Here is a 57,671-nt window from a genome sequence, read left to right on the forward strand (position 1 = left end):
GTGGGCTGCCAAAGCCGCGTCGAGGCCTTGATTGGCAGCTGTTTCAATGAATTGGTCTATCGCGTCAATTTCTTGCTGGGTAATGGCCATGGGTATGAGGGTTAAGTGAGTTAATAGTGGGGCTATGCTTTGATATACAGCCCTGATTTCAAAGCACAGCGTCTGGTACTTGCGTTGCGACTTATCCCTTTGTGCGGGACTTGGATGGTCGGGTCGTGGCGGCCCGCGGGGTACGAGTAGTGTACTGGGCTGACTTGGCTTTTAAATGCCTATCCACCAAAGATTCGAGTTGACGAAAAGGGCGAATCGGGTTAGGTCGGGCTCGTAGGTCGGCCGCAATTTCGCGGTACGTAGTGCGCAGGCTTTCTTCCGAAGTGTCGGGCATGGTCCGGTCAGTGGCTAGCAACGCTTCTTGCATCGGATGCCGGAACTCGTTCCAGAATGTGATGCGGGGCATCCAAGCACTGAGACGCACGCCTACGTATAGGAGCTCGGCCTCCGCCGCGGAGCAGCCCCCGGCCCGGCACGCCTGGTAAAACATATAGTCCGCGGCCGAACGAGCTGCTTGAGGGTTGGGGGCGTGCATGGATAGGTCGCAGGCTACGTCGTGCACAATGGAGGCGCGCCGATAAGCGCCAGTGTAGGGAGAACCCACTGTGGACCAGAGCGGAGCAGGAATGCTGGCGCCGTTCACGACGCTGCCTTGAGGTGCCCGCCATGTGGTGCCGGCTGGGTCTTTAAACCAGAAATCGCGCAACAGTTCCATGTTACGGTCGGTGGCGTCGTATGGGCCCGTCAACCACGTGGCCTGTGGGTCTTCTGAAAAAGTGCCGAAGGACATGGAGATTGAAACTTAAGCGAGAAGTTGGCAAAAGAAACAACCGACAGCCAGACAGGCCTGGGGCATTTCCGAGGCTATTCGTGGGCTTTAGAAGAAATTCTGCTTGATATCAAAGGACGCTACTTCATTCTGACACAGCATCAGTGCTACCACTGAATTTCGCGTGTATTTCGTGCGTTCCCGTTGCTTTCCGCAATGAGAGCGATAGTTCCCCGACTGTTTGCTGCAGTTCGTTGACTAAAAATCCGGTTGGCCACTACTTTTGCTCCTACCGAGCCTTAGATGTATAGTCCCAGGGAGTGATGGTGTATTTTCCGGGCTGGAATTTCGCACGCATCTATGGGACAAGTACTCCACGGCAGCGCCCGCACAACGGCGGCAATACGGGCCGCTATCCAACACAGCCAGGAAAGCCTACAAAGCTTAGCCAGCCGCTACAGCATCAACCCGAAAACGGTGGCCAAGTGGCGCAAACGCCCCAGCGTGCTGGACGCGCGCATGGGGCCCGAACCGGCCTCGACGGTGCTTACCCCTGAGCAAGAAGCCATCGCCGTGGCCTTTCGGCGGCACACCCTGCTGGCGCTGGATGATTGCCTGTACGCGCTGCAGGCCACGATTCCGCACCTGTCCCGCTCGGCGCTGCACCGCTGTTTCCAACGCCACGGCATCAGTCGCCTGCCGCTGACCGAGGATGGACAGAGCCCGCCGAAAAAGAAATTCAAGGACTATCCCATCGGCTATCTGCATGTCGACTTTGTCGAGGTCCAGACCGAAGAAGGCCGCCAGTACCTCTTCGTGGCCATTGACCGCACCAGCAAAGTGGCGTTTGCCGAATTCCACCCGCGGGCCATACGGGTCGTCGCAGCGGAGTTTCTGCGGCGCGTGCTCGACAAGTTGCCCTATCAAGTGCATACCGTGCTGACGGACAACGGGGTGCAGTTCACGCCCCAGCCGCACCAATTCCTGCCGGGCGGGCACAGTTTTGACCGCATCTGCCGGGAATACGGCGTGGAGCACCGGTTGACCAAACCAGGCCACCCGTGGACCGACGGCCAGGTCGAGCGCATGAACCGCACGATTAAAGAAGCGACGGTTCAGCGCTTCCACTACCAGAGCACCGACGAGCTCCAGGAGTACCTACAAGCCTTTTTGCTGGCCTATAACCACGCCAAGCGTCTGAAGACCTTGCGCGGGCTTACCCCACACGAATTTGTCTGTGCCTAGTGGCAAAAGAACCCGGCTATCTTTACCCGAGACCCGATCCACCCCACGCTGGGACTATACACTTAGAGGCTGTATACAAAGTCACGCTGGCTACGTAGAGCCAGGCATGGAGCGAGAGAGGTACACGACGGATTTGACGGATGAACAGTGGGCCCAAGTGCATTCCGTACTGCCTGGCGCCCGCAACGGGCGTGGCGGTCGGCCACGGCGCTGGCCCGTGCGAGCGGTGTGGGACGCCCTTTTCTACCAAGCACGCAACGGCTGCTCGAGGCGCAATCTACCCCACGACCTGCCCCCCTGGAACGTGGTGTGGGGCAGCTTCCGGCGCTGGCGCGCCAACGGGACGCTAGCGCAGGTCCACGAAGCGTTGCGGGCGTCGGTGCGGCGGCACGCGGGCAAAGCGCCGCAGCCGACCGCCGCGATTCTCGGCAGCCAAGCCGTGCGCACGGCGGGTAAAAGGGGGGCTGTTAGGGCTACGACGCGGGCAAAGGCATAACCGGCCGCCAGCGCCATTTGCTCGTCGACACTTTGAGCCTGGTCTTGGTGGCCCACGTGCAGCCGGCCAGCGAACAAGACCAACGGGGAGCGGGGCCGCTGCTGAGCGAAGCAGGTCGGTGCTATCCGGCGCTCCGGCGGGTGTGGGCCGATGGCGGTTACAGCGGGCCGCTGGTTGCCGGTGCGGCCCCAGATGGGTGCCAGGTGCTGATTGTCGCCAAGCCGGCCGGTAGCAAAACGTTTACCGCGCTGCCCAGGCGCTGGGTGGTCGATCGCACCTTCGCCTGGCTCAGCCACAACCGCCGCCTCGGCACCCGCGACTTGGAAACCACGCCCCAGAGTAGCCGCGCCTGGATTTTCGTCGCCATAATTCACCTCATGTGCCGCCGCTTACACCCAGTTTGACTTTGTATACACCTTCTTAGAAACTACCGCCTAAGGAATCATTTTACTTATCTCTTTCAGTCAGGCGTACGGGTTTCTAACATACGTTTGTATTAATCAAAAATTGAGAGCAAATGGTCATTAACCAGCAGTAACTTCTTGTATACTTTTATATTAAACATATTTCCCATATTAAACATGTTCTGAGCGACCTATTGTGGGCCAGTCAGGCCCACAAGCATTGAGCAACGTAGGTTGAAGGTGTGATGTGTTCGGGTTATGCCAGTCATCTCTGCATAATGCAAGTACAGCGCAATGACTTTTAATATGTAAAATTAGCGTTTCCTAAGCCATAGGCTGCTGACTAAGCAGCGCAAGACAACAGAATAATTGGTGTCAGTTGGTATTCTGTTTATTAAAAAAAGCCAAGCCCGGTACTAATACCAAAACCGACCCAAGGTTTACGTTGATATATCCATTCCTCACTATCTACTCCTGTGCTGTGATCAACCCCCAAGGCAACGACTAAACCTATATTATTACGAATCAATGTAAAGGCAAGCCCTGTGGAAAGACCTAGGTTGGTGCGATCGTATTCGTAACTGCTTTGGTTATAGTAAGTAGTCTTGCCTAAAGAAACAGTCGTCGCTCCAACGAAAAAGCTTAATGCGTACCCGTAGTGGTTGACGCCGCGAGGGCTAAAGAATGAGTTTCCCCGAACACCACCCACATTGACAGCAAAGCTAAGATCGGACGTTGCTGGTGTAGGGTTTGTGCTGCCTCGGGCGTTCCACCTAAAGCGCAAGGGTACGGTGTTGTAGCTGACTAAAAAAGCACGAAATGGGATCTTAATTACCCGTGTAGGGGCACCCACGTTTTTTCTCGAAAGGTCGATTTCAATTTGGTGTTTATCTAAGTCGGTGGCTTCATTGATAACATCAGGTCGAGATTCGACCGGAGTCAGATTCTTAATTTGCCAGACGTCTACAACAGGTACTACCCCGTTCATTTTTACTACAGCCCAAATTCCTTGACGTCCCGTGTAAATAGGTTTAGGTTCTTCTTTGCTGCCTATTTCTCGGTAGAGGAAATTTACAGCGGTCTCTGTTGTTACGGGGTAGTTCTGAGCGACGGCCTGTGCATTGAGCTTGTTCTTGATTTCTACGCCTTCGACCTGTGGTGTCACTGGCGTATTCGCTGCCGGTGGCAACGTTTTAGGCAACACATGGTGAAAGCGGAAAAGTTGAGCGTTTGTAACAATAGTTGAACAAATGATGACGGCGCTGGCGAGTAACAGTCTTTTCATGTAATGTAGGTTTGAAACCATTTCGCGTATAGCGTAAACTTATCTTTATGGGACTGGTTTTGGCTCAGTGCTACCACTGAAATTTTCATAAATATCCTGTTTCCGAATCGATCCCTCTCCTAACTCTTATGCTACCCCAATGACCCGTTTTCGTAGCCACTAAATGGGACGTTTTCTAAGCGCGTCATCACTTTCACGCAAACGAAATGAGTTGAATGCGCGCATTCAGCGCGCTATTTTGCAGGAACGATGACACGGTCAACCAGTTTTTCGCTGGCTGATCACCTGAACACCTTTTTTCGTTGAAAGTGAAAGCCTAGCTGGGACGGCTTAATTTTGCGCGGGTGGGGAAGTTTGAGCAGTCTGACGGCTTCGGTCGTGTCGGGATAGTTGACGTTCAGGGGGATGGGTGGCCTTCACACGTCAGTTCGAAACCTTTGGGCAAGCCGATGTGCTTGTAATAGGCCGCCGTCAACCGCTCGGTGGTGGTGGCTTTGAAGGTGCTGCACTTCGTGAACCCGGCCGCCTACCCCATCTGGGACCGCCGCGTGTACCGGTTTTGTTACCGCATGCCGGAAGGAAACCCCGCTGCGGGCCATTTTTATCAGGTCGACGATGCCGCGGCTTACGCCGACTATGCGCAAGTATGTCGCCTCGTAGTGCAGTTGACAGCTTTTGGCCTTCTTATAGCAGCGGGGGATAAAATGAACTGTGTTCAAAAGCAAGTAATCAGGCCGAGATTCTGGCAAAATCGGGTTGATATGGCACGCCGGATTTGACGATGGCACAGGCCTGCTTGAGTAGTTTGTTACAGACGGCAATCAAGGCCAGTTTGCCATTCTTGCCTTTAGCCACTAGGCGGTCATACAGGGCTTTGCAAGCCGCGTTGGCGTTTTTGGCCGAGAAACTACACATGAACAGCTTACTGCGAATCAGTCCGCCACCCATGCGCGTAATGCGGGACTTGCCGCGTACACTCGTGCCCGAACTATATTCGCGGGGGCAAAGGCCCGCTTTCGCCGTCAGTTGCCGATAGTTCTCCACTTGCGTAAAGCCTTTGGCAAATAGCAGCAACATCGCGGCCGTTTTGCGCCCAATACCGGGGATGGAGCACAGCAGCGGCATCTCGCGGGCATAGTGTTGTTCCAATAAGGTGACCAATTCCTTTTCCAATACCTGAATTTGCTCCTCCAATCGGTTGAGCGCTTGGCGCAGGTGCTGCTCGGCTAGCGGACCCACCACCGGGTGCTGTGCCAAGGCTTCCAGCGAGTTACGGGTCATCGTCTTTTGTCGAATCAGCTGCTCACTCACTTGTTCCAGCTGCCGACACTCAACCAGCACGGCATCGTCTGGCTGCCAAGGCGTAGGCGTCTGTTGCTGGCCGTAGCGCAGCAACCACTGGGCATCTTTGCGGTCGCTCTTGCCCTTGCCCAGGTGCATCTGAATGAAGCGTCTGACGACTAGCGGATTGACGACAGCTACCTGTGCCCCCTGTTCGACCAGGTAATAGGCCAGGGCCAGATAATACGAGCCGGTGGCTTCCATCACATACAGGCACTCCGCTCCGCAACGGCGCACGAGCTCTTCAAAGCCGGCTTTTGCATTGCTTACTTCGGCGTGCTGGAGCCGCGTTTGTACGGGATAGCACACCGCCAGCGTGGCTTTGCTCACATCGATACCGACTACGTTCAAGGTAGCTTCCATGGAGAAAAGAGATTAAGTGCTTGAAATCTGGCCAAACAGTGGTTTCTAGGGAGCTATTTTCAATCCTGATACAGGCTCTCAGGCCTACTGGAACTGTCCAACGTCGCCCAAGAACAGGGAGGGGATTCTCATTTTAGACGGGCTGCAAAAAGGCCCTTTACTCTAATCAACCTTACTCCTCCCTGTCACTGTCAGCACCTGAAGGTAAGTCCGTTGCAAACATAGGATTACTCTAAGCCCTTTTGACCACGGCAGTACTAACCCAGCGCTGCCTGCAGGTGGTTGCAGTAGCGTTTGACGCTGGAGAGGCTGATGCCGGTTAGTTCCACGGTTTCAGCCACGGACAAGCCTTTTTCAAGCGCTTTCCGCACTTTGCCCAAGTTCTCGGCGTCCAGGCCTTTGGGCCGGCCGATGTGCTTGCCTTGGGCAGCGCAACCCTAACAAGTATTCACAAACAGCAATAACTTCAGCCTCTTCCATAAAAACGAGATGCAGGTGCTAGGAAAGGGCACAAAATAGGAGTAGCGTTTTCATGGATGGGCTTAGCTCTACATTCTATTTAAAGTCTCAAACTAGCCCCAAAAGAAATCGCCTACGAACCATCAAAGACGGACCGTAGGCGAAGCAAGCGAAATGCTGTTTTAAGATGCTTACAGGTGGTTTATTGACCGATGACGTACACTGGAACGGCCTGTGCATCTATGCCACGCCCAGTCTCTTTTTTTACCTCTTTGCCATCGAGTAGGATGGCTACCGTTATTTCGGATGCTGGTGTTCCCCCATCAATGCTGGCCAAGATGCTGAGGTGGTCGCCTTGCTTCATGGTGCGCTTAAATGAGTAGCTGGCTGGCAAGGGCACATTATTCACGGTCGTCGTGCCGCCGCTTTCGTTGTCGTAGCTGATGTAGTCAGACACCGCAGCATTGACGGAGGTAACCTTGTACTGTACTTGGTACTCTTTTGGACTGGTGGGCGCCGCGTCGTTGTCTTTGGAGCAGCCAGGGGCTGTGGCCAAGGCTGCGCAGCTCATGAGTAGATAGGCAAGTCGTTTCATAGCTCAGGAAGAAGGGTTAGCGAAAGTGATACCGCAGCCCGACGCTGGCCAGGCTGGGCCAGTGGTCGATAAGCGAATTGTTGAACAAGTAGCCTTTCGTGCCAGTGGCAACCAGCGAGAGGCGGTTGCCCAAGAAGAAATCTGCTTCGAGGCCGGCTTGTGGGCCATAAGTGAAGCGTTGGGGTTCGCTCGAACCGGCAACCAACTCCCCGGAGCCGTTCTGGTTGGTCCACTCGAAGCCCGCTCCCGCGCCCACCAGCAAATGGAAATAGGCCACTTCCCCGAGATGAAAAAGTTGAGGCGAGAGCAACACCTGGCCCTGATACACCGAGTATTCGCCCCGCGAAGTCTGGTGGCCGTTTTCGTAACCGCCACTCAGGCGCAGGGCCAAGCGGTTGGTGAGCATGGGGGTATAGCTCAACTCGTAGTAGTTGCCAGTCTCAGAGCGGCCGATGTGCGCTCCCCAGGAGGCAATGTGTTTAACGTGGCGTTGGGAGGAGGCCGGCAATATGCCGGTCCCTGCCATTATAAGCACCATCAAAAGAAGCTTTTTTATATTCGCTAGCGCGGCCGGTTGCGGTCCATTTTAATGAGGGCGTTCCGGCTAAGGGTCGAGGCGAACACTGCTTCAGCGGCCTGGTGGGCCGGACCTGCTTGCGAAGCCTCCATGAACAGGCGGTCACCCTGCTCCCGTAGCTGCATGGCCTTAATCATGTTGTCGTTGGAGGAATTGAGCGCAGCTATCCGCTCCCCCTCCGTCATCGCATAGCGGCCCGGGTTTTTGAGAGTGGCCTGCATTTCCACGCTTTGCGCGGTCATTTCGTCGGCAATCTTGTAGTAGTTTACGGCCATCGCCAGCTTGCGCTTGGCCATCATCTCTTCTGCCGCAAACAGCGAAACCGTCGACTCCTCGCGCTTGGCTTGGTACTGGTCGCTGGTCAGGTTGCCGTTGGGGTCGGTCGAACTGGCCCCGAAACGCGAGAACACGTCATACATGGTATTGACGTCCTGCGCGGGGTTGGTCAGCTGCAGGGCCTGCCGCAGGCGTTGGGCCTTGGCATAAACCGGCATCATCTGGTTGGTTTGGCTCCGGCCGGACATGGAGAGGGCCCGCGCAAATAACTCCTGTGGGTTGGACAGGCGCAAATCCTGAATGCTTTGCACCTTCCTCAAATCTGCCTGCACTTGCTTTTGCAGGTCCAGTCCCTCCTGCGTCAGGCTGCGAACCTCGCTGGTAATGTCTTTCGTGACGCCGGCAATCTGGCGGGCATCCTTCACGACCTGGTAGTTCTGGACCGTGGTGGACCACTGCTGCAGGCGCTTGGCAAACTCGCCAATCTGAACCCCCATATGCAGTGGGTCATTAACCACCATCTGTGCCGAGGCTTTACCGGCTGGGGCAAGGAGCAACGCGACGGCCACCAGGGCCGGAAAAAGAGTCTTTTTCATTGTCTTAGAGTTGGAGAAAGGAAAGGATTAGCGTCCTGACGCCGTGGCCGGCCCCATCTGGCCGGCGGCCGGCGTGGTAATCAGAATGGGGTAGCCATCGGGCAGCAGCACGTCCCGGAGCTTAGTGCGGCTTTTCGGGCGGCTGAGCACGCCCATGGCCACGCGCCCGCCCACGCCGACGACCGAATTCGCGGCCGAGGCCGAGCGGTCAATGGCTGTGCTAACTTCTTGCATGGATTGCTGCTGCAAGTCCTGGCCGGTCATGCTGGCGTCCTTGGCTACTCGTTTCACCGGGTCAATCATGATGCCCGGCATGTAGTTGTAGTCGTAGATGCTGGCCGCGACCCGCGTGGGCCCGAGGCGGTTTACTTCTAGCATGACGTTGTTAGTGCCCACGCTGGCAATGCCGGCGAAGATGGAGTTCTTGGGAAAGGTCACGCCCGACACCACGGCATCTTCCTGCAGCCGTAGCATCACCACCGAGCCGGTGCGTACCTTTTGCTCCCCGTTAATGACGCACTTGAAAAACACGTCGGGCACCAGCTCGGCCTGGTTGCCCTGGGCCATCATCCGGGCGGAGTTACCCACCTTGACGGTGTTAAAGCCATCCATGCCCGCTGCCCCGGCGCGGTTAGCCAGGGTCTGCGCGGCAGCTTTGGGGTCGCGAAAGCGCTTGCCCGTCATGCGCTCGTAGGCGGCGCGGGTTTCGGGTGGCGAGGAGCCCAGCATGGCCAGCACGTCCGGGTCCGTTTCAAAGGGGGTGCCGTCGGTATCGGTCGCGGGCAACAGGCCGGCTCGGAGGCCCCGCGCCGCCCGGGAGCTAGCCCGGCGGGCCGTAGCGCCTACCACCTGGCCGGGGCGACGTCGGGGGACCACCAGCGTCTGAGAATGGTAAGAGCCCGTGGACGGGTCCTGAATGGTGGTTTCAATCGTGTCCACGTCAGCCGCGGCTAACCGGGCTTCCTCCTGCCGGCGACGGGTGGCCAGGGTAGCCGCCGCTGCCCGCCGCTTCCGGCGCAGGGCCTGACCCAGGGTATCGGCTACAAAGGCTTCCACGACCTCATCGGTGTTGGGCCGGGCCGGGGCATTTTGGGCTTCTTGCTCCAACCGCCGCTGTTGCTCGATTTGCGCCGAGGGGGAAACCGGTTCGGCCGGCGCCTGAGGCGCGGCCTTGATTTCGGGCTCGATGTTTTCCGAAGCCGCTGCTACGACTTCCTTGTGTTGATGCGCGGCTTGGGTAGCGGAGCGCAGCCAGAGATAGAGGCCCCCGCCGACCAGCACTACCAGTAGGCCGGTAAGGAGTATCCAATTATTGCGCAGCACTTCCAGCGGCTTGGCTTTCGCCTTGTCAGCCGCGGGCCGTTCCGGGCCCAACCGCTCGTGATCGTCGTGCTCAGCCGAGCCCATGGATGGGGGTTGGGTGTGTGGGTTTGCAGGTTCCATAAGTGCAGGGTTAGATAGTAGAGGCCCGATTGATGACCCGCGAAGGCACCGGCAGCACCAGCACCCGCGCCCCGTTCAGCTCGCGCAGCGTCACCTCCAGGTAGCCCCGGTCGGTCGCCGCGTAGAGCGGAATGGCATAAGTCAGGTAGCCGGTGGTACGGCCCGTAACAACTTGGTTGGCCAGGCCGCCCGAGGGAGCCAGCGGGCGGCGCGCTTCGTTCTTTTTCTTGGCCAGAAACTTCTTTTGGGCATTTTCCACTAATTGGAAGTCCGTGAAATCGACGTTGTAGTCGATGGCTGAGTGGTTGATAACTTTGAAGCGCAGGTAGGTAAAATCCTTGTCGTTGCGGACATTGGCCAGCGAGAGCACCAGGTCGTTGTCGACTACGGCCACCGCCTGGTGCTCCTCCTTAGATTTGCGGAGCTTGCCCAGCTTGCCCTCAACCGCTGCTTTCTTTTCCCGCTCCTTGTCCAGGGCCAGCTCATTTTCCGGAGCCGAGCCGGCGGCCATACCGCTGCCGCTGCTCATGCCCAGGGCCCCGTCTTTTTGAAAGTCGTAGAGCTGCAGCACGGGCCGGTTCACGTACACGAGCCTGCCCATCCAGTACTTGCTCCCAAAGCGGATAAGCAGGGGCGTGGGCGGCGCGGATTTGCGGCGGGCCCGTACAAACACGGCATTGGCCTCAATCTTAACCAGGTAATTATTGGCCATGCCCACGTCGACCAGCGACACGGGGCCGCTAAAAACCAGGTAGGTGGTCGAGCTATCCGATACGGCCACGTCCAGCAGCGTCGGTGCGGCGTGCACCGCCGAGGAGGCCGGCCGCAGCAGGGCCGACGTGGGTTGGGCTGATGTGGCCGAAGCCAGCAGCACATGCATGCCCAGGGCCAGCAGAAGTTTAGACAACATAGAAATACGCTTAAGGAAGGAAGAAACTTATTTGCCCGGAGCAGCCGGCAGGGCTTGGCCCGGGGCCGGTTGGGAGGCTGGTGTGTTGTCAGCCTCGGGAGCCATTGCCCCCGCGTTGCGCTGCGCTTCCAACAGGGCCCGCTGCCGGTCGGCTTCCTGCTCTTTCAGGGCTTGCAGCTCCTCCCGCGATACCTGCGGGTTGTAGGGGATGTAGTCAAAATTGGTAATCAGCATGCCGTAGGGGTTGGCATCCGAGCGGTTGGTTTCGGCCAGATTAAACCTGGCGGCCAGCGGCAGGGGCTCCTTTTGCTCGCCCCCAATGAAAATGCGCTGCTTGATGTACACTCGGCCCGACCAGGGCCGGTGGTTCAGGTCAATGCTCACACTGTCCACCGTCACGACGTTGCGGGCGGCGTAGCGCTCGTAGTTCTGCAGCACCTGACCCCGCGTGAACCCGTCGTAGATGCGCCGGCCGCCGCGTCCTTCGATGAGCGGCAGGGCTGCATCCAGGTTGGTTTTGTAGGTGTATTGGTCGTGCCCAAACATGGTCAGCATGAAGTTGCGCACCAGGTTCCGGGCCTCGTAGGCCGTATGCGTTTCGGTGGTGGGCGCAGAGAGTGCGGCCACGGAGCCAGTCTGGCCCACCACGTACACGCGCCGGCCGCTGTTTTCATAGGCCCGGTACACGAGGAAGCCCGCCGCCAGGGACACGAGGAGCAGGGCTAAAACACTCCCCATGGCTAAGTTGCGCATGGTGGAGAAAGAAGTGCTTAGGTTTTTGGCAGAATCCATTGGAAATGCTTTTAAGTCAACAAGAGGTAGTTTAGGAGGATGGGATTTTCTTCCCCACTGCCCCTAGTTGGCCAGAGGCAAAGAGATTTGCAGACCCCGGTAGGGGTAGGTTAGTAAGCCGGTTCCCTGGCCCCCATCAGGGCTTGCATAGGCATAGAGCACCCCCTGAACCTTGACGGGCTGCGCGGGACGCATCGGCACCACTTTCCCGCCCCGGTCTATCTCGCTGATGAAAAAGCCGCGCAGGGAATCCTTAGCCGTGGGCATTTGTAGCTTGCCCACGCCGGGCTTGCTCTTGCCAAAGCCCATAGGTTTCCAGCGTAGCACCGCTTCAAAGGGAATCCGGTAGCCCGGTCCTACTTTGGGGTAGTCCGGCTTGGAGGAGCGCAGCCCGGCTGGCAGCGCCAGGATAGCCGCGACCGGTGTTTGATTGGTGACCGAAACCAGTTCTAAGTACCCTTCTTCCGGCAGCATTTGGGCTACCCCCGGTTGCACATTTACCGCCGACGCCGGCAGCGCAGCGGGCAGCGTGGTTGCCGCTTTCCAGGCGTTTGCTTTGGCTTGTTCAGCGGGACTCTCGGCACTGGTTTGTAGTGCACCGACAATTTGAGCAGCTGCCTTATCCTCCTTGGATTGGCAGGAAGCAGTCAGGCCCAGGGCCAGCAAGGCGAGGTAGCGCGTTGAGTAGTTCATAGGAAAGGAGAAGGAATAGTTAAGCCGTCCACAGCCCGGAGGGCCGTTGCCGGTAAGAAGGATTTAGGGCGTCCGACATGGTGATAGAGGGCAGGCCCGCCGATGCTGAGCTGCCCCCACTTGGAGCCGGTCCGGCACCGCCTGAGCTGCTGCCGCCACTATCGCCACCTCCACCCCCAGAGCTACTACCCGAGTTGCCACCACCGCTGCCCATAGCGCGGCCAATGGCCCCGGAAACGCCGTGTCCGCCCCCGGCCATGCCTGCCGAAACGCCAGCACCCGCCGCCGCGGCAGAAGTGGCCATGCCCACCACGGAGCCCACGAACCCCTGTGCGGCAGAGGAGCCAATAAAGAGGCTCGTCAGGTAGGGCACCATGAGGTAGAGCATGATGAAGGCCACCGATACAATCAGCTGGCGGGTATCCGACTCGGCGGCTACCGGGCCGGAGAACACCCCGCCGAAAGTGGAGTTGGAAGCCGTGTAGAAGGTGTAGAGCAGGTCCAGGAGGGCGAACGAGAGACCCCAGAGCTGTACCGCGATGAAGTTTTGCAGCCACTTTATCGCAAGCTGACCGAAGGCCGGTACCACCGACAGGCACAAGGAGATGGGGCCGCAGACAAACAGAAACCCGAGAATGAATTGTTGGATGAACTGCATGATTTGCCGAATCAGCAGGACCACCTCCCCGGTGATGAGTTGCAGCAGGATATTGGTCAGGCTGAACGAGGTGATGGTTTTGAGCAGGTTCGTGATTTCCTGCACCCCTTGCTCGACCACCGTTTTCTGCGACAGCGTTTCCGAGGTGCTAATGGTCGCACCCAGCGCCGAGGCGGCCGTGGAGCCGTCGGGGGTGGCGAACATTCGGGTAAACCCCGCAATGCCCGTGCTGAGCGTGTCAATCAGCTCCTTGTAGAAAAAAAGGAGGAAGAATATCCACACGGCCTTCAGAATTGGCCCCCAGTCCATGGCCAGCCCGTGGCCCGAGATAAAGCCCCGCCCGATGGTGTAGAGCAAGGCAATGAGCATGAAGGTGGGCGTGATGTAGCGGCAGGCGCGCAGCACGATTTGCAGGGTCTGGTCACAGGCGCTCAGAAACCCCGGGTCGGCCCCGTAGGCGACCATTAGATAGCAGCCGCTCATTTGACCAGAACGCCCGTGCGGGCTTGTTTATCTTCAACAAACTGGTCGACCGCGTAGTCCAGGCGTTGAACCTTCACCTCTTCATAAACCGTGTTGCCCGCCTCGTCCAGCCTTAAGCGGCCGGCTTTGTCCAGCACGGGCTTGCGGTTGGTCTGCTGGTAGAACTTCACCAGCTTGTTGAGGTAGTTGCGCTCGACCGGCTTTGACGTGAGAATGGCATCCAGTTGCGGGGAAGCTTCCACCCCGAAGATTTTACCTTTCGCGCCCTGCTTGATGAAGATTTCGCGCAGCGCGTCCGTCGAACGAACCGACTTAATCAGGTCCATCTCGTGCCCGGTCAGACCGAGCGGGGGTTGCAGCTGCGCGAGCGAATCCGGGTTGATGTGCCGCAGGATAATTTTGGTGGCCGAGTTGTTGATGATGGCCGGGCCAATCTTGCTGCTCGTGATTTCGGTAATGCCCTGCGTGATGATGGTCACCGAGCCATTGGTTTTGCGGATGGTGCGGTACATCGACTCGATGAACTCCGAGAGCACCCCGCTCAGCATCGTCCATGCCTCATCTAGGGCGATGTACTTAGTCGCATCCGGAAACTTGCGGAATAGGTCCAGGCTCAACTCAGTGATGAGCATCGCCACCACGGGGTAGAGGTCGGGGTCGGCCTGCACCTTGGCCAGGTCAAAGCAGATAAGGCGGTACTCCGACAAATCCACGTCGCGCTGTGCGTTCAGGACCTTCTCGTAGCGGCCCCCGGTCACGTACTGGCCCAGCACCAGGAAGAACTGGTGCATGTCGATGTACTTAAGGTTCTTCTGGTACTGGCGGCGCGCTCCATCCAGCGGGTCGGCTTCCAGGCCTTCGCCGGGTACCCCCACGGGCTTCTGCATTTCCTGGTCGTACTGTTCCACGAAGCGGTAGAAGCTCTCCATGCCGGGAAACTCCTCGTCCTTCTGGCCCAGCCGGTCACTTTCGTTCAGGCAGGCGTAGTACTCAATCAGAAAGCGGCTCAGAATGGTCCGTTCCGATTTGTCAAGGCCCGTATCCTTGCCGCCCTTCCAGAGCGCGGCCAGCAGCGCCAAGTGGAAGTTGGTTTTCTCATCGTTGTAGAGCCACTTGCCCGCCGCGTCACGCGGTACGATAAAGGGGTTAAATTCAATCGGCTGGGCGGGGTCGTACTCGAAGTAGGTGTTGTCGAAGTCCTCGCCGTTGAGCGACTGCAGCACGTTGCGGTAGGTGCCGCCCACGTCCATGATGATTTGCCGCGCCCCTTTCTCAAAGCGCTGCACAATCAGGTTGCCGAAGGTGTAGCTCTTTCCCGAGCCGGAGGGCCCGATGACAATGGCGTTCTGGTTGTCCAGCGCGGTATTGAACAGGTTTACCTGCACCAGATTCCGGAACCGGTCCGTCAGGTACTCCCCCACCGGGTCGGTCTTGTAGGTGGCCGTCCAGTGGGTGTAGCACGCGCCCCGGTCAGAGGAGCAGGTCAGCCAGCGGTCCGGCACCTGGAAGGCGTTACCCGGCAGCAGGCCGAAAAATACCGGCAGGGCTAGGTAGCTTTCCACCACGCTTTCGGTGCCGAACATGTACCGGAACGCGGCCGTGGCCTTTTCGACGTTTTCGCGTCGGCTGTTGTCGTTGGTATCCCACAGCAGCAGCGAGAGGTGCAGGCCCACAATCTGCTTGTTCTCTGCCCGCACCTCGGCGGTGAACTCCTCGACTTCGGCCGCCCGCAGCGCATTGTCCTGCGTGGAGAGAAACGAGAGCGAGGCATTCAGCTTGCGGTCGGTATCCAGGCTGCTCAACTCGGTGCGGGTGTCCTGAATCAGTAGTGCCTGCGTCAGGACGTGGGGGCACTGCAGGACGTGGGTTAGCGGGTAGAGCATGGGGGCGGTAACCCCGTAGCTGTTCTTTACCGCCGCGTGGGCCTCGCTGCCCTGGCCTACCATCGAGAGGATGTTGACCTTGTGCTCCCCGACGCTGAGCGTGCCCAGGTCGTTGCCGATTTCCCGCTCCTGCCGGGTGGGCTGCCCGTCGAAGTTCAGGTTGAAGTACTGCAGGTACAACTGGTGAATATCGCGACTGCTCATCCGCTCAAATGCCACGCCGCCCAGGTTTTTGATGCCTTGGGTAAATTCCACGGCGCTGGCTTCGGCCACCTCAAGAATGTGTACGAGCTGCGCGAAGGGATTCTTGACAAGGGCTTCTCCGGCCCGGGCGACAAGGGCATTCACAGCATTGGTCCGGGTAGTCTTCCCATCGACCGGCGCGAAGGAGAGGAACAGGTAGGACTTTTGGAACAGCACCAGCCGCTCAAAAAAGTGCTTGTTCATCTTGCCCTCGAAGTAGGTCTGCTGCGTCTTGTCCTCGCGGTAGGGCCGGTCGTAGTAGATATCCGTTTTCTGCACGATGGTGCCCAAGGGGAGCGGGCGCAGCACGCCTACGAGCGCCGTCTGAAACGCGTCGTAGTCTTCGACCGTCCAGCTTTCCATTTCGGCCGGCTCCAGCACGAAGCCCACGGCGACGCGGCCATCCTTGAAGACCACCTTGTTTTCTTCAAAGGAATGCACCGGCATCACCGCGTTAAACGCGGTTGTCCTTGGGGTTTTTGCCATGAGCGGGATTGGGGATTGGCCCCACCGCTAAGCGGCGGGGCTGAATGAAGGTGTAGGAGAGCCATCCCATCAGGAAGCCGGGGGCTTGCGTCCGGGTGAGGTAGCGCAAACCCATGATGAGTCCGATTTCCGATAGGATGACCACCAGGTAGACCAAGCGCGGAATCTTGACCGCCATGCCCAGGAAGCCGAGTAGCAGCACGGAGCCGATGAACAAGCCCACCAGCAGGCCCAGGTCCTGCAGGTTCATGCCCAGAACCTGGGCGGGCCGCTCGATGGATTTATAGGAGCGCATGGCAGCCGCTTAGTTGGTTAGCCCGCCACCCTCACTGCCCCCGACGGCACTCACCAGGTCGTCTTTAAAGAGTTGGAAGCCGAACCAGAGCAGCACTCCGCCCACGAGCCAGCCCAGGGAGCCCAGCGCGTCGGGTGAGCCCTGGATAAACTTCATCACCACCCGAATCAGGCCGATAATGAGGATAATGGCGAAAATGACCTGCACGATGCCAATCACCTTTTCCTTGACCTGCGTGAGCGCCGCTTCGGCACTTTGGGCCCGCGCCGCGCCAGTGGTGAGGGCCAGCACCGTCAGCAGCGCATAGCCGCGCTGCTCCAATTTGGAAGGTTGGTAGGCTTGGCCGGCGGCCAACAGATTCAGGCCATGGGCTGCCACAGTAGTGGTGCCGCGTTGCAGATGGGTGAACAGGGAAATTTGCATGGAAAAAGAAGTGGGTGAATGGATTTAAAGGGTGAATGAGAAGGCCCGGTCCTTAGGCAGTGGCCGGCGCGGCGCGACGGTTATCCAGCGCCTCACTCATCACCGAGCGCATTCTGGCGCGGCGCTCGGCGGCAGTGAGTTCCACGCCGCGGTTGTGCTCATCGGTCGCCGTGGGCGCCGGGGCCGTGATGTAGTTGTGCTTGGCCCCTTCGGGCAACTGGCCCGCTTCCTCGGTAGACTCACTAGCCTTCGCGCCTCCCTGCTGGTCATCTGCTTCTGCCGGAGAGGCAGTTTCTGGCTGGGAGTCCGTTGGGCCTACTTGCACCTCCTCCTCGCCGGCTGCCGAGGCAGCAGAGGGTGACGCTTTCAGAGGAGCATCCTGGAAGTCAGCCAGCCGATAATGCCGGGTGCGCAGTGAAGCGTGGTTGCCGTTGAGGGCAGGCGGAACAAGGGTGCTGCCGGCGCGAGCCGGCATGGCAAAGCGCCACCAGAGCACGCCTAGGGCCGCCAATAGCAGAATGAGCACCAACCACAGCATCGGTTTCAAGCAGGAGGTCGAAGTTTTTTATAAGCAATTGCGGCAACTATACGGAGCACTTCCGTATAAGTTCTGATTTAGAAGAAGTTTTAAAGCAACTATACCGAAGCTTTGTGGGTGTTCTTACCCCGAGGCTAGCGTAGTTAAATGCCCGCAGCAATCGGGGTAGTGCAGACGGCCGGCTGGTTTGTTACCTTGCGCGCCCTCCAATTGCTGCTGCATGAACACCTCTATTCCCACCCCCCCGGCTACCACTTCAGTAGAGCCGGTCAATGCGGGCTTTCCTGACCCCGCGCTAATTGTCTCCTATGCCACCGTTCTGCGCTATATCCGCCACCGTCTCAACACGCTGCTGCACGGGCAGCTCAAGCCCTGGGCCCAGCAGCACAAGTTCAACTACGCCCGGCTGATAGAAATCAAAAAGCTGGAGGAGGAGACCCAGGCCGTGCTGCTGCAGCGCCTGATGGTCCACTTCCAGTTCCCGACTGAGTTGCTGCGCATCATCGTGCACCAGTCGCGCCGCCACTTTTTTCTGTTCACCTCGCCCGACAACCTGACCCGGTTCAAGGCCGAGCTCAACCTCTTCGACAACCCGCCTTTCGACGCCCCGGCGCCGACTACCTCTACTTCTTCCTCCCCTAACTAGCGGAAAGGCCCTGGAGCCGGCCCGCTCCACGTTGCCCTTTTCCCTATGCCTGTTTCCGTTGCTTCCCCCCCCGCGGCGAAACCCGCAACCCCGGCCGCCGCGCTGGCCCGCCTGCTGCCCGACCCCGCTCTGGCCATAGCCTACGATGAGGCCCGGCGCTACGTGCAGCTGCGCCTGCGCAGCCTGCCCCACGGCGGCCTGCGGGCCACCTGCACCGCCTTTGGCTTCCCCTATACCACCAGCGTGGGCCTGAAAACTGGCAGCCTGCAGCGCGAGGAATATCGCCTCGTCCAGAAGCACTTGCGCGTGTTTGGCTTTGAGACGGAACTGGTGCGCCTGCCCCTGAACGGCCAGCTCTGCGAGCACTACCTCTTCGCCAACGCGGCGCTGCTGGCCACCCTGCGCGAGCAGCTGGCCACCCACGAGCAACTGGTCAGCTAGCGGCCCTTCTCCCACTGCCTTCCGAATGTAAATCCCGCCCCGGATTCCGGCGGCGCGGCTGGTTTGTACCCTTCCCATCCATTGCTATGCCCGCATCCCCTCCCCTGCAGCGCGACAACGACCCTCAGGAGCTCGATCGCTTCAAGCAATCCATCGACCTGGTAGACTATGCCACTCGGCGCCACGGTTACGACGTGAAAAAGGCCGGCCCCCGCGGCCACTGGCACCAGCTGGAAAAGGACGGGGAAATGCTCATCGTCGCCCGTAAGGGCGACCACCAGGTCTACCTCAACCCCGGCGACGACCGGGATTCGGGCTCCATCATTGATTTCGTGAAAACCCGCGAAAACCAGACCCTGGGTCAGGTGCGCCAGACCTTGCGCCAGTATCTGGGCGAGCCCGAGCAGGGTTGGCAGGCGGCTACTTCTCCCCCACTGCCCGCGCCGGCGGCTTATGCCCCCAAGCCCAACGGGCCGGCGGATATGGAGTCCGAGGCCGACCGCCGGGCCCGCCTCGTCGCGGCGGTGATGGGTACCCACGCTTCCCTGACGGACCGCAGCTACCTGCATAACCGCCATCTCACGGACGAAACCATTGACAGCCCGGCCTTTCAGGGACGGGTGTTTACCAGCCAGCAGGGCAATTTTCGCAACACAGCTTTCCCGCTCTACAACGAGCACGGCATTGCTACCGTGGAACAGCGCAACGACGAGTACAAGCACCTGCTGCAGCTACCCAAAACCGGCGTGTGGGTGTCGCACCCCACCGAGGGCCGCGACACGCCCGTGCAGCGCCTGGTGGTGTCGGAAAGTCCCGTGGACGCCATGAGTTACCACCAGTTGCACCACCGCGGCGCCGAGGGGCAGCCTAACACGCTATACGTGGCCACCAGCGGCACCGTCACCGAGCGGCAGGTCGAGCTGATTCAAAAGCTCATCGACAAGCAGGAGCCCAAGGAGGTGGTCCTGGCCAACGACAACGACGCGGCTGGCCGGCGCTTCAACATCGATTACCTCAACGAGCTGCAGGAGCCGCGCCGAGCCCGGGAAGTGGCCGAGGGCCAGGTGGCCTACGACGAAGCGCCCCGGCCGGTGGAGTGGCATGCCACGGCTGCCGGCAAGTACCACACGGCCCTGCGGGTGGAGTTTCACCATGCCACCCGAGCGGAGGGTACCGCGCAGCTGGTTCAACTCACCGCGCAGGTGCAGCAGCAGCGGCCGACCGTCGACAGTGCGCTGACGCTGGAAGTGCAGCGGGCCAGCCGGCAGGAAACCGTCGTGCGCCTAGTCGTGCCCAATGCCGACAGCCCCGCCCTGGAAGCCCTGGCCCGCACCCTGCACGCCCAGCGCGAAATGCAGCGCGAGCAGCCGGAGCGTCAGGCTCACGAACCCGGCCGCCAGCCCGAGAACTTTATCCGGACCGAGTATGCCATCAGCAAGGATTATAACCGGGACCTGGAGCTGCTGAGTCAGGGCCTCACCCGCGAGCAGGTGGCCCAGCAGGCCCGCGCCGATGAGCTGGCGAAGGAGCAGCAGCGCCAGGAGCGCGCCCGCCAGGAGCAGGAACAGCGGCAGCAGGCCCAGCAGCGCGAAGCCGCGCGTGAGCAGGCTGCGCAGTCCCCGGAAACCCAACGCCGCGAGGCCGAGCAGCAGCGCCAAGCCGCTGCACTCGTCATGGCCGCTGCTACCGGCGACCCCGCCCTGCAGCGCGTCGTCCAGCTAACGGTAATGGAACCCACGCCCGCCGATGAGGCTACCCCCAGCCAAGCCCAGCAGATGCGCGAGCTGCTGCATAAGGCCGGTGCCGCAGTGGAACTGCGCGCCGAAGCCGACCCCGGCACCGGCCAGCTGCGCAGTGAACTGAATGTGCGCTATCACCCCCACGCCCAGCCCGACGGCCTGCGCCAGCTCAGCCAGACCCTGGATGCGCTGGATAAGTCGCCGCTGGTAACACTCACCGAGCCGGCCGAAGAGCAGGCCGAGCGCCGGCAGCTGGCCAGCGCATCCTCGGCGCAGTCGGTTACCAAGACAGCCATTATCCACATCGACGAGCCCGAGCCCCGGGCGGGCGCGGCCGGCCACGCCGAGGCCGTGGCCGAGCAGCTGCGCGACGGTGGCCTGAACGCCGGCTCGCTGCGCAGCGCCACCGACCCGGCCACCCACCAGCGCCACAGCGAGATTGAAGTCAGCTACCGCCTCGACCAGCCCAATTTGGCGCGCGTCAGTACCACGCTCGACGACGTGGCCCGCCAGCCCGGCGCCCAGGTACACGAACACGCCAGCGACCGGGCCGAGCGCCACCGTCTGGCTCCTAGCGGCATCAATGCCAACGTCCTAGCCGAGCGCACCGCCGGCCCGGAGCGGTAGCCTTGGTTCGGCTTACCGGGCAAAGGCCGGAGAATACGGCCTGATTCTTTAGTTTTGCGGGAATAGCAAGCTGCCTACTATGCTGGCGACAACTGGTTTTTACTCTACTCGTGCACTGTTCGGCCTGCTGAGGGCGGCCCGAACCCCGGCACCCGCTGCCCAACGGCCGCGGCCTATCTCTGAGCGCCCGGCCCTGTTCGTGGGGCCCCAGCGAGGGTAATTCAATTTTCTGGTTGGCATTTCGCCGCAGCTACAGGCTGCGGCTGCCCGCGGCTTGGCTTTGAGCCCCGGGCCGGGCTGCCATTTCCGTGCCCCCGCCCAAGTGAGGGGTCCGGACACCGCTTTGCATTTCCTTCCAACTTGCTACCCTCGTTATGATATCATCCGGCCACCAGCCCTTTTCCAATTTTTGCCCGGTCATGAAAGGCCTGATTTTACAGCTTATCCGGGACGAATACCAACCGCTGCTTCAACTGCCGCCGACTCTGTCGGCTGAGGCCTGGTCCGACGCGGTTACCAAGGCTAACCCCATCTTGTTTTACCTCAACGACGGCGCGCCCCTGATTCAAATCGGGGAAGCCTCCCGCCAGAGCCTGCTCAAATTCCTAAAGCAGGAATTTGGCCCTGCCCAGTAACAGACTGCTTTGCTCGCTGAAACGCCCGGTTGGTCACCCAACTGGGCGTTTTTGGCTTTAATCGAGCCGCCAGTCTCAGGTGCTGAGTTTCTTCTCCGCATTGCGCTTTGCAGTCGTTCTGGTAAAAGCCCACCCGCCGGCCCGGCACAGGCCGCGTCGCTTCCCGGGGGCGGGGCCGGGTACTCCTCTGCTCCCGCTAGTCGCGCCGGAACGCCATACCCCGCCCCCGGTGCGCTTGGGCAGCCAGAGCCGGGCCTCCCCCTTTCTAAGCGGCTGCCGGCCGTACCGGCTGAGGCCGGCACCACCGGCGGCGAAGTGTTGAAGCTTGCGCTGCCATCAGGGCTGTTCTGGCGACAGGGGCCGTGGGGGAGAAATGATTTGCAAAGGGCAAATAAATCAATAATCGTTGCTTAAAAAGCAACAAAATGACTAAAAAATACGTTTAATAAGTAAGGAAACGGTTTTATAAACAGTCACTTAGCCCTTACTTAGCGATGAAAAAGCAAGCCCGCCCCGCCGCCCAAACTACCGCCCGCCTCGACGTGTACCAGATTGTAACCGACCGGGTAATTGCCGCGCTCGAAACCGGGCAGATTGCCTGGCGCAAGCCCTGGCACGCGGCCTACGGAATGCCGCGTAACTACGTCAGTGGCCGGGCCTATACCGGCATCAATGCCTTTTTGCTGCATTTAGTGGGCGGCACTCCGTTCTTTCTCACGTTTCGCCAGGCGCGGGAGCTGGGCGGTAACATCCGTAAAGGTGCCAAGGGTATGCCCGTGATTTATTACAACCTCACGACCCGCACCGATAAGCAAACCGGCGAGGAAGAGAAAACACCCTTTATCAAGTACTACACCGTCTTTTCAGCGGACGACGTCGAAGGCGTAGCAATCACGCTGCCCGAGCAGCCCCAGGACCGCACCCACGAGCCCCTGGCCGCTGCCGAAGCCCTGGTAGCCAACTGGACTAGCTGCCCCCGCATCGAGCACCGCGAGCCGCAGGCCTATTACGCCCCCGGTCCCGACTTCGTGAACGTGCCCCGCCCGGAAACCTTCACCAGCGGCGAAGCCTACTATTCGACCCTTTTTCACGAGCTGACCCACGCCACCGGCCACCCCAGCCGCCTCGACCGGCCCGACCTGGCCGAAGCCCTGCGCCCCAGCGGCCGCGCCGGCTATGCCCGCGAGGAGCTGACCGCCGAGATGGGCGCCGCCTTCCTCTGTGGCCACGCCGGCCTCGACCCCGGCGCTACGCTGGAAAACACCGCCGCTTACCTGCAGTTCTGGCTGGAGCAGCTGCGCGGCGACAAAAAGCTGGTGGTACAGGCCGCCAGCCGGGCCCAGCGCGCCGCTGAGCTGATAGTAGGCCGCCCGGCCCCCGACGATACCGAGCCCGACCCGCAACCGACCTCCACCAGCCCCGCCGGCGCGGCGGAGCTGGTAGCCAGTGAGCAGGATGCTCCGCCGGTGATGCACCCCGTAGATGCCGGCGCCGTGCCGCCCCGCCCGGCCCTCCCCACGTTGCCGCTGGTGGTGTTGGGGCAGGAAACGCTGCCTTCCCTGACCACCGTAATTGTTGCCACGCAGCGCATCGAGCTGACCCGCCTGCTGGAGCATCCCGCTTTTACCGACGAGCAGCGCCGCACGGCCACCGGCCGGATTCTGGCCGAAACCGACCTCGCCCGCCTGGGCCGCTGGCTTACCAACATCATGCAGCGGGTGGCCGAGTGGGAAGAACGCACACTGGCCGATGAGGCGCGGCAGCACCCGCGCCCCTACCCGACTGAGGACTGCTAACCCTTTGCGGCCGCCGCTGGCTTTTGCTGCTTTCATCGGTGGGGCCGGGGGCAGTGGGGTACCGTCCCACTGTCCTCGGTATACTGCCTTTACTCCTTTCCCACGCGTTATGCCTACCTCCCCTCCCCCACTGCCCCTTAAAGCCGCCGCGCCGCCCCGGCGTTTTACGGACCTGCTGCGCCACGGCCGCTACTCCTTCACCGAGCGCGAGCTGATGGAGCACCTGCGCATGACTTACCGCACCATCAAGCAGCGTGAGGCCGACCCGTCCACCCTCACCATTGCCGAGCTTCTGCGGGTCGCGGATTTGCTCAACGAGCCCGTCCAGGACGTCATCGCCGTGGTCCTGGCCGAGGTGCAGGCCGGGGTAACCCCACCAGCAGGAACTACGTCGAGCTAAATTCTGTCAAGTTTTTACATGTAATAACTTGACAGAATTGATTACTTTTGCTTTGTCAGCTTCCATCCTGTGATGTCGAAATCCATTATGCAGCGCATCCGCCAGCAAGTCGAGGCCGCTCCGATGGGCGAACTGCTGACCTATGCAAACCTGGTGACAGAACCCGCGCAGTTCGGGGCGGTAGCCGCGGCCCTGAGCCGGCTGCGCCGGGAAGGGCTGCTGGTTCGCTTCGCCAAGGGGCAGTACTACCGGCCCCAAACCAGCCGGTTTGGGACCCTGCAGCCCTCAGAGGGGGCTGTGCTGCGCACGCTCACGTCGGTGGGCGGCAACCTGTCGGCCTATCCGGCCGGAGTCAGCCTCTACAACCAGTTGGGCCTGACCACCCAGGTGCCGGCCGAAACGATGGTTACCTCCCCCAAGCTGCGGCGCACCCGGCCCCAACGCGTGGCGTTTGTGGTGCGCCCGGCCCCGGAACGAGCCAGCGACGTGCCGCTGCTGCAGTGGCTGGAAGTGCTACGCGACCTGCGCCGCATCCCTGACACCAGCCCCGACAAGGTGCTGGCCCGGGTGCAGCGCGAAGTCAAAGGCCTCTCCGTAGCCGCTCGGCGCCGCCTGACCGAACTGGCCGCCCGCCAGGCCCCGCCCCGCGCCCGCGCCGTGCTCGGGGCCCTGCTGGAGCGGCAGGCCGACAAAAAAGGCGCCGCTACCCTGCGGGCCACTCTCAATCCTCTGACTACTTACTGCCTCGGCCTGAGCGCCGCGGCCCTGCCCAACCGCGCCGCGTGGAACATCCAGTGACTTTGCACCAGAGCCCCGAGTTTGGAGAAATCCTGCTGGCCACCGCCCAAAGTTTAGGCCTGCCCGAAGCCTTCGTGGAGAAGGACTATTGGGTGACCTACGTGCTGCGGGCCCTGGCTGATTCGCCTTACCGTGAGCAGCTGGTGTTCAAAGGTGGTACGGCCCTGTCTAAGGCCTACGGGCTGGTGGAACGGTTTTCTGAAGACGTGGACCTGGCCATTGCCGGCACCGAAGGCTGGACTGGCGGGCAGGTCAAGAAGCTCATGGATGCGGGCGCCAAGCACATCACCCAGGGCCTAACGGCCGTGGTAGAAGCGGGCGTAACCGTGCGCGGGAGCCACTTCCGCAAGACCCTGCACCAGTTTCCGGCTGCTACCGCGCCCACCACCGGCAGTCAGGTGCGGCCGGGCGCGGTGCTGCTTGAAGTCAATGCCTTTGCCCGCCCCTACCCCAGTCAGTGGCGGCCGGTGCAGGCCTACGCCGGCCAGTTCCTGACCCAGCGCGGCGAGCTAAGGCTGGTGGAGCAGCACGGCCTGGCTCCGTTTGAGGTGCTCGTACTGGCACTGGAGCGGACGATGGTAGAGAAGGTACTGGCCCTGGTACGTGCGGGCTATGCCCCGGACCCGCTGGCGGAGCTGCAAGCGAAAATCCGCCACACTTATGACCTGCATCAGCTCTTGCAGCAGCCCGCGCTGCAGCAATTTCTGGCTAGCTCGGCATTCGAAACGATGCTGGCCGAAGTACGCGCCGACGACGCCCGCAACCAGGAGTTTCAGGGCGACTGGGCTGCTCAGCCGCTGGCAGAAGCCCTACTATTCGCTGATGCTGACCGCACCTGGCGGCAACTCGTGCCGACCTACCAGGGCGCTTTTCGGCAGCTGGTTTACGGGGCGCTGCCGCCTGAAACTAGCGTACAGCAAACTCTAACTTGGATAGGCCGTCGATTACATGGTTTGTAAGTACTACCATTCACGCCTGCTTCAGGATTGCTGATAGCTAAAACGCCTAAAATCCGGGTCATACACCACTGGCAGTGTATAGGTTTTTTCTTCTGCGCGTTTATCAGTAACCAGCACTTCAGCTACGTTTCCCTGCAACTGCAATTGAGCATGGTTATGCTCCTTTGCCCGGTTTAAAATGCCGATAACCCCGTTGTAAATCATTAAAGTGGCATGAAACTTATCTGCCCATTCACTAAACGAAATCGCTCTTAACTGCGAGTGCGGGTCTGATTCAATGTAATTGCCCAACTGCATGTGGTCCCCTTGAAAGCTGAAGTTCGAGTGGGCAACAGAGTTTCTCAATTGGGTCAGATAGGCTCGCTTTAGCGCTTCGTAAAGGATAGGCGAAATGCGTTCCAATCGATTTCGAATGCTTTTGCGGATGATGTCTTGCCGAGTACCAGTGCCATTGTTATCCCGCGAACTTTCCAGGATTTTGAAATTCCAATCATAGGGCTTGCCTTCTAGCAAGCGAACAAACTCATAAAGTATCTTGATTATGTAATCCGATTCCCATATTTTAATATAAATCAAGGTTTCGATGTGAATACTCGTGGCCTCTAGGTCCTCGTGGGCATCCCGCTCTCCCCAATTTTGCGCTTGCACTAGCTCCGCGATTTTCGCCAACCACTCGACGTGTGTGACCTTTGCTGTTTGAGTCTGCCTGTAGAGGTTGATGAATTGATAGTGGGTAAAATAAGACCATCCCATACGCCCCGGCCCAATGACATGGGGGTTCAGCCTTCCCCCATCAAAACCGAGTACTGTAGGGTCAAAGCTTCCATTCTCCTGAATCAAAATGATGTCACCGGGATGCCGCTGATTGGCAATGGCCAGTTGAAACAACCGCTCAAACTCGGGCTCAAGGGCTTTGCCCTCCTTTTCTACTAAATCTGAAAAAAGCATAATAGAAAAAGGGGAATAGAATGAGCTTTAGATGCTCCCTGTTGCAGGAAGGCCTGAAATGAAAAATGCCAATAAGTGTTCAGGCTTAAGATTTAAGCTTTTACCAGCACATCATTATGCTTGATGTTCTTAATAAGCTACTTGGCATTTGAGGGCGGGCCATGCTGCAGGTAGTAGTTCACCGCTTCGTCGACCAGCTCCTTGAGGTACACCCGCCGACTGTGGTGCATAAGCTCCTCGTGGATGTAGGCCAGGGCCGCCCGCTGAGTTTCTCCTTCCAAGCGAATCAGAGAGGGCTGCAGCCCGGCAGAAGTTCCTTCAACGGGAGCGGGTGCTTGCGCTTTCGGCGGCCGGCCCCTCCCCTTTTTGGTGGCCGGCGCTACAGGTGCCGGCTGTCGTGGTGCGGATACGGGTGCCGCAGCTACTGTCTGAACCGGGACCACTGCGGGCGCTGGAGGCAACGGCGTGGGCTGCGGTGCGGGCTCCGGTGCCGAGACGGTTGTGGGCGCTGGAGCAATAGGTTCAGCTACGGCCGGGGCGGCCGGCATGTGGCCGGGCTGCCCGCGCAGCATGGACATCTTCTCGTCCGTGGAGATTTTCAGGCGTTGAATCTTGGCCATTACGATACGAGTTCAGAGATGAGTTGGGCCCGGGCAATCAGCTCGTCGCACAGGGCGCGCACTTCGGCTTCCACGGCGGCATCGGCCCCCACCGCCCGGCGGTAGGCCGAATTGAGGTAGCTGTAGCGGGTAGACAGGCGCTTGTAGCAGCCGAGCTGGCGCAGGGAGGCCTGCAGCCGCGGCAAACCCAGCGCATCGGTGAATTCGTCCATGTCCTTTTCCTCCTTCAGGTTGGTGCGGTGCGAGTGCACCCCGAAGAACTGGAAGTCCAGCCCTTGCTCCCGCGAGAGCCGCGAAATCTCCTGCAGCAGCTGCATGAAGGAAATCGTGGCCAGGCGCTCGGCATCGGAGGCGCCCACGGGCACGAGCACTACGTTGGCCCCGCTGAGCACGTCAATCATAGCCGTGTCATCGGAGCGGCCGGGCACGTCGATGAACACCACGTCGTAGTCGTCGCCCACCTCATCCAGGCGGTCGTACACCTGGCCCATGCCCACGGATTCGAGCGCGTAGGGAAAAGCGGGCTCGGCCAGGGTGCCGGCTTCGCGCTCCAGGTCCACGCTGGGCTGGTCGTTGGTGAGGCGCACGCCGGCCAGCGTTTGCTGGGAGTCGGCGTCGACCACCAGCACGCGGTAGCCATAGTCGGCGGCCAGCGCCCCGGCCAGCACGGTGATGAGGGTGCTCTTACCAATGCCGCCCTTCTGGTTGGCAACGCAGATGATTTTCATAAAGCGAGGGAACTAATGGTGACGGCTGCGACCAGCGCAGCAGGGTGCAAAATAAGCAGCTTGTTTCTCAATTTTCAAACTTACTTGTAAACTTGTTTTTTTGTTTCCTGAAAAATAAAGCAGCTTATTTCTATAGTTTTCTATTTCTCAGGAAATATAGCTAAAAAAAAATAAGATATAATGTTTACTGAGAAAGCAGTAAACATTTATTAAAAGCTCTTAAGAAACTTATTTCCTAAAATCTTAAGAAACAAACGGGAATACGGGGCGTAAAGCGGCGGGGATGCAGTCCCGAGCTTTTCTATTTTCCTTGTTTCCTAAGAAATAAAAAAACTACTTGTTCGCCTCTACCATGAGCATTGCAAATGCCGCCCACGAGTCCTGCCGGGCATTCTTGACAAGCAGAGATGAGACTTAACCAACGGTGCTGCTTGCCCCAAACTGCAGCCGAAGCACGGCAGGCTTACCAAGGAGAAGGCGGTACCTCAAACGGGGGTGATGAGCTAGCCCGGCCCTCGGAGAGACCAATGGAACGATTAGCAATAGGGTAGTTAGCAAGAAGACTACCACTTAATCGCGCTAACGCACTGATTAAATGGTAGATACTTATCAACAGAGTTGATAAATGATAAAGCGTAGCTCTAAAACATTAATAGACAGCTGCTAGCAATTAAAAACCACAGTATGCAGGACCAGAAATCACTATCGTCTCCACCGGTAAGCAGGGGCCCAGCCGTGAAGCACGTGACGGTCAGCGGCCCGGCGCACCGGCAGGTAGGGGCGGAGTCGGCCCGGCTGGGACTTACCCGCACGGAATACGCCGACGCGGCCATTCGCTACTTCGCCGAGCGAAGCTTAAACCCGGTCGAGGCGCAAGCCCGGGAAGGGCAGCTCATCATGGCGGAAATCAAGCGGCTGGGCGACCGGGTGTTTTCCTATCTACAGGAGCAGGAACGGGGACTGTTGCTGGAAATGGTGCGCTCGCAGCTACGGCAGCAGGCCGTGCAGGAGCAAACCCTGCGGGTGGTAGAGAATTTATTAGCCCCGGAAGGAGGGGAGGCCTTACACAAAATTCAGCAAAGAAATCAGGCGCGTATCGCGGAAGTGACGGCGGCGGGCCTAGCTGCTTTGGATATAAAGGCGCTGAATAAAAAGTCTTAAATCGGGTATTGACGCCATGCACGCCAAGCTTATTAACCCCAAAATCAACGGCAAGAAGGCCTATAATAATCAGGGTAGTGCTGCGCAGGCCTTGAATTACTTAACCCACGAGGCCCGCCAAAATGGGCAGGAAGCACACTTTTTTGATGGGCAGCGGGAGGCGCTGGACCGGGACGCAGTACTCATAGCGCTGGACCATAATGTGAAGGGACTGCGGGCCAAGGAGGCCAAGTTTTATTCCCTGGTGCTCAGCCCGAGCCCGGAGGAGCTGGCCCATATTGGCGGTGGGGATGAGGCGAAGCTGCGCGCTTATACCCGGGAAGTGATGGCGGCCTACGCGACGGGCTTCCGCCTGAAAGACGGCGGGGCAGTGGAGAAAGATGACCTGGTGTGGGGTGCCATCATTCACCAGCAGCGCGCCCACCGGGGCACGGACGCGGCCGTAAAGGAGGGGGAGGCCCGACCAGGGCAGGCGCGCCCCGGACTGCAGGCCCACATCCACGTGGTGGTATCGGCCCGGGACCGGGCCCAGCGCGTCACGCTCAACCCCGGTGGTCGCGTGAGCCGGTTTAGTTTGCGCGACTGGCAGGAGGAGGCGCGGGTGTTATTTGAGCGGCAGTTCCAGTACCAGGGGCCCACTCCTAATCGGAAGGCGGCCCCCAACATCGTGTCGCCCAACCCGAAGCGTAATGCCCGCATTGCGGAGCGGGTGGAGCAGTTGAACCGGCAGGCCGCGCCCAGCCAGTGGCTGGAGGCGGAGCGGGTACAGCGCATCGCGCAAGGCCGGGGCTACGACCCCATTTTTTACGACCGGCTGCGGCGGCTGGAGGACCGGGCCCGGCAGGGGCAGCCGCTGGATAACGCCTACCACCTGCTGGCCACGGGCCGGGAGGAGCCGGCCCGCACCAATACCGGGCACCAGGTGCGGCAGGCCCTGCACAGCCTGCAGCAAGCCCTGCGCGCCACAAGCGGCCCGGAGCGCGTGATAACCGAGGACATTGGCGAGCCGCGCCGGCGCGGACAGTGGGAGGCCGAGCTGTGATTCAAACCAAACATACCATTTAGCTAAACTTTGTATGAGTATGATGAGCGCGCCCCGGCAGCCGGGTAACCACCGCCTGACCGGCTTTTACGTCGCCTTAACCTTTCTGCTGGTGTTGCTGGCCGGCGGTGAGTATTACTGCCTCATCCACCCAGGCGTGGTGGCGGAGGCAGCGCCCTCCGTTGCCCCGAAAGCGGGTTTGGGTACGGCCATCACCCACCGCTTGCTGGCCGGCTTGGTCAGTTTCTACCAGCGCTATGGCCAGCTTATTCGCGCCGCGGTACTGGTAGGAGGGGGGCTGCTGGCCGTGCTGCTACACGCCCCACCCGCGCGGCCCGGGCAGCGACGCTGGCAGCCCACACAGCTGCAGCTGCGGCGCATCCAGCTCGGAGCGGCGGGGGTGGGCTTGCTCAGTGGGGCGCTGCTACTGGCACTGGGCACGTTTTCGGCCGGGATTATTACTTGGCTGTACCCCACGGCGGCTCTGTTGGTGTTGGGCGCGGGGTTGGTAGCAGGAGTGACGCGGGCCCTGCATAAGACCGAGCGGTTCGGGCTGCGCACCGAGCGCCGGCAGCAGGAATCCGAGCACGGCTTTAGTCTGGCCACGACGGACGGGGGCTGGATTAACATTCCCAACCCCTTTCGGGGTACCCTGGTACTCGGCGGCGCGGGAGCAGGCAAGTCCTACTCCATTGGCGAGCCGCTGATTGAGCAGTTCACGGAGAAGGGGTTTGCCGGCCTCATCTATGACTTTAAGTTTCCGGTGCTGGCCGAGGCGGCGCAGAAGGCATTTGTGCTGGCTGACGCCAAAGCAGTGGCAGCCGGGGAGGAGCCAGCTCATGTGCAGCTGCACATCATCAACTTTAAAGACCTGGAACGCAGCGAGCGAGTGAACCCGCTGCGGGCCGATAAGATGCCGGTGGTGGCCTACGCCAACGAGTATGCCCGCGCCATTATGTCCAACCTGAACCCGGAGAGCATCAAAAAGATGGACTTCTTCGACACCAGCGCCAATGCCTTTCTGACGGCCATCATCTGGTTTTACAAGAAGAACTTCCCTACTTTCTGCACCTTGCCCCACGTGGTCAACACAGCCCTGCACCCGGATTTTACCCACGTGCTGAGTATGCTGGATTCGGACCCCGAGTGCGGTGACATGGTGCGCTCCATCACCACGGCCGTGAAGCAGCGGGCCGAGAAGCAGGTGGCCGGTGTAATTGCCTCGCTGCAGATTGTGCTCACCCGCATCAACTCCCCGGAAATTGCCTGGGTGCTTACCCCCGACGAGGCGAGAGGGGAGGGGTTCAGCCTGGAGCTGAATGACAAGAAGGCCCCCAAGGTGCTAGTGGTGGGCAACGACCCCACACTCAAGGAAACTTTCTCACCTGTCATTAGCTGCATCGTGGCCGTGGCGCTGAAGCTGATGAACCAGCAGCACAAGCACCCGAGCTACGTGTTTCTCGACGAGGCGGCCACCATCTACGTGCCCAACCTGGAGGTGATACCGGCCACGGCCCGCAGCAACAAGGTGGCCATGATTTACATGACCCAGGACCTGAGCCAGATGATTGACGCCTACGGCCGGGAGAAGATGCAGGTCATGGTCAGCAACCTCAACAACCAGTTTTTCGGCAAGGTCAACTCCCTCGAAACGGCCAAGTTCGTCTCGGAGCTGGTGGGCAAGGAGGACCGGGAAATGGTCTCGGCCAGCCTGGGCCGCAGCCAGAGCGGCGGCGCCCGGGGCGCGGGCAGCAGCAGCAACCAAAGCGTGAGTTGGCAGGAGCGCAACCTGGTGCGCCTGCAGGATACCATCACCCTCGAAACCGGCGAGTTTATCGGCCAGACGGTGGAAACGGACCAGCCCTTTTTCCAGGGCAAAGTCGCGCGCCAACCCACTGCCGGCCACTACCCGCTGCATCCGCTGGCCACGTTCGAGGGTGGCCCGGCGCCGGTGCTGGCTGCTACCCCGGTAGGGGAGGGGCCGAGCCGAGATTGGCTGAGTCAGCGCCGGGCGGCGCGGCAGGCTGGCAGCCAGCCCGCTGCGGAGCCGGTCAGTGCATTACAGGCGGTCATTCAGGCCAATTTTGAGCTGATTCGCGAAGACGTGGCCGGCATCGTAGGCCAGTATGCCAATACCTTGAAACCGGGTCAGATGCCTGATAATGAGCCCATGCTTTAAGGGCCACCTTGGGCACCATAATGCCGGGTTTTTTGTTTAATTTGTACTCGCATTCCCCGTTAACGTACTGCCTTTTATGAACACGCAAGTTTCTCACATACCGCAGTTTGGTCCCCGCGAACAAACTCGCGAGCAGCGGCAGTTTATCATAAACCAGTCGCTGGGCATCACCCGCAGCCAGGGCGCGTACCAAGAGCCCGAGTGGCTAGCGGAGCTGCACGCCCAGTACATCGACGGGCAGATTGACCTGGCCACCGTAGGCGCCCGCCACGACGAGCACCAGCGCCAGCTACAGGGGCACAACTTCGAGCATGCGCTCTCGCACGTGGCTTAACTGCTCCCTTTCTCGATATGTAATTGTATTAGCCCGGCTTCGGTCGGGCTAATTTTTTGGCCCTATTCCAGCGAGAAGCTCGGCTCTCGTATTTACGAGTACGATGGATAAGTTTACTGACCCACACACCGGCGTCTTTTACAACAAGCTCGGCATAACGGATGCCGTGGAATTAGAGCAGGCAACCAAGGATGCCTCCCTGCGCCGCCTGCAGGAACTGGCTGCCGGCTATGGCCCCCAGGGCGACACCTTTGATGCGCAGCAACTGCGGGCCGTGCATCAGGACTTGTTTCAGGATACCTTTGAGTGGGCCGGGCAAACCCGCCGGGAGGCCGGATTTCAGGGCGTCAAAGCCGCCGACCTGCCCGGCACCACCGCCGTGCCGATGCACTTTGCCCCCTTCGAGCGCATTGACGAGCGCCTGAACTCGCTGGGCGAGCAGCTCAAGCTTGAAAACAACCTCAAGGGCTTGCCCACGCCGGAAGCCTTCGCCGAGCGGGCCGCATACTACTTCGACCACTACAACCATGTACATGCCTTTCGCGAGGGCAACGGCCGCACGTTGCAGGCCACATTCGCCGAAATAGCCTTCCAGGCCGGCTACCAAGTGGACTTCAACCGGGAGCATGAAAAACTAAATCCCGCCCGTGACCAGGGCATCGTGAGCCTGCATGGGGGACAGCACAGGGAGCGGGACTTGCAGGCGCTGCAGGAGCTGTTTGCACGCAACACCACGCCTCTGCCTGGCGCGGAAGCTGACGCTGCCCGCCATCCGAGCCTGGCGCAGCCCTTGCGCAACGGGCCTACACCCGCTGTACGCCAGATAGAGCAGTTGCGCGATTTGGTAGCCGCGGCTCTCGCCATGCAGCAGCTCGTAGCCGGCGTGGATTACCGGCGCACCCACCGGGCGGACGCCCTGCTCAACCAGGTGCTCGACATTGACCGCAACCCAGCGGCCGTAGTGCAGCACGGAGCCGTGTTGCAGAAGCTGCAGCAGGAAGTGGTGCTGGACAAGCGCTTTCAGGACCCGGCTTCGCAGCGGGAAACCGGCCGTTTCGGGGCCGCCCTGGCTGCCCTCCACCCACCAACCCCCGCGCTGGCCGTGACAATGGGGCCGGCTGCCTCTTCGCCCGCACAGCCATCCGCATCGGCAGAGTTTGTGCGAGCTGCCAAACAGCTGAGCGAAGGGCTGGATGCGCAGGGCTACCCGGGGCCCGCAGATAATTTACTGCGAGCCGCCAAAGCAGTAGAGAAATCCGCTTACCTGGGTGGGGCAAACCTACAGGCCGTGACGGAGGCCCTGACCCGGGCAGAAAAGCTGCCCGCGCTGGCTGAGGACGCCGCCACGCTGCGTACTGCAGGGCGCAGCTTGCAGGAAGCCCAGCGCGGTATGGCGTCGGCTTCCACTCCACCGAGCCGGGAAGCTGAAGGCCCCGAACGGTAGCAGAGGGGTATGCTGCTCACTTAACTTATTCAAAGCCTACCTATGAATCTGTTCATCGAAGCCGAATTTGAAGCGGCTAACTGGGAGTTGGAGCAACTGTTAGACCGTTGGCCCCAGCAGGCCGAACGCACGCTCACGCTGCTGGCAGCTTTGCAGGAGTTCTTTCGCCAAGGCGCTTGCCACTGGCCTGAGCAGGAGCCCCCGTGTCTGCCGGAGGGACCCATCTACGAAGCGCGCCGGGCCCGCGCGTGGTCCCACCGTGAGAACCCGGCCTTAGCTCAGCAGTACCTGGAGAACCGGCGACAGGCTGAGCAGGCACTAGATGCCCGCAGAAACCAAGCCGCTGCTGAATTGCCCGTGACGGAGTAGCACCAATTCCTGCCTTTCCTGCCATGAACAACGATGAGCTACAATTTCTGCAGGAGCAACTGGATGCAACGGAATTGCTGGCTTGCGCCACCTGTCGGCAGGAGACCTTGCATGCCCACGTGGAAGTGTTGGAGCAGTACGCTCATGCCACGGAGTTATTGATGGAATGCACAGCCTGCGGCACGCGGCGCACGTGGATGCAGCTAGAAATGCCGGATTAACTCAGGCCGGCAGCAACGAGACCAGCCAAACTAAATCGTACACCTTTTGCATGGCAAAGCTTTTAACATTCACGCGCTTTCAAGACTTCCTGGAGCACAACCGGGCGCACATAGAAGCGCACTTTTATGTTTACTTCCACGTCTTTAAACTGCTTCCCCGCCTGCGAAGCAAGCAGGCGGGCGTCTTCAACGCCTACAACATCGTGGATGAGGAGGGTCGCCAAATCATCGCCCTGCATGTTACCGGCAGCTATTACCTGTTTAGCTTTGGCTGGACAGCGCCAATGCTGGACTTGCTGGCCGCACAAGTGGAGGTCGGCAAATGCAAGCAGGACTTTCAGTTCCTGGGGCAGCGCGACCTGATTCTGGAACTGCTGCAAAAGCAGGAGTGCCAATGGTGGGTGCTCAAGGAGCGGCTTATTTACCAGTGCGATGAAGTGCTGGGCCAAAGCCATGTACCCAACGCCAGGGTTGAAAACGGCGGCCTGGAGGATGTGCACGCGCTTACCGAGATGACGTTGGCGTTTGATATCGACGAGTATCCCAACAAGCCCTACCGGGACGAGGACAAAGCATTTGGTCAAGTCCTGCACGGAATTGAGAACAACGGCCTGTTCGTGGTCAAAAGCCAGGGGGAAGTCTGCAGTATGGTGCAAGTAATAGAAACGGATGGGTACACCAAGCCCTTGTTGGGCAGCTTATACACGCTACCCGAGCACCGGAACAAAGGGTACGCGTCGCTGCTACTTAGAACGGTAACGCAAGGGTTGCTGCAGCACCGCGGTGAGGCGTGCGGTCTGCTCTCGGATATTACCAATCCAGCGTCTAATAAAGCCTTTGTAAACGTGGGATACCGTCCCATTTACCATTGGATTAACATCATCATGGGCCAAGCAACTCCCGCCGAGGCTGCGTCCCAGTAGGTTCGAGAGAGCGTTGCCAAAACAGGCCGGTGCGCCACAAGTGGTAAGTCCAGGCCGGCAAGGCATCCGACCCTGCTCACTAGGGTAAACCAAGGCGTGGAAGGCCACCAAAGCGTGTTTAGATGCTGGTGCTTATCTGCTCAGCATCAGAAAGTTTAAAACTATGGCGTGAAACGCGCGCAAGTTGAACGATAGTTGGGAGTCGAAAGAAAAAAATACCTGCCGAGGACGTATTTACTGTTACCAGGGCACTAACAATCCTGGCTAATCAACATGGACACGTCAATTGTGCATCTATCAAACCTGCTGGGCGAAATCCCAGCTTTCGCCCAGGTTGCCGCAGTATACGGTACTCAGGGAATTGCCAATGGTCGGGACGGCTTGACCGTTCGGTACCCAGATGGCACCGAAACCTTTCACCCCTTATGCGTCGGCAGTCGGCCGTGGCTGCGGAAGTTGTTTCCCTGGCTCGGGTGGCGGGCAGAAGTCGGACACGATGCCGAATACCAGACTTTCGTGTTCAGGTTTTCCACCTATGGCCTTGGTTAAAAGTTTGGTACAAAAGTTAATCGGTGGCCTTGGCAGCTGCCGCCTTTCGGTGCGCGTGGATGACCACCTTTCGGTGGCGTAAGTACTTGTAGAGGGTGACCTTGGAGATGTCCAGACGCCGGGCAATCTCGTTGACACCGAGTTGCTGCTCACGGTAGAGCGTTTCGGCGATGATAGCCGTGCGTTCGGCCTGCTCGGAGAGGCCCCGCTGGCGGCCGCCCACCCGGCCCCGGGCGCGGGCCGCGGCCAGCCCGGCGTGGGTGCGTTCGCGAATCAGCTCCCGCTCAAACTCCGCGAGCGAGGCAAACAGGTTAAACACGAGCCGGCCCTGCGCGGAGGTCGTGTTGATGGCATCGGTGAGGGAAACCAGGCCCACCCCCAGCTGTTGGAAGTCGCCCACCACCTGCAGCAGGTGCTTGAGCGAGCGCCCCAAGCGGTCGAGCTTGTAGATGTAGACCGTGTCGCCGGTGCGCAGCTGCGTGAGCAGCCGCTCCAGTTCCGGGCGAGTGGTACTGGCGCCCGACACCTTTTCCTGGTAGATGGTTTCGCAGCCGGCTTTGGTTAGGGCATCGAGTTGCAGTTCCAGGTTCTGGTCGCGGGTCGAGACGCGGGCGTAGCCGATTTTCATGGGGCAAAGTACAGGTTATCCGTCACGAAGGTACCCTTCTTTGTACTTTGATTGCTGAACAAGTTTTCTGTACCAAATCGGCTGGTTTTGGCGTGGCGTTACCCCAGCGGGGGGCGCCGGCAGACTTGTACAGAAATACGTTCGTTTTAGTGTACAAGCCAGCGGGCTACTTTTAGGATTTATTCCCCTCCTAATGGCCCGCCACTTGCCTTTACTCGATGCGACCCAGCGTCGCATGTTTGACCAGCCCCCGGTCTTCAATCAGCCGCAACGGCAACTCTTCTTCGCTTTGCCCGACTGGGCTACCCGGTTTCTGGATACGCTGCTGGCGCCGCACAGCCGGGGCGGCTTCGTGTTGCAGGTCGGCTACTTCAAGGCGACCGGGCGCTTCTTTCCCATTGACCGGTTCCTGGCGGCTGACCAGACCTACGTGCAGCAGCGTTATCACTTGGGAGCGGTTGAGTGGGCGCGCTACGACAAGGTCACCCGTTTCTACCACCGGGAGCAGATTCTGCAGCAATTCGGGGTGCCGCCCTTCGAGCAGGTCGAGGCCGCCGTGCGGCAGCAAGTGACGCATTTTGCCCGCCAGCAGATGAACCCGGTGGCGGTGTTTCACTCCGCCGCCGATTACATCCGCGCCCATCGCTGGGAAGTGCCGACCTACGCGGCGCTGGCCGGCTTCGTCACGGAGGCCTTCCGCACGGTCGAGCAACAGCTCATCACGCAGCTAGCACACCACCTGACGCCGGCCGTGCGCCAGCAGCTGGACACCTTGTTTACCACGGAAGAAGATGCCCCGGCTCATTCGCACCGGCCCTACCGCCTGACCACGCTCAAGCGCAGCCTGGAGCTGATGCGCCCAACGGCTATCCGCGCCAACGTGCAGGACTACGCCGTGCTGCAGACGCTGTTTAGCCAGGTGTACCCCGTGGTGCAGGCCCTGGACTTATCGGAGGAAGTGGTGCGCTACTACGCCCGCTACGTCGAGCGGACGCAGGTTTTTCAGGTACAGCAGCAGGCCGACAAGAAATACCTGATGGTGCTCTGCTTCGTGGTCTACCAGTACTACCAGGTCGGCGACCTGCTGACCGAAACGCTGCTGCAGGCCGTGCAAACCCACCGCAACGCCGCCCAACGGGAAACGCAGGAGCGCGTCTACCGCCAGCAGCAGGACTCGGCCGGCCAGCTGCGCCAGGTGCTGGAAGGAGTGGTCAGCCACGGCGCGGCCCTGGCGCGGTTGGAAGAAGTCGCCTTTTCGTTTGCGCGCACCAACGAGGAGAAGGTGACGGCCTTGCTGGCCTGGCTGCAAACCCCGGCCGTGGCGGATTTTGCGCAACTGGGCCACACGGCGCAGCAGTTACGCAAAGGAGGCGGGGGCAGTCGCATCGGCCCGTATTATCAGGTCGTAGAGGAGCGCTCGCGCGCCCTCCAGCGGCGGCTGGGCGAGATTTTGCGCACCGTGGCCTACGAAGGGGCGGCCGATAGCCCGCTGGCGCAGGCCCTTGCCCAGTACCGGGCGCGGGACGGACAGGTGAGCCCTCAGCCCCCGACGACCTTTTTGAAAGCCGCGGAACGAGCCGCCCTGGCGCAAGCCGAAAGCCCCGTTTCCCTGTACAAGGCCCTGCTGGCCGGCCATGTGGCCGACCACCTGAAAGCCGGCAAGCTGAACCTGGCCCACTCGCTGCGCTACCGACCCTTCGACACCTACCTGCTGGAGGCCGCCACTTGGGAGCGGCAGCAGGACGCGTTACTGGCGCAGACGGACCTCGTGCACCTGCGCCAGCCGGGGCCTTGGCTGGCCGGGTTACAAGCCAAACTGGCTACCGCTTTCGCTCGCACCTGTGAGCGGCTGGACGCCGGCACCAACCCCGGCGTGCGGGCGCGCGCCAATGGGCGACCCCGCTTCATGACGCCGGCCCGGCCCCTGGACGGGGACGCCCCGGCACCGCGGCCGTTGTTTCCCGAGCCGGGGCTGATTTCGCTGCACGAGGTGCTGCACACGGTCAATCAGCAGTGCCGCTTCACTGACTGCCTCACCCACTGGAGCCCGCGCAATCGGCCGGCCCGGCCCGCGGAGCGGGTCTTCTTCGCCGGGGTCATGGCCTACGGCTGCAACCTGGGCCTGACCCGGATGGCCCACGCCACCAAGCACGTGGCCCAGTCCGCGCTGGAAAACACCGTCAACTGGTATTTCTCGCTCGACAACCTGCGCCGGGCCAACGACGCCGTGGTGGCCCTGACCGGCAAGCTGCCCGTTAGCCGCCTCTTCCAACGCCACCCCGAGGCGGTGCACACTTCCTCCGATGGCCAGAAGTACTACGTGGCCGTCGATTCGATTCACGCCACGCATTCGTACAAGTATTTTGGCCAGGAGAAGGGCATCGTTTCCTACGGCTTTCTCGACGACCGCCACCGGCTCTTTTACTCGACCACGTTCAGCTCGTCCGAACGCGAGGCCGCCTATCTGGTGGATGGCCTGCTGCACAACGACGTCGTGGAGTCCACCATCCACAGCACCGATACCCACGGCTTCACGGAAGTCAATTTCGCCCTCACCGCTTTGCTGGGGATTGAATTCGCGCCGCGCATCCAATCCTTTCAGGACCAGCAGCTCTACGCCTTCGCCGGCATGGACGTACCCGACCTGACGGCCTACAGCCTGGCGCCGGTCAAGTACATCGACCAGGGTCTTATTGAGGCCCAGTGGGATACGCTCTTACGACTGGTCGTCAGCCTCAAGCAGAAGCACGTGACGGCCTCCACCCTGTTGCGCCGACTCAATTCTTATTCCCAGCAGCACCCCGTGTACCTGGCCCTGCGCGAGTTGGGGCGGGTGGTGCGCACCGAATTTCTGCTCCGCTACATGGACGACCAGAGCCTGCGCAAGCGTATCGACGACCAGCTGGATAAGCTCGAAAGCACCCATACCTTCGCCCGGGCCGTATTCTACGGCCAAAACGGCCAGATTCCCTACGCCGGCAAGGAAGAGCAGCAGGTGGCTGACGCCTGCAAACAACTCGTGCAAAACACGATTGTGTGCTGGAACTGCCTCTACCTCAATCAGTATTTATTTCTGGCCCCGGCAGCCGAGCGCCAGGCAGTGGCCGCCGCCATCGCCGCCAGTTCGCCCGTGAGTTGGCAGCACATTAACCTGCACGGCGAGTTTGACTTCTCGGATGATGCCCTCAAAGACTCGCTCCGCTTTGACATGGAAGCCCTCTTCGCCTTCAACTGGGAACAGGTTCCGGACCCGTCCGATTAACTTTTGGACCAAACTTTTAACCAAGGCCATCCTTAAGCCCCTGGCCGGCGACTGCTGCGTGTACTGCTCCTATGGCACCGTTCCCTGCCCACCCATTCAGGAGCAGGGCAAAGGAGCCTGCGGCTGCTGCTAACCCTTTTTCACGAACTGGCTTAGGCAGCCCCGCAAATTCATGCCTGCTGGTTTACTGCGATTAGCGCAGCCCTTGCATTTTCAAAAACAGGCCGCCGGGATTTTTGGTGGCTTTGATTTTGTCGGTTTTGAGCTTGTAGATAAAGGCAAACAGCGCGTCGACATGCTTTGCCGACTGCAGAATGTCCTGTACCAGCTTGGGCTCAGCAATGCCCAGGGTTTCCAGGTGCTTGCGGGCCAGCTGCACCTTGGCGTCATCGGCTTCCAACTCGAAGGGGATGGGCAACTGCTGTGGCACCTGGGTGTTGACGTAGAACTTGATGCTCTGGTAGGAGCGCCCCTTTTTGAGCAGTTCGTACTTGATGCGCAGGTCGGTGTGCTCGTTGATTTGGGTGGTGGCCACGTCGAGCACGTACTTCTGCAGGGAGGATATCTGCGCATACTGCTCGGGCTCCTTGCCCGAGAGGTCCTTGAGCTTGAGCATGGCCTTGAACTCATCCAAGGAGTAAGTCTTGGTTTCCCCGATGTCTTTCCACTGCGAAGCCAGTTGGTAGATGCGCTTGGCATATTTGCTCGAAAGGCTAAATGCAGCCTGCAGCCGGTAAGAGGTGAAGTTGCTCTTCAGGTCAATCAGAAAGGGCCGCATGCGCTCGGATATCTCCAGCTCGATGGTGCCCTCGCCCTTGCGGTACAGCGCCGAGGCCAGCAGGCTCACTTGCAGTAGGGTCTTGCCGTTCTCAATGTGGTACACTCGGCTGTTGAGGTTCTCAGTGGATTCCAGCAACTGCTTGTAGTTCCAGGTGCGGCCGGTTAACTCCATCAGCTCCTGCACCCGGATTTCGTAGATGGTGCCGGACTTGTCCTGCTTGGTCAGCTTGGAGAGCAGCGAGAAGACGATGTCCATCTCGCAGGCACTCATCTCGTAGCGGGCCGTCGTCAGTGCGTTATGCTGCCGGATTTCTAGCGGAGCGGTGGATTCGGGCGCGGCCATACGCAGCTACTGTGGTGATACAAAGCAAACATACGGCTTAAATTGGAAACTAATAGAGCCAAATCCTGAATCTATCAGCAAGCATTAGCGGGCTGAGCTCGCTGGCTTATAAAAGCTATTAGTTAGACTTATAAAAGCTATTAGTTCGCCGGACGCGAGTTTTCAGTAAAGCTTATGAAAGCTATTAGTTAGACTTATAAAAGCTATTAGTTCGCCGCTTGTCAGGGGGTGGCTTCAGGAGCTGCGAAGCACGAGTGACTTATAAAAGCTATTAGTTCTGCGCGAGTGAGACTATTGATAGACCTGTGAATCGGGCCTATTAGTTAGCTTATGAAACCTATTAGTTCGGCTTATGAAACCTATTAGTCAGCTTATGAAACCTATTACCTCGCTTATAAGACCTATTATTTGGCTTATAAAACCTATTACTAAAGCCACTTAAGACACTGAGGTACAAAAAGTTGCGAGCCCTGCAAATACTTTAAAATACTTAAAATACTCACAAACTTGTTGAAGCTAGAGTACAAAAGCTTTTAAAATGGTGGTTCAGGACGAAACCGAAACGAAAACAACAAAAAAAGGAGTCTAAATAAGCACATAATGCGATTGCACTTTTTAAATATTTTTTTACCTTTTTCTACTATTTGGACCTCCTGTCTATACCTCAAAGATAACTTAAAAACTGCTCTGAAAGCTCACAGAAGGCTCATTAATAGATTTTATAAGTCTCCTAGGATGCTCTCACCAGCTACTTGAGCAGCACCCGACACAGCCCAACGAGTAACCCGTTAGCGGGATAACAGCGGCCACAACAGCTTCAGGGGTTATAAAAGCTATTCTTTAGCCTGCTAGCTAGCTTACAGTCCAGCTGAGCAGTTACGCGAACTAATAGGTTTTATAAGCCAGAATGCGTGATACACACACCTGGCTGCAGGTTATTGAGTGCTATACGAGGGCCCAACGAGGCATTGTCCCGGTTACCTGAAACCCGCAGCGCCCGTAAGCTACCAGGGACTAATAAGTGGCTTCTACGTAGCCCTAAAGTGCATTTGGTCGTAGGCGGAACCGCTTTGACTTATTTCCTTTGCCCCGGAAACCCCCAGCTGCTACTAACCTAGCTTGTGAGGATACGACCACTTTGCCGCTGATGACCCTGGGCTATTCTCAAAGCGTAGCAACCTTCCTGCCATATGCTTGTCGACATGAATGCACTGCACACCCTGCCCAATGTAATCCATGCCCTACCTTTTCACCTCTACGATGATGTAAAGCGCCAGTTTATGGAGTAGGCCGATGATACTCTACGCCTTGCTCGTGCAGGGCCTGAATGAATTTCTCCGCTTGCCGGATACGATCGCGCGAGGCGGTGGCTGGCAGTAGCCAAGTGCCCTCGGCCGTGGGGCGCAAGCGGAAAGACGCCTGCAGCCCAGCGGGCGGGGCGTAGTTAGTGGGCAGCAATAGTACCCAGGCATTATCCCGGCAAGTCAGTGCCGGCGTAGTTTTTTGCTTCCGTACGCCCTTTAAATGGTGGAGCCACAGTGGGCTGGGCCAGTCGCCATAGGTCCATTGGGTATCTGCCGGACCGACCACATCGGCGACATGACCACGCAACATAATGCTACGCACTAAGGGATTGATATGCCAGCCTTTGATGGAGGGTTTGCTCAACAGCCGCAGCTCAAAATTAGAGTTCCAGGCAAACGACCCCAGCGAGTTGGCGGTCATTTCAGCATATTTAACGAAGTAGTAGCGCCAAGTGTCGCGTTGCTGCTGGTCGCGCAGCCAGTTGGTTATTAACCGACTTAGCTTAGCAGTGGGGGTGCTGCCGGTTGCGGCGGCGTATGCTTGCAGAAACTCCGGCAGCAGGTTGGGCTGGTTGGCTTCCAGGTCAGTGGCCAGGATAAGGTACCAGTCCCGGTCATTGCCGAAGTAATACTTTCGGCCACCGCCGGTCCCGCGACCCTGGGTGCGGCGGTAGTCGCCTGCTGTGAGCCAGGCTCGGATGATGAGGCTTTGTGGCAGCGTCGGCCCCCAAATGTCGCGCACGGCAGCGGCGAAGGCCTGCAGGTGGGCAGCGTTTGCATCGGGATGCAGGTTGTGCAAGTCGCCACGCAGCACGTCCTGGTTTTCCAATTCGTGCACGGCCGCCGCCAACTTCGGTGACTGGCGCAGCAGCGTGGCTTTCTGGCGTTCATGGGCTACGCCACGCTCGCGCAGGCCCGGCAGCGGCACGGCGGCGGCCAGCCGCTCGTATACGTCGGGCGAGCGGCCCTCGGCAGCAGTGGCCAGCGCGGCGCAGGCGTCGGCGAAAGCCGGCAGGTCGCGGGCGCGCAGGTCCGATTTCAGTACTGTGTCTTCCTGCTGACGGGTGCGCTCCAGCAGGTTGCGCAGCACCCGCAGCAGGTTGCGGGCATGGGGCAGGGCAAAAGCATCGGCCGCTACGGTAGCTCCGTAGGTGAGTAGGCCGAACAGCAACACTTGCTCTTGCAGCAAGGCAGCGGGGTCAGGAGCGGTGGAGGGGTCGCGCAGCAACTGGCCGAATAAGTCCACCTGCGAGTGGCCGAATAGCCGCACCCGCTCCGGCCCGGCCTTCTTCGTAAACAGCTCTTTCAGCAGCCCCGACAAACCCTGCGGGTGCGTTTTCTGAACGTGGGCCAGAAAATCCAGCGACCCAAACAGCAGGGCCACGCTTTCGGGCTGGTCGTATACGCGCTCAAACCAGGCGAAAGGCAGTGCGCCGGCGGTGGTCAGTTCTTTGAGCTGGGTGTCGGCGCGCAGGTCGGGGCGCCGGTAGGCCAGCATCCGGGTGAAGTAGTGCAGGTAGCGGCCGAAGCATTCGTCCACCACGGTCACGCCCGGGCGGCGGTGCTGCCAGAAAAAGTCGGTCCAAGCATTGTCGGCCTTCTGCCCGAACTCCCCGGCTCGGCCCTGGGCTTGTAGCAGCAAGTCAAACTGCGCTTTCCAGTTCTCAAACCCGGTCAGCGGCTTGCCGCGGGCGTTCATTTTCAGGTACAGGTCGTCGCTGAGACCCACGCGCTGCATTTCCAGCCAGTAGAAGCCCACAATCGGGCGGGCCGGGTCGGTGAGGCGCCCAAACCACGCCGCCTCGGCCCCAAAGGTGTCGTCGTGCAGCGCGTCGAGCACCACAAGCATGGCCGCCACCGTGGGGTCGTGTGCCCAGGCCGGCTGGTACCACGCTTGGTCGCACAGGGCTTGGCTGATGGTGGGATACTCCTGCCAGGCGGTGGGTGGGGTGCTCACCAGCCGGCGGCAAAAGTCGCGGGCGCTGCTGCGGGTTTCGTAGCTGAACTTGCCCAGCACGGCCTGCACGTCGGCGTCGGACAGGCGGCCGGCCCGCAGCGCCAAGTACCAGTGCAGCAAGAACAACGTGGTCAGGCGCTGCTGTCCATCGAGCGGCACGAAGCGGCGCGCTTGGTCCAGCTCGCCGTACACAAAATCCAGCGTCAGTGGCTGCTCGTGCGTCAACGCGTCGCGCAGGGCGGCCAGCAACCCGGTGCGCACGGCCGTAGCCTGCGCGTCGGGGCGGCCCTGGGCATAGTCGCGCTGAATGATGGGCACTTGCAGGTACCGCACCAAGGGTTTGCCCAGTTCGTCGGCGGCCGTCAGCAGCGACCAGAAAGTGTAGTGGTCAGTCTGCATCGTGCGGAGCAGTTAGGTAGTTGACAAGTACGCGCCGGATTTCGGCTATGTAAGCGGCGCGGTCGGTGGCCGTCCAGTAGCTCAGGTGGTCGGGCTGCTGGGTGTAGTATTTGAGAAACACATTGCGCGTGGCGATAGGCACAAACTCGCCGGCCCGCTCCATGTTCAGAATGCGCTGGCGCTTCTGGGCAAACACGCCGTTGCTGAGCACGGCATTATGTTGGGTGCTCAGCAGGGCTAGGTTTTCGATACCGTGCAGGTTCGGTTCGCCCAGCAGCTCCAAGACGGTGAGCTGCACCTCTTTGAACTCCTCTTTCTCAATCACCTGCTTCGCGGCCAGCCTATTCAGACGCTCCAGCACTTCGGCGGCAGTAGGCGGGTCGGGGCGACCTTCCCCCTGCTCCGGGTCGTCCTCCTCGGGCAGCGGCCGGGGGCCGGGCAGCTTGGCCACGTAGGGGCGCACGTCGCCCAACCAGTTCACAAAGTCTTGGTGTCGCCGCAAACCTTTGTCGTTCTGCGCGTGAATGTGCTCCAGGCTCCACAGGTGCCGTTCGCTCTTGTAGTGCTGAAACGGAAAGCGGTAGCTGCCGCCTGCGTGCAGAGTTTCAATGTTGAACAGCAGCAGCACGTTGCGCAGTTGGGTTTTGTCCGCGCCATATTCCCACTTGGTCAGGTCGCCGGCCACGGTGCACCGGATTTCTTCGCGCACGTATTCTGCAAACTCACGCTTGGTGCCGTCCCGTTGCGCCTGCAGCAGCTTTGTTAGAGGGGTGCCCACAGCAATCAGGTACCCCAGCTGGTGGTACCAGCGCGGGCTTGCGTACCAATCTTCCAGGGTCAGAAAAAGGTCTTTGATGTCGCCCCAGGCCGTCAGTAGCGCCTCCTTGCTGGCCCGCTGCAGGCGGTGGTTGAAGTAGCGGAAGGTAGCGTAGGCGTCGTTCCCTAGCAGCTTCTGCTCGTCGGGCGGGGGCGGGGTCAGTGCCTTGTGCAGTTCAAATAGAAATTCAATACGGGTAGGGTGTCGGCTGGCGCTTTGGTTGAGAAAAAACCACAGCTCCTCCTGGCGCAGGCGGACCTCCATCCGGTCCCAGTCGGCGGCCAGCTCCAGCTGCCGGCGCTCGAAGGCCAGGCGGCCGGCGTCGGTATCAGCGTCGTCAGCGGCCCGCTTCAGGAATAGCGCCTTGATTAGCTCAGCGTTGGTAAGCGGAATCTTGCCCGAGTTGAGGCGGATAAATGCTTGCTGCTCCTGGCCTTGCTCGCCGCCGGTCTCGGGCAGTTCATACCAGATAAGCTGGGTGTGTTTGAGTAAGGTCTGGTAAAGGTCAATGGCCGTCAGCGCTGGGTCGGGCTGATCTTTAAACCACTTTTCTAAGCTTTCCCATGCTTGGTGCATAAACGTGAAGTCAATGTTGGCTTTAGCCTGCTCAGCTAGGTCGGCGGGCGGAGCGGGGTCGTTCAGGGCTTCCAGAAATCGCTGGCTGTCTGGCCGGGTGACGTAGCGCAACGTAAACAGGAGCCGGCCGCCACGCTGATACTGCTGCCGGATGTATCCGTAGAGCAGGTGCAACGTGGTCAGGCGCTGCTGCCCGTCAATCAGCTCATATTCCTGCCTACCCAGGGGCTTAATCAACACCGGTTGCAAGCAGTAGAACGTGTCGCTGCGGCTACGCTCGCGCACTTCCCCAAAGTACAGCAGGTCGTCCAGCAACTCCGTCACCTGCACTTCCGTCCACCGGTAGCCGCGCTGGTAGGGCGGCACCAGGAAGGTGAGGCCAGCCAGGTCGGCAATGCTTTTCAGACCAATGGTGTTTTCGGGGTTGACTAACACGCTAAGAATATTGATTTTAAATCGGTAAAGAGACGCTCATTTTAGTCGCCAATGATTGATAATGAGGTGCGGCAAAAATAGAGTAGTGTTTCAGCTTTGCAACAGATAATCCAAGTTGAGGTGGCATCTGCCCAGCGCATGATCCAGATACAGTTTCAGCGCTGGCTACCGCTGTTTTTGCGGGTAGGCCATGTTGGCTCGGCCTATGGAGCAGCATCCTACACCGGACTACGTTTTTCCAAATGGATTGCTATTCGGCATTGCTAATTACTCACGCTTTGACCAAAGTCCTTTTCTGCCAGCAAGGGGCAGAAATGGGACATAATCCTACGCTAATCTAGGTTTAACTGACGCAGCCGGCACACACGGTTGCGGTTAAGTAGTTGAAATATGGGGGAACAGCTAACTCAACTGACCTAGCGAGAATTTCTGTTTTTACTCTTGCGATGCCCCTAACATAAGTACCCGCTACTAGGAGGAGCGCAATTTTGAGGGTGCAGGACGCCATTAACCTGTAGTAGGGCGAGTTCATCGGCCAGATGGTGGGAACAGCGCGCACCTTCTTCTAGGGTGTCATCCCCCGGGCCGATGCCACGGCTGAGCGCTTCCCGCTGCACCCGGTGGCCACGTTCGACACCGACGAGAATAGTGCTGCCACGCTGTCGTTAGCGGTGCAGAAAAACTGCCTAAATTTTCATTCAGAAGTTGGAGTGTTTGTCATACTAACTAGCTGGTCAATAACTTCCTCTTGGATAAAAGGCACTTGCCCGAAGATTAAATCTGGCTCTCCTTCCAGTTTAGCTAACAAATGCCCCTTACCCAAGAGGCGTTCGGCACCTTTCTGGCTCAAGGCAATCTCGGAAGTGCCTTCAGAATCGACTTTCAGAATTAGCCGGTTTCCTAGGTTCGTGCGCAATTGCATGGGCATCACATTCGCATCGGGACGCTGAGCCGCAAAGACCAGGTAAATACCTGCCGCGCGGGCTTTCACCCCCAAGCGAGACACAACACTGGTTACCTGCTGCTTATATTCATCCACCTGCATCCAGTCGGCAAATTCGTCGTGAATGAGCCAAATAACTGGCAAGCGTTTTTCCTCAACTATCTTTTTGTTGTACGCTGTGATATTCGCTGCCCGAGCCTCCCGGAACAATTTGTAGCGGGCTTCCATCTCGTCAACTAAAGCCAACAGCTCTACTAACGCTTGCTCTTGCTCAACGATGATGCTGCCTCCCTTAATGTGGGGCAATGGTTCGAGCGCAAAATAATCGACCCCTAGCTTCGGGTCGATTATGATCATTTGAGCTTGCGCGGGTGTATTGGTAGCCGCAATGCAGAGAATGATATTCTGCACCAGCACTGATTTGCCACTGCCGGTAGTGCCGGCAATCAGCGTGTGAGGGGCGTTCCGCTGAGGCGAGAGCGTTAGAATCTCGCCGTTGTCTTCCCGAATAGCAATGGCAAGCGTTTGATTGCCGTGAGTAGATTCAGGGTACCACCGGCTCCAGATATCTTCCAGCCGCACCACTTGGCGATGGGGCCGCTCGATGGCGAGGGAAATGGCCCCAGACTCAGGTCGCACGGATACAACGCTCAGGCCGTAGGTCGTTTTGAACTCCACCTGCCGCTTCACCACCTGGTCAACGGTAAGATTGGCATTGCCCTGGAAAGTAAGCAGCGCGGCGTTAGGTGTGAGTTTGCTTTGCTGAAGTTTCGCGTGTAGGTTAAATCCTTGCAAGGCTGCTTTCGTGCGCAGGGCTGTTGCATTCAGCCATTCCAAGTCAGCTAGGGCCTCGGGTTTTACCTGATCGGATTGGGGTAGTAACTGCTCAATTGCCAGGTAAGCCCATCGTGCGTCCACAGGCGGGGCAGAAGGGGAATCAGTGGGAGCGTTTACAACAGCCACCGGCACGGAGGTCGGATTAGGAACTGGCATAGGAGGCGATGTAACATCACCTGGTATGGAAGCGTCAGTTCCACCTGCCAATGCAGCAACCGTTACCGAGGTAGCACCAGCTGCTGGCTGCACAAACGTTTGGCTTGCCCAAATGCTGGCATCACCATTTGCAGCGCGTACAGGCATAGGGTTTTGGTCTGTACGGTAACAATGCACTAGCTCCCGCACTTGGTCGAGCGAGAAAACTTCCTGGTAGGCATTGTCTGCTTCCGTAATCTGGCTGAAATCAGCGTCGTTTGATTCATTCTCCGGACCGGAAATGAAGACGTGGGAATACCCACGCACACTGATATGGCATTTGCCTTGGCGAATAGCCAAGCGCCAGTCCGCAAGGTTTATACCCGCCCCGGCTGGAAATTGTACCCCATCCAATATCAAATCGGATAAGCGGGCCAACCAAAGTGAACGGTCTAAACGCGCCGGAGCTCCAAACAAGGCCTCATTGATGCGTTTAAGGGTGTCTCGCAATTGGTTGCGAGATGTACGCGCCCCAGCAATCAAGCCACCGCGGTCGATAAACTTCGCTTCACCGACAATAATCGTCAGTCGCAGCTCGCCGTCTTCACCCCGACTAGGGCTGAGCATGAGAATGTCCGCGAGTTGCTCTTCGCGCTGGCCTAGCCACTCGGCATAGTCGTCGAGGAAGTACCAACCAAAGTGCCCCTTTTCTCCACCCAAGTAGGTATGCATTTCCTGGCGAATCAAAAAGCAGCTGAGCACTACCCCCATCAATTCACTGGCGCTACGCCCGCGGCGGGCGGCACGCAGCACGATGTCACCAGAAATCTTATTGGCTTCGGCAATAAAGCGTTCCGTAAGGTTCTGTTGGGCCAGCTTATCCAAGCCTAAATCCAGGCTGGCAATACGCCGTTGCACCATAGACTGTAACAAGCCCAAAGAGGCGGTTGAGGACACAATCAGACTGCGCCCTTGGGTGGAGGACTGCTTGTAGCGAATAACGCGCACCTTGCGGTCTACCAACTGACGGCGGTCCAGCAATTCATCGTAGTTTACTACCCAGTGCCCCAGGTTGTGGGTTTCATCAAAGATGTGGCTCATCTTCTGGTCCTGAAAATCCAGCTGGCGCGCGGGCAGCAAACGCTTGGTAGTGTCCTGATCCCAGTTGCCCTTAACGAAAGTAGTAATGGCCGTCAGGTAGGCCCAGCCCTCCTCAGCTTGAGCTGGACAGCACAAATACACCACTGACTTCATATCACCCGTAGGGGCAGGCCGGCGACGCGACCAGTGAGCTGGCACTAGCTCCATTAGGGGGACTACGTGCGCATTCTCCTTGTACCAGTCTACTGTGGCATGGCGAGCAATGACGTCCTGTAGGAACACAATATCATTGGGCGGCCCCTCGTGCTCATTGGGTGCCGGAGCTTGGTCAGCTGAAATGCCAATGCGCAGCCGAGCCATAAAGTCACGGGTTGCTTCGCTGGTACTGTACGCATCCGGGTCAGAGTCTGAGGCTTCGACAATACGCTCATAGAGAGGATGAAGCTTTTTAGGGTCGTGGTGACGCAGCACAATTTGGCACCGCACGTCTTCTTCTTCTTCGTGCATGGCGCCAATCCGGTCTACCACTGCCTGGGGCAAGCGGGCGGAATCGCAGTCATAGAGCACAACCGATAAGTTAGCGCTCTCGTGCGGTTGCAAGGCTAGGTAGCGAGCCACTAACTCTGCTACCCGCTTCGACGATTCAGTTGGATTATCGCTCGTTTCGGTGTCGGTGGCTACGGGAGATTCATGTAGGGTGTAGTCTCCGCAGGTATCGCTTAGTGCCAATAGCTCTGGCTTACTTTCGTAACGACCCAGCACCACTTCAGGGTAAAACGGATGGGTTAGCTCCTCACGCAGGTCTTTGAAAAATAACCGTCCGGCATCTCCAAACCGAACTTCTTCTTCTGTTAGATATGCTTTGACCAGGTCACGTACCCGACGGGCTTTCACATATAGGGAAACCATACGCAAGGGGTGCCAAGGCGTGATGATTTCGGTTGGGGCGTCGCCAGATACGGAAACAGAACCTATGCGCAGCAAGGGTTGCAACAGCAAAGTGCGGTTACGGTCGCCGACAGCTTTTTCACAAACTGCCATTAGCAACTTGGCGTACCGTTCTCCCTGCTCGCGCAACGCTTCGGAGGCAAGGCCCTGTTGGATAAATCCTTCAATGGCGGCTGTATAGGCAGTTTTGAAGCTGCGCCACAACTCTTTAATTTTTTTTTCGGCGGCCGACGACACCAGCTCTTCGGCTAGTGCCAGCTTTAGGTTTGCTTCCCAGCGGGTGGCAAGATTGTTCGCGGCTTTGTAAGTGCCCACGAATGACCCACGGTTTTGACCAAATGCCGGAACTAGGGTGCGTACGTCGTTGATGTTTACCGATTGAAAGCGGCCTTTGGCGCTAACGGCTTCTCGCCACGCTGTGCATAACACCAATGGATGCTCTCGCAAGCGGCCCCAGTCCGCCGCAAACTCCCGAGTAACTTTTATGGGGTTGAACGCCCAGATTAGCTGGGTAGCGGATGCTGTGGAGCCACTGGCTTGGCCTTGGGTCACCGAGTCCATTTGCAGCTCCAGTGTAAACTTGAGTTGCAAAGCAGCTTTAGCCTCTGAACGGTTACGGGAGTACTTGGGGGATTTGCGCCATTCCTCCAGCAGGGCCGGAAAATTCAGCAGCTCGCCGACCTCCCATTCAACTCGACTGCCCAGCAACTCCCGCAATCCGTTGTAGCGCGTGGCAAAGTACAAGCCGGCCTCGGTATTGAGCTTTTTGAGGTCACCCTTGCTTTTAGCATCCAGACGAATTTTCAACCGGCGGTTGGTGCTATAGTCTTCAACCGTTAGGCGCTCCAGGCACAACGCTAAACCGGTTAAGAAGTCTTCGTTTTCGTGGGGCCGCCCGAAGGCAAACTTATCCCATCCCGCTTTTAGATGGCGATTTTCGCCAATTTGGTGCCGGTGAAGGTCGTAGAATAGACGGTCTTCGTCCGTGGCCGTGGAGGGGTTGCGCTCAGCTAGTCCTTTCAGGTACTCACGCTCGTCGTTGGAGAGCAGGTCATCATCCTTGTCGTCGAAGAAATTTTGCGTGAGCTTACCCAGGTTGAGCTTCTCGCGACGCAAGCCATCGAAGAGAGGCCTAACTTGTTCCCATTCGATTTCTGCTAACGCCTTTGCAGCCTCATTCCACTGGCTATCAGATGCAATGAAGGCCTCAATTACCGGATAGTGATCCTCCAGCATCCCATCGCGAACTTTTGCAAAAGCAGCGCGCAGGTTAGCGGATGTAAGCAGCGTCTGGGCCGGCGTCTGTTTTCTCAGATAAGGAGCGCGTTTCTTGTGCGCGTCCAAGAAGAATAGCTTCCAGCGAGAAACGTGACGGTGAAATTTTTCAGGAAGCCCGATGAATAAGCTTGTGTCGCGTGGCATGGCCAGCGCAGGCAAGGCGGCGCCCAGTGCCGTGAGCAGTGGAGCCCCATCTTCTACCTCTCGTCGGGTGCGCAGTACATACTCGGCCACGTGGGGTAGGGAACGAATGCTAAGCTCCATCAGGGCCCGTAGCACACGGCTCCAAACTTCGGTTTGCTCGTCGGTTAGCTCCAGCCCGGTGGCAGCGACTTGTACCCAGAGTTCAGCTTGTGCCAGCAGGACGGCAGAGCCGATGGGCTCAATCAAGTTCAATGACTGAGCTTCGTCGTCCCCGGTGTTGGCCAGAAGCAGCGCGGGCCGAGCACAATCCGCGTTGCGCAGGTAGGTGGCACGCTGGTGGGTAAGAATTTTCTCCGGTAGGTTGTATTCTGCTACGTACGGCAGCAATTGCGCCTGTGGAAGCTGAATTTCCACCAAATCAACTAATTGCTCATTATCTAGAATAGCCCGGGCAATGGCGGCCATTTGCTCACCCTTCAGTTGGTCCAGGATGAAACGAGCGGTGCCCGTTTCCCCTTCACTGCCCTGAATGCGTTGGGCCAAATAGAGGGTAGCAACCTGCCCAATCAGGGTAGCAGTCGTAAGCGTAATCGCTTCCGACGGACCGTCGCTCAGTGTGCTCGTTTCCATGATGCGTACTAATTATGCGTGGCCCTGCGATGACTGGCCGTTGGGATTAATCACGTAGGCGCAGCCGTCCGATAAGCGGCGTAAGAGGCCCAAACTATTTAAGCGCGATTCTAAGCGTGCAGCATTCGCTGCGAAGGGTTTTGGGTCATATTCCTCTTCTGCAATCACTAAGGAAGCTTCCCGCTCACTGAAGACGAGCCCGTAGCGGGAGTAAAGGACTTGGAAGAATTCCTTGAGTTCCATGCGATGAGGCACGTTGGCGAAAATCAAGGTTTTAAGTAAGCCATCCGTAGGGGCGTAGCGGTATTTGTTGGTGCCGCGCCGGGACACTAGGCCGATCAAACGCCCCAAAGTGCGGTGTACTTCCCCAGCATGTTGCTGGTGGCGAACCTGCGCCTTTTCCCGCAGATAATCCAGTAGTTCATCCGGGTCATGACTGCGGTCGTAATCGGCCGCATCGTCCCACCAAATCTCTTTTTGAAGGACTTGCTGACAGCCGTCAAATACATCCGCAGGGGTAAGCAGTTGCAGTGCTTGCTGCCAGGCATCAGACTGCTGGATGCGGGTAATATATGCTTGAACTGCGTCGCCGGAGAGTCCGTTGTTCTCTTGGAAATTGATGATGGATACTTCCCGAACCAGCGTCTTTTTAGGCGCTACTACCTCACACAGAAAAGTGAGCGGCTCGGCTTTCCCCGTCCACTCAGCGGCTACATGCAGCTGATATAACAGCACGTGAAAAGCGCCCAGGGTTACTAAGTGATTGAGAACATCAAAGTTGGGCAGCCCCAGCTGGAAGAGGTTAAGCCAGTCCTGCCCCAGCGCGTCGAAGCACGGATGCTGCTTATAGGGTAGATAGCTGTGCTTACGCTCTTCATCGCCTTTTTCCGGCTCGCGCTCCAGCACGGTCAGCAGCTGATTCCATTCGTTGTCACCTTTCAGAAAGTCGTGCAGGTAAGGCCGCAATGAATCTGCGGCAGCGCTGCGGCACAACATCAGGTAGAGCAACTCCCCGGTGCGGGTGAAGTTGTTGAAATCCCGGTCCCCTTTTAGATCCTGATCCTCATAGATGGCATTGGCTCCAAAGGGAAAGAGAAAGCGGGATGTCCACCGCTTGTTGCTCTCGCTTTCAACCGAAGCGTCCCGAAGCATGCCCACTAAAAAGGCGAAATCGCTGAAGCGTTCGAAGCGGCCTTTCAAGTAAGAGAAGTCGGTATCGGTAACGTGCATAGCGTTTTCCTTCATCCAATCTAGCCACTTGTTCCAAGTTGTATTAGAATCCAGCTTCTCGTCTTCCAAGCTTTTGATCAGCTCGTTGTTCCAGAGAATATTGCGCAGGCGCATGCGGCGGCGCGGCTGATACACCAAAGCCGGATAAGAATCCGGTTCCTGTAGTAAGCTGCCCTCCCGGAAAAAATACTCCGCGACAGTTAAGCACTCCAGGAACATAAGCCACGGAGTTTGTGGATACACCCGGTGCCCCCAGATCTGTTCATCCAGCCAGAATAGCATGCGGGTATAGTGCCCTTTGGGCGGTCGGGCAACCAGCAAGTCGGAATCGGAGAGGAAAGGTAGGGGCATAGGCATTAACATCAGAGGCATAATGCCCCATATTAAAAGGGCCGAAGGGTAGTAAAATTCTAGGTAGTGGCAGGCAAATTCAGCTGGATAGTGCGGTGCTCTGGGTTGCCGTTTTCGTCCAGACGTAGCCGCTGAAAGCTGAGAATGAATTCATCGCCTTCAACCGCTTCAGCTTTGCGGCGCTTTTTGAGTGCCGTGAGCAGCCGGCTCTTAAACGAAAGAACGTCCTCGTAGCATTCCTTCGAAAAGCTGCTAGGAAGTGCGCCTTCAGCCACGCGAGAAAGGAACTCGTAGCGCACTAAATTCAAGGGAAATACCTCACTAATTTGCTCGCTTAGGGTAACCTGCAGTGCGGGCTTATTACCATGCCAGACAATTTCCACCCGCTCCCCTTTGCTGGGCACCACGGAGATGGAGTCCTCGTAAATGCGGGATACTTTAGCCCCTGTGGACTGTAAACTCGTGCCCAGACATAGCTTACGGTCATCATTGATGAGCATTCCTACGATGACCCGGTTCAAGCCACGCACCAGACGGCTAACTATATGCCGGTCCACACGCCCTTTTATGGTGGGATGAACGGTGCGCACTACTTTCTCCAAGTATTCGCCCGCAAAACGGAAGACCGTCAAGTCCCACAGGTGCAGGTCAGCGGCTTCGTTGGCAGGTATTTTAAAGAACAGGGCGCGTCGCTGCACGACCAGCATCTCCAGAAAACGGCTGTTGCTCAGGTCCTCGTCGGCCGACTCGACGTAGTCGCTTTGGGCCTTGCGGTAACTGGCGTCTGCTCCGTAGAAGGTGTCGCTGCCCAGGTATTGGTCGTAATATGGCTGGAGCGCCTCATCGGCTTCCCCAAAGATTAGAATGGAGTCGATGCGGTTAGTCGTCTCATGACCTAGCCGGAAGCGGTCCAAGTAGTTGAAAACGCCGATGCTTTCCCGGCGGCTCTCGCGCAGATTACCGCCAATTAGGTTATTATAGATGCTGGCCTTGGCCACAGAGCCCTCAGCAATGATGCGGGTTACATCTGCAGGTACCATTATATGGTCTTTGCACGTGTTCCCCGAGTGACCCAATACGGCGTTTACCAGCAAGGCTAGAATCTCCCGGATCGGAATATGCAAATCGTTATAGTCACATAGTTCCAGGAGGTCACGCAAGCGCTGCTGGAGCAGTGGAGTTTGCAGTAATTCGTAGTTGCGGCGGATGGGTGATTGAGGACCAAAGGCCATGGACTCACCATTCTCGCCCTCAAAGCAAAGCTTCCACCCCGGATGGCTTAGGAAGGCGTCCACGGCAAAGTCAAAGAGTTGCGCTGAAGAACCGCGTGACAGGTTGAAAAACCGAAGGGCCACGCCGGGTTGATCCTCCTGGTCTTCCACTAAAAGCTGCTCAAATAAAATCCGAGCCTGACTAACGGCGGGCGAATCAGGTAGTCGCCGCCAGGTTTCAATCAGCTGGCCATCGTTGGCGGCGATGAGGAAGTAGTCTGATGTCTGGGCCGAGTACAGGCTACTAGAAAACTGCTCCAACAAGTTTCTGGCTTCTGGCTCCCACTCGGCTCCTTGAGGCGGAACCCAGGCGCTCAAATCCCTAATCACGTGCAACGTGGCGCCTGTAGGAAGTGATAAGTTGATATAAGGATTATTGGAAGCCCACACGGCTGCTTCACCTTGCAGGTGGTCCCAGATTTTGCTGCACAGGTGAGTCTTTCCGTCACCAGCTGTACCAGTCAAAATAACGGATACTAGCGATTCACCGGTCAGGCATGATAGCACTTCCGCGAAACGGGGGTGAGGAAACAATATTGGCGCGACACCGGCACGCTTGGCAGCGCGTCCGGTATGCTCCTCAAAAGCAGAATCGTTGGCTGGAATGGGGCCGTATTTGCGTACGAAGCGAACCCAGTTGGTCGCTGCATCCTTGAGTCGACCTGCGGTTGGCAGGCTTGTTTCACTGGTATCTGGATGGGCCACGTCGATGGAGAATAGGATGAGAAACTATAGCTGGCAAATCAAGCATCCTGTTTTCTCCTCATAATCATCTACTCCCCCCAAAATATTCAACAAGGTTTTGTTGGGTGCATTACGACGTGCGCGCTCCTGAGCTGCTGCGTGCTCCCGACGAATCTGTTCCATGCGAGCCGGCTTCTCGAGCTCGGCCAAAGGCTCATTTCCACACCAGTAAAACGTCGTAGTTGCGTTTTTGCCTGGCTTCTCATAGGCTTTAGCCTGCTCGAACAAATCAGGATGTGCTCCTTTTAGCCGCACCCACTCTATTTTCTGTTGGTAAAAGCAGAAGAAGCACCCAGAGCGGGTGCGCCCCCACTCCGTATAAGGAGGCATCCCCAAGCCTGACTCTTCCAGGATACGCTCGATGTCTGCCTTAACCAGCCCGTCTTCTATGAAAGGGTATACAGGTACAATGTTAGGCTTGTGACTAATATAGCCAGACCGGTTTTCATCGGCTCGTAGCCCAACGTAATTGAAGCAGTAGGCATCGCCGATGAAACGCTCGAATGGGACGAGCTTCATCATTCTGGTACACCAGCGGCGGTGGCTGGAGGGCAACATGCCTCCGTATATCTTGAGCAGCTGGTCAAAGCCGATAAAGTCTCCATTTTCGACTGTGCTCTTGTGAATCGGTTTCCCAAGCAAAGCCTCCAGGCGGTCTAGGTAAGCCAGAGTCTCGGGCAACTCCTTACCGGTATCGTGGAAAACGTATTCCATATCCGGTATCCGGTCACGCATGTAGTAAGCCAGCGCGGCACTGTCTTTCCCGCCCGAAAGGCTTAGAATATGTCGGGGCTGCTGGTCGGTTAGATTAGTTTTCATTTGGCGGAAGGAGGATACCAGGGTCACTAGGCACCTCTATTGATGCGTAGCCGTTGGTGATAATATTAATAACGAATTGAGGCTGTGCTGGGAATGAGCTTGTTGCCGTATCGATGGTTAGTCCGATAAGATTTTGGAGTAAATGGGGGGACGCTTTGGTGGTAGATGGAAAGGTAAACCCAGGCTTATCGAAAAACCAATCATCGAACTTACTGAGCAGGGTATCTATGTTGGCAAGTGTTTTTCTCAAATAAGTACTGGTGTGGACACCGTTAAGAGCCGCCTTTTCGTCATTTAATGCTCGCTGTTTGGCTAGCAACGCCTCTTTGAAGTCCAGTGCAAAATGGAGCGTGAGGCGTGCCAGCTTATTCCCCTCCCGAGTAACAGGTAAGAAGGCATATTCGGTACTTAAAGCTAGAAACTTACTGACTGAATCATCTTCGTTTCGGAATAATACTTCCAAAGCAATGCCTTGAGTGAAAGGTGGGGAGACCGGCATTCCTACACGAGTCAAAGAAGCCGAGAAAGCTTGTTGAATCTCTAACGCAAAGGGCAGGCGTAAACGGAAGTGCCGCTCTAATGCTCCTTTTTTCTGCCACTCTGTAAAATTGTTGTGGGCAACCGTCTCCACCTGCTTTACATTCCACTTGATTCGGTATTGCTTGTCCTCAAAGGAGAAGAAATCCGTTTTCTGCTCTTTGCCAACGGGAGCTTTATCGAATGGCGTAAGTATTCCGCGAACTAGGAAAATGCTTCGGTCTGCATTCTTTTCGTCGGGGCGTTCCAAGTCACATTGCGCATTCAGAACCATCCAGACTTCCGTGGCCCCTGGCTTTGTGAATAAATCACCCAGATGCAGGTAAGGTAGCTTTGCCA

46 protein-coding genes and 3 pseudogenes (1 of these 49 running past the window's edge) are annotated in these 57,671 nt (G+C 58.5%); 21 read left to right on the forward strand and 28 right to left on the reverse strand.

The annotated features are described in order from the left end of the window. Positions 1 to 181: 181 nt before the first annotated feature. Positions 182 to 841 carry a DUF1353 domain-containing protein gene (locus E5J99_RS13745; RefSeq protein WP_135498392.1) on the reverse strand — a complete coding sequence of 220 codons (660 nt, stop codon included), beginning with the start codon at positions 839 to 841 and terminating at the stop codon, positions 182 to 184. A 339-nt stretch (positions 842 to 1,180) separates the two neighbouring features. Between E5J99_RS13745 and E5J99_RS13750 the strand changes: the two are divergent. The 3 genes and pseudogenes from E5J99_RS13750 to E5J99_RS13760 all read left to right on the forward strand — a co-directional run. Next, positions 1,181 to 2,131 (forward strand): annotated as a pseudogene (locus E5J99_RS13750) (IS481 family transposase). A gap of 40 nt (positions 2,132 to 2,171) precedes the next feature. Beyond that, positions 2,172 to 2,561: a transposase gene (locus E5J99_RS22285; protein ID WP_135498394.1), complete on the forward strand. Its 390-nt coding sequence runs from the start codon at positions 2,172 to 2,174 to the stop codon at positions 2,559 to 2,561. Then, positions 2,549 to 2,965 (forward strand): annotated as a pseudogene (locus E5J99_RS13760) (transposase); the annotation flags it as partial. The gene E5J99_RS22285 and the pseudogene E5J99_RS13760, both read left to right, overlap by 13 nt. A gap of 394 nt (positions 2,966 to 3,359) precedes the next feature. Here E5J99_RS13760 and E5J99_RS13765 read toward each other — a convergent pair. The 15 genes from E5J99_RS13765 to E5J99_RS13835 form a co-directional block, all read right to left on the reverse strand. After that, entirely contained in the window at positions 3,360 to 4,250 is an 891-nt protein-coding gene (locus E5J99_RS13765) for a hypothetical protein (protein ID WP_135498396.1), read from the reverse strand. A gap of 729 nt (positions 4,251 to 4,979) precedes the next feature. Then, positions 4,980 to 5,954 carry an IS110 family RNA-guided transposase gene (locus E5J99_RS13770; RefSeq protein ID WP_135498397.1) on the reverse strand — a complete coding sequence of 325 codons (975 nt, stop codon included), beginning with the start codon at positions 5,952 to 5,954 and terminating at the stop codon, positions 4,980 to 4,982. A 257-nt stretch (positions 5,955 to 6,211) separates the two neighbouring features. Then, entirely contained in the window at positions 6,212 to 6,367 is a 156-nt protein-coding gene (locus tag E5J99_RS13775) for a helix-turn-helix domain-containing protein (RefSeq protein ID WP_262713014.1), read from the reverse strand. A 248-nt stretch (positions 6,368 to 6,615) separates the two neighbouring features. Continuing rightward, positions 6,616 to 7,008: a hypothetical protein gene (locus tag E5J99_RS13780; protein WP_135498398.1), complete on the reverse strand. Its 393-nt coding sequence runs from the start codon at positions 7,006 to 7,008 to the stop codon at positions 6,616 to 6,618. 16 nt (positions 7,009 to 7,024) lie between these two features. After that, positions 7,025 to 7,534, reverse strand: a complete 510-nt coding sequence (locus E5J99_RS13785) for a hypothetical protein (protein WP_135498399.1) — start codon at positions 7,532 to 7,534, stop codon at positions 7,025 to 7,027. A gap of 35 nt (positions 7,535 to 7,569) precedes the next feature. Continuing rightward, positions 7,570 to 8,457, reverse strand: a complete 888-nt coding sequence (locus E5J99_RS13790) for a hypothetical protein (protein ID WP_135498400.1) — start codon at positions 8,455 to 8,457, stop codon at positions 7,570 to 7,572. 27 nt (positions 8,458 to 8,484) lie between these two features. Beyond that, a complete protein-coding gene (gene traM, locus E5J99_RS13795) occupies positions 8,485 to 9,900 on the reverse strand; it encodes a conjugative transposon protein TraM (protein ID WP_135498401.1) in 1,416 nt (471 codons plus the stop codon). A gap of 10 nt (positions 9,901 to 9,910) precedes the next feature. Next, positions 9,911 to 10,810: a DUF4138 domain-containing protein gene (locus tag E5J99_RS13800; RefSeq protein WP_135498402.1), complete on the reverse strand. Its 900-nt coding sequence runs from the start codon at positions 10,808 to 10,810 to the stop codon at positions 9,911 to 9,913. A 27-nt stretch (positions 10,811 to 10,837) separates the two neighbouring features. Next, positions 10,838 to 11,563, reverse strand: a complete 726-nt coding sequence (locus tag E5J99_RS13805; RefSeq protein ID WP_167852130.1) for a conjugal transfer protein TraK — start codon at positions 11,561 to 11,563, stop codon at positions 10,838 to 10,840. Positions 11,564 to 11,665: 102 nt separating this feature from the next. Further along, positions 11,666 to 12,295, reverse strand: coding sequence for a hypothetical protein (locus E5J99_RS13810; protein WP_135498404.1), 630 nt, complete (start codon positions 12,293 to 12,295; stop codon positions 11,666 to 11,668). A gap of 19 nt (positions 12,296 to 12,314) precedes the next feature. Further along, entirely contained in the window at positions 12,315 to 13,436 is a 1,122-nt protein-coding gene (locus E5J99_RS13815; RefSeq protein WP_135498405.1) for a hypothetical protein, read from the reverse strand. Further along, entirely contained in the window at positions 13,433 to 16,048 is a 2,616-nt protein-coding gene (locus E5J99_RS13820; protein WP_135498406.1) for a VirB4 family type IV secretion system protein, read from the reverse strand. Before E5J99_RS13820 ends, E5J99_RS13815 begins: the two co-directional genes overlap by 4 nt. Then, positions 16,017 to 16,343, reverse strand: coding sequence for a hypothetical protein (locus tag E5J99_RS13825; protein WP_135498407.1), 327 nt, complete (start codon positions 16,341 to 16,343; stop codon positions 16,017 to 16,019). The genes E5J99_RS13820 and E5J99_RS13825 overlap by 32 nt, the downstream gene beginning before the upstream one ends. 9 nt (positions 16,344 to 16,352) lie before the next feature. Beyond that, a complete protein-coding gene (locus E5J99_RS13830; RefSeq protein WP_135498408.1) occupies positions 16,353 to 16,766 on the reverse strand; it encodes a hypothetical protein in 414 nt (137 codons plus the stop codon). A gap of 52 nt (positions 16,767 to 16,818) precedes the next feature. Then, positions 16,819 to 17,304, reverse strand: a complete 486-nt coding sequence (locus E5J99_RS13835; RefSeq protein WP_167852131.1) for a hypothetical protein — start codon at positions 17,302 to 17,304, stop codon at positions 16,819 to 16,821. Positions 17,305 to 17,524: 220 nt separating this feature from the next. Between E5J99_RS13835 and E5J99_RS13840 the strand changes: the two genes are divergently transcribed. The 8 genes from E5J99_RS13840 to E5J99_RS13875 all read left to right on the forward strand — a co-directional run bounded on the left by E5J99_RS13840 (position 17,525) and on the right by E5J99_RS13875 (position 25,345). After that, the gene (locus E5J99_RS13840) at positions 17,525 to 17,950 is read left to right on the forward strand and encodes a hypothetical protein (protein ID WP_135498410.1); all 426 of its coding nucleotides are present in this window, start codon (positions 17,525 to 17,527) and stop codon (positions 17,948 to 17,950) included. Between the two features lie 45 nt (positions 17,951 to 17,995). Next, on the forward strand, positions 17,996 to 18,391 hold the full coding sequence (locus E5J99_RS13845) for a hypothetical protein (protein ID WP_135498411.1): 396 nt from the start codon (positions 17,996 to 17,998) through the stop codon (positions 18,389 to 18,391). Between the two features lie 86 nt (positions 18,392 to 18,477). After that, positions 18,478 to 20,757, forward strand: coding sequence for a toprim domain-containing protein (locus E5J99_RS13850; RefSeq protein WP_135498412.1), 2,280 nt, complete (start codon positions 18,478 to 18,480; stop codon positions 20,755 to 20,757). Positions 20,758 to 21,176: 419 nt separating this feature from the next. Beyond that, entirely contained in the window at positions 21,177 to 21,392 is a 216-nt protein-coding gene (locus E5J99_RS13855) for a hypothetical protein (protein WP_135498413.1), read from the forward strand. A 494-nt stretch (positions 21,393 to 21,886) separates the two neighbouring features. Further along, a complete protein-coding gene (locus tag E5J99_RS13860; RefSeq protein ID WP_135498414.1) occupies positions 21,887 to 23,188 on the forward strand; it encodes an ArdC family protein in 1,302 nt (433 codons plus the stop codon). A gap of 109 nt (positions 23,189 to 23,297) precedes the next feature. Next, entirely contained in the window at positions 23,298 to 23,588 is a 291-nt protein-coding gene (locus E5J99_RS13865; protein ID WP_135498415.1) for a hypothetical protein, read from the forward strand. A 72-nt stretch (positions 23,589 to 23,660) separates the two neighbouring features. Continuing rightward, positions 23,661 to 24,386, forward strand: a complete 726-nt coding sequence (locus E5J99_RS13870; RefSeq protein ID WP_135498416.1) for a DUF6088 family protein — start codon at positions 23,661 to 23,663, stop codon at positions 24,384 to 24,386. Continuing rightward, positions 24,371 to 25,345, forward strand: coding sequence for a nucleotidyl transferase AbiEii/AbiGii toxin family protein (locus tag E5J99_RS13875; RefSeq protein WP_167852132.1), 975 nt, complete (start codon positions 24,371 to 24,373; stop codon positions 25,343 to 25,345). Before E5J99_RS13870 ends, E5J99_RS13875 begins: the two co-directional genes overlap by 16 nt. Positions 25,346 to 25,366: 21 nt before the next feature. Here the strand turns inward: E5J99_RS13875 and E5J99_RS13880 are convergent, their stop codons facing one another. The 3 genes from E5J99_RS13880 to E5J99_RS13890 form a co-directional block, all read right to left on the reverse strand. Then, entirely contained in the window at positions 25,367 to 26,293 is a 927-nt protein-coding gene (locus E5J99_RS13880) for a hypothetical protein (RefSeq protein WP_135498418.1), read from the reverse strand. A gap of 137 nt (positions 26,294 to 26,430) precedes the next feature. Continuing rightward, on the reverse strand, positions 26,431 to 26,913 hold the full coding sequence (locus E5J99_RS13885) for a hypothetical protein (RefSeq protein ID WP_135498419.1): 483 nt from the start codon (positions 26,911 to 26,913) through the stop codon (positions 26,431 to 26,433). Continuing rightward, positions 26,913 to 27,641, reverse strand: a complete 729-nt coding sequence (locus tag E5J99_RS13890; RefSeq protein ID WP_135498420.1) for a ParA family protein — start codon at positions 27,639 to 27,641, stop codon at positions 26,913 to 26,915. The genes E5J99_RS13885 and E5J99_RS13890 overlap by 1 nt, the downstream gene beginning before the upstream one ends. 735 nt (positions 27,642 to 28,376) lie before the next feature. On the opposite strand from E5J99_RS13890, the gene E5J99_RS13895 reads away from it, so the two are divergent. The 8 genes from E5J99_RS13895 to E5J99_RS13925 all read left to right on the forward strand — a co-directional run bounded on the left by E5J99_RS13895 (position 28,377) and on the right by E5J99_RS13925 (position 35,314). Then, complete coding sequence (locus E5J99_RS13895; protein WP_135498421.1) at positions 28,377 to 28,802, forward strand: hypothetical protein; 426 nt, start codon at positions 28,377 to 28,379, stop codon at positions 28,800 to 28,802. A gap of 16 nt (positions 28,803 to 28,818) precedes the next feature. Next, on the forward strand, positions 28,819 to 29,844 hold the full coding sequence (locus E5J99_RS13900; RefSeq protein ID WP_135498422.1) for a DUF5712 family protein: 1,026 nt from the start codon (positions 28,819 to 28,821) through the stop codon (positions 29,842 to 29,844). 40 nt (positions 29,845 to 29,884) lie between these two features. Continuing rightward, positions 29,885 to 32,023, forward strand: coding sequence for a TraM recognition domain-containing protein (locus E5J99_RS13905; RefSeq protein WP_167852133.1), 2,139 nt, complete (start codon positions 29,885 to 29,887; stop codon positions 32,021 to 32,023). Between the two features lie 76 nt (positions 32,024 to 32,099). Then, on the forward strand, positions 32,100 to 32,357 hold the full coding sequence (locus tag E5J99_RS13910; RefSeq protein WP_135498424.1) for a hypothetical protein: 258 nt from the start codon (positions 32,100 to 32,102) through the stop codon (positions 32,355 to 32,357). Positions 32,358 to 32,460: 103 nt separating this feature from the next. Next, complete coding sequence (locus tag E5J99_RS13915) at positions 32,461 to 33,801, forward strand: Fic/DOC family protein (protein WP_135498425.1); 1,341 nt, start codon at positions 32,461 to 32,463, stop codon at positions 33,799 to 33,801. Positions 33,802 to 33,843: 42 nt separating this feature from the next. Beyond that, a complete protein-coding gene (locus tag E5J99_RS13920) occupies positions 33,844 to 34,170 on the forward strand; it encodes a hypothetical protein (RefSeq protein WP_135498426.1) in 327 nt (108 codons plus the stop codon). Positions 34,171 to 34,193: 23 nt separating this feature from the next. Beyond that, entirely contained in the window at positions 34,194 to 34,391 is a 198-nt protein-coding gene (locus E5J99_RS21320; RefSeq protein ID WP_167852134.1) for a hypothetical protein, read from the forward strand. A gap of 50 nt (positions 34,392 to 34,441) precedes the next feature. Then, positions 34,442 to 35,314, forward strand: coding sequence for a GNAT family N-acetyltransferase (locus tag E5J99_RS13925; RefSeq protein WP_167852135.1), 873 nt, complete (start codon positions 34,442 to 34,444; stop codon positions 35,312 to 35,314). A 565-nt stretch (positions 35,315 to 35,879) separates the two neighbouring features. Here E5J99_RS13925 and E5J99_RS13930 read toward each other — a convergent pair. After that, entirely contained in the window at positions 35,880 to 36,491 is a 612-nt protein-coding gene (locus tag E5J99_RS13930) for a recombinase family protein (RefSeq protein WP_135498428.1), read from the reverse strand. A 193-nt stretch (positions 36,492 to 36,684) separates the two neighbouring features. Between E5J99_RS13930 and E5J99_RS13935 the strand changes: the two genes are divergently transcribed. Together E5J99_RS13935 and E5J99_RS22165 are read left to right on the forward strand one after the other, a co-directional pair. Beyond that, positions 36,685 to 39,753 carry a Tn3 family transposase gene (locus tag E5J99_RS13935; RefSeq protein WP_135498429.1) on the forward strand — a complete coding sequence of 1,023 codons (3,069 nt, stop codon included), beginning with the start codon at positions 36,685 to 36,687 and terminating at the stop codon, positions 39,751 to 39,753. A gap of 22 nt (positions 39,754 to 39,775) precedes the next feature. Next, positions 39,776 to 39,886, forward strand: a pseudogene (locus tag E5J99_RS22165) (GDCCVxC domain-containing (seleno)protein); the annotation flags it as partial. 60 nt (positions 39,887 to 39,946) lie between these two features. Here the strand turns inward: E5J99_RS22165 and E5J99_RS13945 are convergent. From E5J99_RS13945 to E5J99_RS13980, 8 genes are all read right to left on the reverse strand, one after another. Then, on the reverse strand, positions 39,947 to 40,876 hold the full coding sequence (locus tag E5J99_RS13945) for a replication initiation protein (protein WP_135498431.1): 930 nt from the start codon (positions 40,874 to 40,876) through the stop codon (positions 39,947 to 39,949). Between the two features lie 1,278 nt (positions 40,877 to 42,154). Continuing rightward, positions 42,155 to 44,536 carry a DUF262 domain-containing protein gene (locus E5J99_RS13950; protein ID WP_135498432.1) on the reverse strand — a complete coding sequence of 794 codons (2,382 nt, stop codon included), beginning with the start codon at positions 44,534 to 44,536 and terminating at the stop codon, positions 42,155 to 42,157. Then, positions 44,526 to 46,364 (reverse strand): DUF262 domain-containing protein, encoded by a 1,839-nt coding sequence (locus E5J99_RS13955; protein WP_167852136.1) that lies wholly within the window; start codon positions 46,362 to 46,364, stop codon positions 44,526 to 44,528. The genes E5J99_RS13950 and E5J99_RS13955 overlap by 11 nt, the downstream gene beginning before the upstream one ends. 694 nt (positions 46,365 to 47,058) lie before the next feature. Continuing rightward, positions 47,059 to 52,380 (reverse strand): FtsK/SpoIIIE domain-containing protein, encoded by a 5,322-nt coding sequence (locus E5J99_RS13960; protein ID WP_135498434.1) that lies wholly within the window; start codon positions 52,378 to 52,380, stop codon positions 47,059 to 47,061. Between the two features lie 12 nt (positions 52,381 to 52,392). After that, positions 52,393 to 53,961 (reverse strand): hypothetical protein, encoded by a 1,569-nt coding sequence (locus tag E5J99_RS13965; RefSeq protein WP_135498435.1) that lies wholly within the window; start codon positions 53,959 to 53,961, stop codon positions 52,393 to 52,395. Positions 53,962 to 54,020: 59 nt separating this feature from the next. Continuing rightward, entirely contained in the window at positions 54,021 to 55,937 is a 1,917-nt protein-coding gene (locus E5J99_RS13970) for a hypothetical protein (protein WP_135498436.1), read from the reverse strand. A gap of 24 nt (positions 55,938 to 55,961) precedes the next feature. Continuing rightward, positions 55,962 to 56,795: a phosphoadenosine phosphosulfate reductase family protein gene (locus tag E5J99_RS13975; RefSeq protein ID WP_135498437.1), complete on the reverse strand. Its 834-nt coding sequence runs from the start codon at positions 56,793 to 56,795 to the stop codon at positions 55,962 to 55,964. Beyond that, a protein-coding gene (locus tag E5J99_RS13980) for a hypothetical protein (protein WP_135498438.1) crosses the window boundary here: on the reverse strand, positions 56,785 to 57,671 show its 3' end. 1,099 nt of this gene lie beyond the right edge of the window; only the last 887 of its 1,986 coding nucleotides appear in the window; its start codon lies beyond the right edge, outside the window; the stop codon is at positions 56,785 to 56,787. The genes E5J99_RS13975 and E5J99_RS13980 overlap by 11 nt, the downstream gene beginning before the upstream one ends.

The sequence above is a fragment of the Hymenobacter elongatus genome (assembly GCF_004745955.1).
Lineage (GTDB): Bacteria > Bacteroidota > Bacteroidia > Cytophagales > Hymenobacteraceae > Hymenobacter > Hymenobacter elongatus.

Coding starts and splice junctions, on each gene's coding strand:
- E5J99_RS13745 (WP_135498392.1), bottom strand. CDS start 841: ATGTCCTTCGGCACTTTTTCAGAAGACCCACAGGCCACGTGGTTGACG.
- E5J99_RS22285 (WP_135498394.1), top strand. CDS start 2,172: ATGGAGCGAGAGAGGTACACGACGGATTTGACGGATGAACAGTGGGCC.
- E5J99_RS13765 (WP_135498396.1), bottom strand. CDS start 4,250: ATGAAAAGACTGTTACTCGCCAGCGCCGTCATCATTTGTTCAACTATT.
- E5J99_RS13770 (WP_135498397.1), bottom strand. CDS start 5,954: ATGGAAGCTACCTTGAACGTAGTCGGTATCGATGTGAGCAAAGCCACG.
- E5J99_RS13780 (WP_135498398.1), bottom strand. CDS start 7,008: ATGAAACGACTTGCCTATCTACTCATGAGCTGCGCAGCCTTGGCCACA.
- E5J99_RS13785 (WP_135498399.1), bottom strand. CDS start 7,534: ATGGCAGGGACCGGCATATTGCCGGCCTCCTCCCAACGCCACGTTAAA.
- E5J99_RS13790 (WP_135498400.1), bottom strand. CDS start 8,457: ATGAAAAAGACTCTTTTTCCGGCCCTGGTGGCCGTCGCGTTGCTCCTT.
- traM (WP_135498401.1), bottom strand. CDS start 9,900: ATGGAACCTGCAAACCCACACACCCAACCCCCATCCATGGGCTCGGCT.
- E5J99_RS13800 (WP_135498402.1), bottom strand. CDS start 10,810: ATGTTGTCTAAACTTCTGCTGGCCCTGGGCATGCATGTGCTGCTGGCT.
- E5J99_RS13805 (WP_167852130.1), bottom strand. CDS start 11,563: ATGCGCAACTTAGCCATGGGGAGTGTTTTAGCCCTGCTCCTCGTGTCC.
- E5J99_RS13810 (WP_135498404.1), bottom strand. CDS start 12,295: ATGAACTACTCAACGCGCTACCTCGCCTTGCTGGCCCTGGGCCTGACT.
- E5J99_RS13815 (WP_135498405.1), bottom strand. CDS start 13,436: ATGAGCGGCTGCTATCTAATGGTCGCCTACGGGGCCGACCCGGGGTTT.
- E5J99_RS13820 (WP_135498406.1), bottom strand. CDS start 16,048: ATGGCAAAAACCCCAAGGACAACCGCGTTTAACGCGGTGATGCCGGTG.
- E5J99_RS13825 (WP_135498407.1), bottom strand. CDS start 16,343: ATGCGCTCCTATAAATCCATCGAGCGGCCCGCCCAGGTTCTGGGCATG.
- E5J99_RS13830 (WP_135498408.1), bottom strand. CDS start 16,766: ATGCAAATTTCCCTGTTCACCCATCTGCAACGCGGCACCACTACTGTG.
- E5J99_RS13835 (WP_167852131.1), bottom strand. CDS start 17,304: ATGCTGTGGTTGGTGCTCATTCTGCTATTGGCGGCCCTAGGCGTGCTC.
- E5J99_RS13840 (WP_135498410.1), top strand. CDS start 17,525: ATGAACACCTCTATTCCCACCCCCCCGGCTACCACTTCAGTAGAGCCG.
- E5J99_RS13845 (WP_135498411.1), top strand. CDS start 17,996: ATGCCTGTTTCCGTTGCTTCCCCCCCCGCGGCGAAACCCGCAACCCCG.
- E5J99_RS13850 (WP_135498412.1), top strand. CDS start 18,478: ATGCCCGCATCCCCTCCCCTGCAGCGCGACAACGACCCTCAGGAGCTC.
- E5J99_RS13855 (WP_135498413.1), top strand. CDS start 21,177: ATGAAAGGCCTGATTTTACAGCTTATCCGGGACGAATACCAACCGCTG.
- E5J99_RS13860 (WP_135498414.1), top strand. CDS start 21,887: ATGAAAAAGCAAGCCCGCCCCGCCGCCCAAACTACCGCCCGCCTCGAC.
- E5J99_RS13865 (WP_135498415.1), top strand. CDS start 23,298: ATGCCTACCTCCCCTCCCCCACTGCCCCTTAAAGCCGCCGCGCCGCCC.
- E5J99_RS13870 (WP_135498416.1), top strand. CDS start 23,661: ATGTCGAAATCCATTATGCAGCGCATCCGCCAGCAAGTCGAGGCCGCT.
- E5J99_RS13880 (WP_135498418.1), bottom strand. CDS start 26,293: ATGCTTTTTTCAGATTTAGTAGAAAAGGAGGGCAAAGCCCTTGAGCCC.
- E5J99_RS13885 (WP_135498419.1), bottom strand. CDS start 26,913: ATGGCCAAGATTCAACGCCTGAAAATCTCCACGGACGAGAAGATGTCC.
- E5J99_RS13890 (WP_135498420.1), bottom strand. CDS start 27,641: ATGAAAATCATCTGCGTTGCCAACCAGAAGGGCGGCATTGGTAAGAGC.
- E5J99_RS13900 (WP_135498422.1), top strand. CDS start 28,819: ATGCACGCCAAGCTTATTAACCCCAAAATCAACGGCAAGAAGGCCTAT.
- E5J99_RS13905 (WP_167852133.1), top strand. CDS start 29,885: ATGATGAGCGCGCCCCGGCAGCCGGGTAACCACCGCCTGACCGGCTTT.
- E5J99_RS13910 (WP_135498424.1), top strand. CDS start 32,100: ATGAACACGCAAGTTTCTCACATACCGCAGTTTGGTCCCCGCGAACAA.
- E5J99_RS13915 (WP_135498425.1), top strand. CDS start 32,461: ATGGATAAGTTTACTGACCCACACACCGGCGTCTTTTACAACAAGCTC.
- E5J99_RS13920 (WP_135498426.1), top strand. CDS start 33,844: ATGAATCTGTTCATCGAAGCCGAATTTGAAGCGGCTAACTGGGAGTTG.
- E5J99_RS21320 (WP_167852134.1), top strand. CDS start 34,194: ATGAACAACGATGAGCTACAATTTCTGCAGGAGCAACTGGATGCAACG.
- E5J99_RS13925 (WP_167852135.1), top strand. CDS start 34,442: ATGGCAAAGCTTTTAACATTCACGCGCTTTCAAGACTTCCTGGAGCAC.
- E5J99_RS13930 (WP_135498428.1), bottom strand. CDS start 36,491: ATGAAAATCGGCTACGCCCGCGTCTCGACCCGCGACCAGAACCTGGAA.
- E5J99_RS13935 (WP_135498429.1), top strand. CDS start 36,685: ATGGCCCGCCACTTGCCTTTACTCGATGCGACCCAGCGTCGCATGTTT.
- E5J99_RS13945 (WP_135498431.1), bottom strand. CDS start 40,876: ATGGCCGCGCCCGAATCCACCGCTCCGCTAGAAATCCGGCAGCATAAC.
- E5J99_RS13950 (WP_135498432.1), bottom strand. CDS start 44,536: ATGCAGACTGACCACTACACTTTCTGGTCGCTGCTGACGGCCGCCGAC.
- E5J99_RS13960 (WP_135498434.1), bottom strand. CDS start 52,380: ATGGAAACGAGCACACTGAGCGACGGTCCGTCGGAAGCGATTACGCTT.
- E5J99_RS13965 (WP_135498435.1), bottom strand. CDS start 53,961: ATGCCCCTACCTTTCCTCTCCGATTCCGACTTGCTGGTTGCCCGACCG.
- E5J99_RS13975 (WP_135498437.1), bottom strand. CDS start 56,795: ATGAAAACTAATCTAACCGACCAGCAGCCCCGACATATTCTAAGCCTT.